The sequence below is a fragment of the Collimonas sp. genome (assembly GCF_039923675.1).
Taxonomy (GTDB): domain Bacteria; phylum Pseudomonadota; class Gammaproteobacteria; order Burkholderiales; family Burkholderiaceae_D; genus Collimonas.
Map to the genome: position 1 here is coordinate 57,672 of NZ_JBDTCG010000078.1, position 42,611 is coordinate 100,282.

Below are 42,611 nucleotides of genomic sequence, written 5' to 3' on the forward strand. Positions count from 1 at the left end.
ATAATTTTACTGCTATACATTGAACGCAATCCAGTCGCTCGGAACAAAGGAAACGGCAATGAAATTCAAAACTGCAATCAGTGTAATCGGCGTGGCTACTTTTCTTGGCGGCGCCTATCCGGCATATGCTGCGACCAGCGTCGAAGTCTTGCACTGGTGGACTTCCGGCAGCGAAGCGAAATCAATCGGTATCCTCAAGCAGATGATGGAAAAACAGGGCTACCAATGGAAGGACATTGCGGTAGCCGGCGGCAATGGCGACAATGCGATCACCGCGCTCAAGAGCCGGGTGGTGGCGGGCAATCCGCCCACCGCCGCGCAGATCAAGGGGCCTACCTTGCAAGACCTGGCGGCGGAAGGCATGCTGGCCAATATCGACGCTGCGGCAAAAGACTGGGACCAGCTGTTGCCCAACGAAATATCCGGCATCGTGAAATACAAAGGACATTATGTCGCGGTGCCGTTCAACGACCATCGCGACAACTGGTTGTGGATCAATGCCGAGGCGCTGAAGAAAATCCATGCGCAGCCGCCGGCTACCTGGAAAGAATTCTTCGATGTCGCCGACAAACTGAAAGCCGCCGGCTACATCCCGATCGCCCATGGCGGCCAGCCGTGGCAAGAAGCGACCATTTTTGAAGATGTGGTGTTGAGCAAGGGCGCCGATTTTTATCGGAAAGCGCTGGTGCAGCTCGATCCGGCAGCCTTGAACTCGCCAGCCATGGTGGACGTGTTTGTCACGCTGCGCAAGATCAGCAGCTATTTCGACAAGGCGTCGCCGGGCCGCGACTGGAACCTGGCGACGGCGATGGTCATCAATGGCAAGGCCGGCATGCAGTTCATGGGCGACTGGGCGAAGGGCGAATTCACCAACGCCGGCAAGCAGTCGGGCAAGGATTACCTGTGCGTGCCGGCGCCGGGCACCGCCAAGGGGTTTATCTTTAACGTTGACTCGTTTGCCATGTTCAAGCAAAACAATCCCGTGGCCGAAAAAGCACAGCTGGCGCTGGCCGCCACGGTGATGAGCCCGGAATTCCAGGAAGCCTTCAACCTCAACAAAGGCTCGATTCCGGTGCGGAAAGGCATTTCACGCGACAAGTTCGATGCTTGCGCACAGCGGTCCATGGACGATCTGGCGGTGGCCGAAAAGAATAACGGTTTCGTCCCTTCGCTTGCGAGCAACATGGCGCAGCCGAGTTCCACTACAGGCGCCATGATCGACGTCATCACGCAATTCATGAATTCGACCCAAGATCCGAAGAAGGCGGCTGAATTACTGGCCAAGGCTGCCAAGGTCAATTGATCAAACCGGCAGAAAGCAGGCGCTGGTCAGTGTGACAGATCAGGTGATTTTCCTGCCGAGGTAGGCAAGCACCGCGCTCAAGTCAGCGAGATTGGGCGCGCCATCTGTCGCTGTCTGCGCAGAGCACCACGGATAGGGAAGGGACGAGGCCCACGCCATGACGCCGCCGAGGTCGTGCGGCGGCAGCGCTTGCATGGCTTCGATCGTGATGGCGAGACGTTCAACCAGATGCGATTCCGCCTCAAAGATCCAGTGATAGCTGCCGCAGCCGACTCTTACCGCGCGGCTTTCCTTTTCCGACATGACCACCAGCCAGTCGCAGACGAACTCCGGTTCCTGGTTTTTCGGCGGCACCGACAGGCAAAAAGTATAGATATTTTCGTAAGTCTGGCCGAAACGGCGCACCAGTACCTCGGTAATGCTATCGCGTCCTTGCGAGGCTGGCGGAAAGGCGATGTTGCCGGTATTGACCACTATGGCCAGCGTTGCATCCTCGGCAAAAGCATGCGACATCAAATGCGGACGATTGCCGTCCTTGGCTTGTATGTAGGCCAGGATTGAATTGGATGGTGTACGCATGCAGGATACCTCGTGAGTTCGGATGAAGCAGATCAGGTTCCGGCTATTATCTCTCAATAAGAATTCTATCTGTCAGACGGGCACGGTGCTTACCCGGGCTCACTCGGCAACTCGTTTTACAAAACAACCTCAAACCCGGGCGCAGCCAACGGTTGGACGTGGCTACCAGCCATGCTGCGGCTCTTTAGCCTGGGAAAGATGCGACTTGAAGCGTTCCGCGATGAAGTCGACAAAGGCAGTGACCTTCGCCGACAAGTTCAGGCGTTCAGGATAGACCGCAAAGATATCGGACGAAGGCAGCGTCCAGTCGGCCAACACCTGGCGCAACCGCCCTGATCGCAGATATGGTGCAGTGTCCCATTCCGAGCGCATCAATATGCCATGACCCGCGAGCGCCCAGTCCAGCACTGTTTCGCCATCATTGCTGCTGAGGGCGCCGCGCACCTTGACGGTTTCCTGCCGCTTGCCGCGACTTAAATGCCAGCTGCCGTAAGCGGCGTCGTTTTCTCTCAGGACGATGCAGGCATGGGATTGCAGATCGCGCGGCGTCGCCGGCTCGGGATGCTGGTTCAGATAGGTCGGCGCTGCGCACAACAGTCTTTTGTTGGCAGCGATCTTGCGCGCAATGATGCGCGCATCGGGCAGCTCGCCGATGCGGATGCCGATATCGAAAGCCTGATCGGCAAGATTCAATGGCCGCTCCGATAACAGTAGTTGGACCTCCACTTCTGGGAAACGCTTGCTGAAATCCGATACGGCCGGGCCGATATGCTTGCGGCCGAAGCCGAAACTGGCGTTGATCCGCAGCAGGCCCTTGGGCACCGCCCGGCTTCTGCCGATGGTGCGTTCCAGCGCCTCGATGTCGGCCAGGATCCGGGCGCCGTCGGCAAGGTAGATTTCGCCTTCATGCGTCACGCTCATGGTGCGAGTGGTGCGATTCAACAGCCGCACGCCCAGGCGGTGCTCCAGGCTGGCCAGTCTTTTGGTGACCGCCGGCGGCGTGACGCCGAGTTCGCGCGCCATTGCCGCGAGGCTGCCGGCCTTTACCACCATGGCAAAAAACGCCAGGTCAGAGGGAGTATTCATTATTAGATTAAAAGAACTAATAGAGTGAATATTAATGAATTATAAAGCGGATAGCCAGTTATACAATCTCTTTAAATAAAGGAGGGTCAACGATGTTTCCAGGATTCGAACATGGCACGGCCGAGGTTAACGGCATACAGATCAAGTACATCCGCGGCGGTAGCGGTCCTGCCTTGCTGTTGCTGCACGGGCATCCGCAAACGCACGTGATATGGCACAAGGTGGCCGAGCGGCTGGCCAGCCGGTTTACTGTCATCGCTGCCGACCTGCGCGGCTACGGCGATAGCGCCAAGCCGGCCGGCCTGCCGGATCACAGCAATTACTCCAAACGCAGCATGGGGCAGGATCAAGTAGAGCTGATGGCGCAGCTGGGCCATCCGCAATTCCTGCTGATGGGGCATGACCGCGGCGGCCGCGTGGCGTATCGCATGGCGCTCGATCATCCTGATGCGATCAGCAAGCTGGTATTGCTGGATATCGCGCCGACGCTGGCCATGTATGAGCAAACCAGCATGGAATTTGCCATCGCCTATTACCACTGGTTTTTCCTGATCCGGCCGGCGCCATTCCCGGAACTGTTGATCGGTTCGCATCCGGAGGAATACCTGAAGCACACCATCGGCGGCCGCAGCGCGGGGCTGGCACCGTTCACGCCGGAAGCTTATGCGGAATATCTGCGTTGCCTGCGCGATCCGGCGACGATCCATGGCATCTGCGAGGATTATCGCGCCAGTGCCGGCATCGACCTTGAGCATGAACGCCAGGATCTGGCAGCCGGCAACAAGATCCAATGTGAAACGCTGGTCTTGTGGGGCGCCAATGGCGTCATCGAGAAGTGTTTCGATCCGATGCAGGAATGGCCGCGACTGGTGCGGCGTTTAAGCGGCAAGGCGCTGGCCTGCGGCCACTACATTCCGGAAGAAGCGCCTGATGCGCTGCTGGCTGAAGTCCTGCCATTCTTTATCGCCTGAACCTGAGAGGCCTCATATGTCGCAACGCAGCTTATATAGAAAACTGGTGGATTCGCACACCGTTACCCAGCTCGACGAACAGCATGTGCTGCTGTATGCGGATCTGCATATCATGAATGAATACACCAGCCCGCAAGCATTCAGCAGCCTGCGCGAGAAGAATCGCGCGGTGCTGCGGCCGCGGCAGCAACTGGCGGTGGTGTCGCACATTATTCCGACCCACCCGGTCAGCGTCGCCAGCCGGGTGATTCTCGATCCGGCATCGGCGCTACAAGCCAGCAATCTCAAGCGCAATTGCCGTGACTTCGGCATCAAGCTGTTCGATACCAATCATGAAGAGCAAGGCATCGAGCACATCATCGCGCCGGAACACGGCTGGATCCGGCCTGGCATGGTGGTATTGTGCGGCGACAGCCACACGACGACTTATGGTGCGCTGGGCGCCTTGGGATTCGGCGTCGGCACTTCCGAAGTGGAGCACATATTGGCGACGCAGACCCTGGTCTACCGGCTGGCGCAGGACATGCGCATCAAGGTCGATGGCGCGTTACCGGCCGGGACGTCGGTCAAGGATCTGATCCTTCTCATCATTGCCCGTATCGGCGCCCAGGGCGCCCGCGGCTATGCGGTAGAGTTTTGCGGGACGACGATTGCCGCGTTGTCGGCCGAGGCAAGGATGACTTTATGCAATATGGCGGTGGAGGCCGGCGCGCGGGCGGCGTTGATCCGTCCGGATCAGACCACCTACGACTATATTCGGCAAAAAGCTCGTGAACTGGATGCGCAGGAGTTCCAGCAAGCGCTTGGCGACTGGCAGCAATTGTATTCGGACGACGACGCCGCATTCGATGTTGAACATATCTTTGCCGCGCAAGACGTTGCGCCGTTTGTGACCTGGGGCACCAGCCCCGACCAGGCTATTGCGGTCAATGCGCCGACTCCGGAGCCGTCGCGGGCGGCCGATGAACATGCCGGCGCCACGATTGCACAGGCGTTGCAGTACATGGGCGTGTCCGCCGGCGCGTCGCTGCTTGGCTTGCCGGTAGACCGCGTCTTCATCGGTTCTTGCACCAACGGTCGCATCGAAGATTTGCGGATTGCCGCTGGCATGGTCAAAGGCAAACATGTAGCGCCTACTGTAAGGGCCATGGTGGTTCCCGGCTCCGGTGAAGTGCGGCGGCAAGCGGAACAGGAAGGCCTGGCCGATATTTTCATTGCCGCCGGTTTTGAATGGCGGCAGCCGGGATGTTCGATGTGCCTGGCGATGAATGACGACGTCCTGGCGCCGGGAGAACGCTGCGCGTCGACCACCAACCGCAATTTCGAAGGTCGTCAGGGCCGAGGCGGGCGCACCCATCTGATGAGTCCTGCGATGGCGGCCGCAGCGGCAATTACGGGCTGCATCAGCGATGTCCGCACACTGGAGAATCAACATGGCTGAGACCACCCGCATTGAAGGCATCGCAGCGCCGCTGCTGATCGACAACCTCGATACCGACCAGATCATGCCGAAGCAGTTTCTGCGCACGATTACCAAAGAAGGCTTGGATAAAGGTGTATTGTTTGACTTGCGGTTTCAGCCGGACGGCAGCGCCAAGCCAGACTTCGTGCTGAGTCGTCCGGAATACAGGAACGCGAAAATCCTGGTCTGCGGCCCCAATTTCGGCTGCGGGTCCAGCCGTGAACACGCGGTGTGGGGCTTGCAGCAATTGGGGATCGAGGCGATTATCGCATCCAGTTTTGGCGAGATTTTTTTCAGCAATGCGCTGAATAATCGTTTGCTGCTGATCGTTCTCGCACCTGACAAAATTGCGCTGCTGTTGCAAGCGCTGGACATTAGTAATCATCAACTGCGTATTGACCTGGAAACTATGCAAGTGCGTTGTGGTTCGCATGTCTTCAATTTTACGCTGAGCGAACGGCATAGAAAAATGATAGTCAAAGGACTCGACATGGTGGGCGCAACGCTGCAATTGCTGCCGCAAATTGAAGCATTCGAGAATGGACATGTTGCAGCTTGCAGCTGGGCCAGGGTTTTGTCATCGGTTTCAAACATTGATGGGAATGCGGAATAATTTGCGATAGGATCACAGGGTTGTGCTCGAAACCGTACGAGTCGTACTTGAAGTCTGCCACTATGTGATGAAAGAAATTATGTTCAGTGTTGTACCGATCCGTGCCGAGCACGCTGCAGGTTTCCGAGAGGCGGTAGATGCGATCGCCCGCGAGCGTATTCACCTGGGACAGACCGAAGCACGTTCACTACTCTGGTTCAACGAATTTGTCGCACAAAATATCAAGAACAATCATGCCGAGTTTGTTGCGTTGAGCGGCAAAGAGGTAATCGGCTGGTGCGACGTCCTGCCTCATCCGCTGCCTGGCTTCGGCCACGGCGGCACGCTGGGAATGGGAGTGCTTGAATCCTGGCGTGGCAAGGGATGCGGAAACGCACTGTTGGCGGCAACCCTTGAGCGCGCCGTGGCCAACGGCATCACGCGGGTTGAGCTTGAAGTCTACGCTCGCAATGCCGCCGCGATCGCACTCTATCGCAAGCATGGCTTTGTTGAAGAGGGAGTGAAACGCAACGCAAGGTTTCTCGATGGCCGACATGACGATGTCGTCATGATGGCGTTGCTGGTCGGGATGGACTAATCAGAATACGCAAATGCTGAAGAATAATTATGTACGTATCGCTTCCCATTCGTTGCGTAACAATGCGTATATATTCATATCGACATGCTTGCTTTGAACGAATTTGGCGCCGCGCGCGACCCCTTCGTTCCGATAGCCACATTTGATCGTCACCTTTTCAGAGGCGATATTTCTTGTATCCATTTTTATTTCAAGATGATTGATCATGAGGGCGCGAAACAAATTGGCGTTTCAATTCTTCCTGCATCGCCAGCCTCGGCATTGCGAGCTACGGTACGGTGATCTGCGTGTATGGAAAGTTTGTCGGCCGGACGCACTATTGAAAAACAAACAGCGCGAATATCAGGGAAACCGCAATGACTGTCGCAGATAGCGCAATCAGCTCAAGCACATTTTTTCTGGTTCTAGGCAATGGGCTGCGGCGAAATGCAATAATACCCAATACAAACGCTATTGCGGATAACAGGCTGATCGCCAGCATTGCGCAACCGTATATGCCAATGATGGCCATGCCGCATCCTGGTCCCGGATGCTCGCTCACGAATTGGGCTTGCTGGCGCCAGGCCCATCCAATCGGAAGTAGCCACGCCAAAGCAAGAGTCGTCCAGGCGGCGCGCCGGTAACTGAATGGGTGCGTCAATTGCAACCTCTTCGAGATGCGCGAATCAGATAAAGCTGTTCTGGGTATGGCGGGATGCTGATACCGCCAATTTTTAAATTTCTTTTTGTAATATTTAATCATAGTTTGCGATATGGCGTGATGTAAATTAGTCACTGTCAGTGGCCGTGGCAAATTTAATTTTATGTACGGAGTCAACGCAGTTTTGACAATTTCGCTACACTGTCAGGCCAACAGCAACCAGGCAGCAACCATGCAAAACACCTACCAGAATCGACAGTGGTTCTACGTCAAACGTCCGGATGGCCGCGTCGGCAATGATCACTATGAGTTGCGCGAAAACGAACTGGACGGCAGTCTGGCGACCAATGAAGTGATCCTGCGGGCCAGGTTCATCAGCGTCGATCCGTATATCCGTATCCAGCAGCACGAGCGCAATACCTACGATGTGCCGCATCCGCTGGGGATAGTCCAACGCGCAGGCGTGGTGGGCGAAGTGGTGGCCTCGGCCAGTCCGCTGTACCGGGTTGGCGACTGGGTGTCCGCCTATAGCGGCTGGCAACTGTATGCGCGCTGCCATCACAGCGAACTGACCAGGCTTGATCCGGGCGCTGCGCCGGTTTCCACCGCGCTCGGGGTGTTGGGCATGCCGGGCCGCACCGCCTGGTTCGGCCTGACCGAAGCCGGCCGTCCGCGCCCCGGCGATACCTTGCTGGTGTCGGGCGCCGCCGGTGCGGTCGGATCGTTGGTGGCGCAGTTCGGCAAGCGGGCAGGGTGCCGCGTGATCGGCATCGCCGGCGGCGCCGAGAAATGCAAATTCCTGACCGAAACGCTGAAGCTGGACGGCGCCATCGATTACCGTGCGCATCAAACCCACGAAGCCCTGAGCGCGGCGATTCAAGCGGCAACCGGCGGCGTCGATATCTATTTCGATAATGTCGGCGGCCCGATTACCGATGCGGTCATCCCGCTGATCAAGCGCCGCGCCCGCATCATCATCTGTGGCGCCATCAGCCAATACGACGGCGGCTTGGATACGCCTGACCTCGGGCCGCGCTTTCTGCAGCACATGCTGTTCCAGCGCGCCACCATCCAGGGCATCCTGGCGCGCGATTACGTTAATCGCATGGACGAGATGCTGGCGGTTGTCGCGCCTTGGGTGAAAAGCGGAGAGATCGTGTTTCAAGAGACGTATGTCGACGGTTTCGAACAATTGCCCGATGCGCTGAACAGCTTGTTCGAGGGCAAGAACATCGGCAAGCTGCTGGTACGGGTCTGATCGCGGACATTGCAATGTGCGGCCGGGCGGCTAAACTTGAAAGCTGGTCGTCCACGCACAGGAGATTCAAGATGGTTAAGGTTGGTTTGTTCGTCAAGCTGGAAGCAAGACCGGGCAAAGAGGCAGATGTCGAGGCATTTCTGCACGACGGTTTGGCAATCGTACAACAGGAGCTGGCGACAACCACCTGGTATGCGCTCAAACTAGGGCCGTCGACCTATGGCATCTTCGATACTTTCCCTGATGACGCCGGCCGCCAGGCGCATCTCACCGGGCGCGTCGCTGCGGCGCTGATGGGCCGGGCGACTGAATTGTTTTCGCAAGCGCCGTCTATCGAAAAGATCGACATCCTGGCAGCGAAGTAGTCTCGCCGGCTTCTGCTTTGTTGCTGTTCCGCCAGACGCTCGTCTGGCGGGATTTCACATCATATTGACGCTGTTTTCCTCCGGTTTTCCTCCACCATATCCGATGGCCATCGTTGCGCATCGCAGCATGGACTTAATTGAAACTTTCCTTGAAGAAATGTACTTTTGTAGTATACCTCTGAGGTGGCTGGATCGAATCTCACTCGGTTGTCTTCGCAGTGAAAATCCCTGGCCAGGTCGCAAGGTCTTGCGGCTGCCTATCCAATCCGGATTCATCGATGAAGTACCAAACCGATCGCTCGGACAAAGGTAGCCTGTTCAGTTGTCAGTTCTATTTCAGTTGTATTTCAGCTGTGTGTCAGTGTCAATGGGGAGCGTAAATAACAGCTTGTCGCGACGACCGGGATTCGTTCTGGCGGCGCAAGCAATGGCGAAATAACGGTAGCGCTTTTGTCAGTCAAATCACCCAGCGTGGATGTGTTGCCGACCAGTGCGGCGGCATGCCATAAACAAGAAAGGGCAAGAGATGAAAACAGATCGTCGCATGCATGCCAGTACTGCTCCTCAAATTACTGCTCCTCAAATACTTCGAAAGCTTATGCGCGCCGCAGTGGCGGCGCTGACGCTGGTCGCCGGATACGGCGGAATTTTTTCTGCGCCGGCTGCGGCCGCGGTCTTGCCGCCAGACCAGCCGTACATGGACAACACTGCTTACGCATTTGGCGCCACCGATGGCTTGGCTGCGTCCGTGGTTAATGAGAAGGCGGCGGTGGCCTATCACCAGCTGACCTATCGCGAGACCGGTCGGCGGGTTGCCTACACGACGACAACCGGGCATCTCACCGCCGCCGACGCCAACGGCAAGCCCCAGGCGTCGATGTTCTACGTTGCCTACACGGCCAAGAACCGGGGGCCGTTCCCGCGTCCGATAACTTTCTTCTACAACGGCGGTCCCGGATCATCGTCGATCTGGCTGCGGCTCGGTTCGTTTGCGCCAAGCCGGGTAGCCACGCCGGATCCGTACACCACCGGCTGGCCTAACTTCCCGTTGGTGGATAACCAGGAGAGCCTGATCGATACCACCGACATGGTATTCATCGACCCGCCCGGTACGGGATTTTCCGAAGCGGTGCTGCCCAACACAAATCAAACTTTCTGGGGCGTCGACCAGGATGCCGGCGTGATGCGCGATTTCATCCTGCGTTATCTGGCAGTCAATCCGCGGCCCGACTCGCCGAAATACCTGTACGGCGAATCGTACGGCACGCCACGCACCGATGTGCTGGCGCCGCTGTTGGAACAGGCGGGGGTGAAACTGAGCGGGATTATCCTGCAATCATGCATTCTGGACTATAACGACCAGTATCCGAGCGCCTCTGATCTGCAGCGCGCCACGGACTACACCGTGTCGCTGTTGCCGGGCTATGCCGAAGTGGCGGCATTTTTCGGCCAGGTGACGCCACCGCCGTTTGGCGTACGCTCCTTTGCAGAGCAAATGCGAGAATTCTCGACCAGGCATTATGCTGAATTCCTGCCATACGGCCCGACCTTCCTCGGCCTGGCCAATCCGCCGGTATTTCCGACGCCGGCGGTGTATGCGCAACTGTCGCGCCAGAGCACAGTGAGCGTCAGCGCGCTGACAGCTTACCTTGGGCCGAATCCGCTCAACACCACTCTGGTTCCCGGTTCCACCATCGGCGGCTACGATGGCCGGGTTTCGGCGCCGAACAACAGTCCGATGCTGGTCGGAGATTCCGATCCGTCCGATGCCTTGATCGCCAAGCCGTTCCCGGTGATCCTGGCCCAGCAGTTGCCGGACTACCTGAAATACACGGCGCCGAATACCACCTATGTGACCTTGAGCGATACGGCCAACATCAACTGGGATTTCAGCCACGGCGGCCTGCCGGTGCCCGATACGATTCCCGACCTGCTGGCCGAGCTGACGCTCAATCCGCATATCAAGGTGCTGGTTGAAAACGGCTACCACGATCTGGTCACGCCATTCTTCGTGACGGAAAAGGATCTGGGACGGCTCAAGAGCGTGAAAGGCTTACGGCCGGATATCCAGGTCACGCACTATGCCGGCGGTCACATGATCTACCTCGAAGACACCTCGCGGCCACGCATGAAAACCGATCTGGTGAATTATTACCGGGGCTTTCCGATCGGCGGCGCGATGACTTTCGCTCAGCTGCCGAAACCGTGGTCTGATTTGCCACCGGCCGGCACGCCTTAGGCGTTTGTTGCTGTTCGCGCAACCGGTGTCAATGGCGCCGGGACCGACTATGATTAAGAAAGGCGTAGAGGAAATCCTATGAAAAAACCACTTTATCTGATGATATTCGCCCTGTGTGCAACGGCAGGCATGGCGCAAGCCAGCGATGTCGCCGCGGCTCCCGCCGGCGTTGTGAAGCATGGCGTGGAGGGACCGTTCTTTCCAGCAGCGAGGCCAGCCACAGCGACGCCGGTGGCATCGACCGGAGACGCGCTGCAGGCGCAAGCCATGGCGCGCCTGAAAACCAACTTCGATGCGGCCGATGTCGCCAAGAGCGGCTCCCTGACGCAGCAGCAGGCGCAAAAGGGCAGATTGGGTTATGTCGCCGACAATTTCAGCAAGATCGACGTCAACAAGACCGGCAAGGTGACCTTTGACGATGTGAAGCATTACCTGCAGTCGCAACAGTAGTTGACTAGCTCCTCAACGGCGAGCTGGCGAGGGAAGAGCGCAGCCATGTTGCATATGGATGCGCTCTTTTTTTGAGCGGCCGGCAAGCTCCTGCCATTACAGATCGTTACATTCGATACATATTGGTGGTGGCGGAGAGGTGTCTGAAATGCGTTAATGCAATGAGGTTTATTCTAATAATTCCAATCAAGGCCGCATATGAAATTGCCGATCCGGGTAGCCGTATTTGCCGCCGCATTTACCATTTTGTCAATCAGTTCACTGGCGGCAACCGCAGCTTCCTTGCCGGCTGATTTATCGGCTGACCAGCAGGCGTTGCATGTGCTGGACCGGCTGGGCTACGGTCCGAAGCCGGGCGACATAGAGCGCATCAAGCAGATGGGAATCGAGCGTTACATCGATGCCCAGCTCCACCCGGAAAGCATTCCGCTACCCGCCGCATTGACCCAGCGGCTGAGCATGCTTGAGACCAGCAATGAAAGTACGGGCGAAGTGCTGGCCGAATTTCTAGCGGTACGCAAGGTGGCTAGTGACGGCGACGAGGCAGCCAAACAAAAGCGGCGCGAAGTGGTCGGCAAGATCGTCGAACAGAACGCCGAAGCCAGGATCGCGCGCGCCGTCGACAGTCCGCGCCAGCTGGAAGAAGTGATGGTCGATTTCTGGTTCAACCATTTCAATGTGTATGCAGGCAAAGGCCTGGACCGGGCCCTGGTCGGCAGCTACGAACGCGACGCGATCCGTCCTTATGTGCTGGGCTCGTTCCGCGACTTGCTGGGTGCGACCGCCAAACATCCGGCGATGCTGTTTTACCTGGATAACTGGCTCTCGACTTCGGCCGACTATCAGCCGGGGCAATTCAGGAAGAATGGGGCACAAGGTCAAAAGGCCAAGGCCACCGGCCTGAACGAAAATTATGCGCGCGAACTGATGGAGCTGCATACGCTAGGCGTGGATGGCGGCTATAGCCAGAAGGATGTCACCGAGCTGGCGCGCATGCTCACCGGCTGGACCTTCGAACCGCGCGACCTGGTGCGCAACAACCGTAGCTTCCGCTTCGATGCGCAGCGCCACGATATGGGCGACAAAGAATGGCTGGGCCATCATGTCGGCGCCCAAGGCCAGGGCGAAGGAGAATTTGCGCTGGACGTGCTAGCCATGCATCCCGCGACCGCCCGTCATTTGAGCTATGAACTGGCGCAATATTTTGTGCAGGACGATCCGTCGCCGGAACTGGTGGCGCGCTTGTCCAAGCGCTACCTCGAGACCAGCGGCAACATCCGCGAAGTGCTGCGAACCTTGTTCCATAGTCCTGAATTCATGGCGTCCGTCAATGTCGGCGCCAAGTTCAAAACCCCTTATCAGTTTGTGATATCGGCTGCGCGCGCCAGCCAGGCGCCGATTACCAATGTGCGGCCGTTGCTGGGCGTATTGAATCAACTGGGCATGCCGCTGTATGGCGCGCAAACGCCGGACGGCTACAAGAATACCCAGGCGGCATGGCTGAATCCTGATGCCCTGACGCGACGCATTACCTTTGCCGCTGCGCTGGCCGCCGGCCGCTTGCCGCTGAATAAGATGCCGGGCAACGACGGTAATACAGCTGGCGCGCCAGTCGTGGCCGAGCAGCCGCTGGATGCCAACACGTTGCTGGATACGCTGGGTCCGGCGATTTCCGGTAAAACCCGCGCCACCATCAACAATAATCCGCAAGCTTTACGCGCCGCCATGGTGCTCGGCAGTCCGGATTTCATGCAGCGCTGAATCGCTATCTGCGCTATCAGAATGAACGCAAGGAGAACATCATGAACCGCAGGAATTTGTTAAAACTGATGGCGATCACAGGCAGCATGGTGATTCCGGTGGGCCGCCAGGCCTGGGCCGCCGTCGGCGACGACAGCGCCGGCACCAAACGCAAGCTGGTGGTGGTCATGCTGCGCGGCGCGGTGGACGGCCTGAACGTGGTTGCGCCATACGGCGATGCCAATTATGCGCGCTTGCGGCCGACCATCGGGCTGGCGCGTCCGGGGCAAGACGGCGGCGCGTTGGACCTGGACGGCTATTTCGGCCTGCATCCGGCGCTGGCCTCGTTGCAGCCGCTTTGGGAACAAAAGAAATTGGCCTTTATCCACGCCTCCGGTTCGCCGGACGCCACCCGCTCACACTTTGATGCCCAGGACTATCTGGAATCCGGCACGCCCGGTAGAAAATCTACGCAAGACGGCTGGCTGAACCGTTTGCTGACCGTCTTGCCCGGTACGGCATCGCCAACTCGTGCGATCAGCGTCGGGCCGCTGATGCCGCGCATCCTGAGCGGCCGGGCGCCGGCCACCAATCTGGCTGCGGGCGCGGCCGGCACCAAGGAGTCGATACTCGACCGGCCGAAGATCGGCAGCGCTTTCGACCAGATGTATCAGGGCAGCGATAAATTCGCCAGCACCTATCAGGACGGCCGCGATGCGCACAAGGAAGTCATGACGGCTTCAATGAAAGATGAAATGCAGGCTGCGGATGGCGGCGCGCCTTTGCCTAACGGCTTTCCGAACGATGCGGCGCATCTGGCCAGGCTGATGCGTAACGATCCGAAAATCCAGATCGCGTTTGTCGCGCTGGGCGGCTGGGATACCCATGCCTATCAAGGTAACGGCAAAGGACAACTGGCGAACCGGCTGGCGCCGTTGGGGCAGGGACTGGCGACGCTGGCGCAAGGATTGGGGCCGGTATTCGACGACACCACCATTGTGGTGATGTCGGAATTCGGCCGCACCGCCCGCCAGAACGGCAACGGTGGTACGGATCATGGCCACGGCAATGTGATGTGGGTGCTGGGCAGCGGCGTCGCCGGCGGCAAGGTGTATGGCGATTGGCAGGGGCTGGCCGACGGCCAGTTGCATGAAGGACGCGACTTGCCGGTCACTACCGATTTCCGTTCGGTGCTGGCGCAGGTTTCAGAACGTCATTTGCGTTTGAGCGATCAGCAATTGATGCAAGTATTTCCGGATATGCCCAACAATAAGGCTAGCCCCCGTTTCATGCTCGGATAGTGCCGGCCCGCACAGTGATTTGTAGCGTTGTCGCGTGGTCGTACAAGCATGCACGCAAGTCATTCCTCTGCACAGCGATGCCGTACTCAATTACAATTGAAGAACGGCAACTGTTTAAGGGAATAACATGCTTGTGGTCACAACAGAAAACATCTCCGGCTATCGGGTCAGGGAAGTCAAAGGCCAGGTATTCGGGCTGGTGGTTCGCAGCCGCGGACTGGCCGGTAACATCATGGCAGGGCTGCGCTCTATCATCGGCGGTGAAATCACTGAATACACGCAATTGCTGGAAGAAGCGCGGCGTCACGCGGTCGACCGTATGGTCAAGAATGCACATCGGATGGGCGCCAACGCCGTGGTGATGATGCGCTTCGATTCTTCCGAGATGGGGCAGACCATGAGCGAAATCGTCGCCTACGGCACCGCGGTCGTCATCGACCCGATTGCGCCGTAATCATGCTACGCCTGGCCTTGCTCGGATTCGCTGTATTGCTGACCTGCGCCGGCATCTTTTGCAGCGTGGGCGGCATACCGGCGGCTTTCCCGCTGACGACCTGGGGCTTGATACTGTTGTTCGCGGTGCTGCTGGAGCGCTGGCGCTATCACCGCCCGCACAAAGCCGATGAGGGACCGTGGCAGGAAACCGGCGAGCGTTTTGTCGATCCGGAGTCGGGACGCACGATGCGCGTTCTCTACAGTCCCAGCAGTGGCGAACGGCGCTATGTTGCCGCCGGCGAAAATCCCGATATCGCGCCATAATGTGGCAGGCGGTAACCGCCGCCGTCGCTTACCATCATCCTTAAAGAAACATGACACAAATACTAGGCCCCGCATTCACACTGGTCGAGGAAATCGACGTCTCGCAACTGGCCGACGCCGGCGGCTTCGGCAGCAGGACCCGGCCACTGCTGGTAAAAGGCGCGTTGAGAAACTGGCCGGCGCAGCACAACTGGTCGTTTGAAAAGCTGGCGCAATTACGCAACAAGGATGGCTCCGAGCCGACCCGGAAATTCCAGAACGGCCTGGTCGAGCAGGGCGAAACCCAGGAGCGTCCATCCCTGCCTATCGCGCCCTACCTACGTGAGCTGGCGGCGCTTGCCACGCAGCCAGTCAGCGAAACCGTGGGATTGCTGACGAACCAGCGGCGGCGCCAGTTGCAGCCCGGTGAAGAATTTCATCTCAACTGGGCCCACATGCAATCGTTTACGCCACACCGCAATTATCTGGCGCAATGGAGCATCCTCGAAGATTTCCCGCAGCTGCGCAGCGATTTCGACATCCGCAGTTTGTGGCCGGGTTGGCGCTGGACCTGGGAATCGGTTTTCATGGGCCCCGCCAACACCCATACCGGCTTGCATCGCGACGTGCCGAACAACTGGTTTTGCCAGGCGCGCGGGGTCAAGGAGTTTGTCATGTTTCCGCCGTCGGAAGAGGCGTATATGAACCCGTCCGACAAATACGACTGGGGCGCCACGCTGAGCAGCATCAACATTGCTCGTTTCAACGAACATCCCGAGCAGTTGCAGGCGCTGGAGCGCGCCAAGGGCCTGTATGTGCGGGTCGAGGAGGGCGACGCCTTGTTCATTCCGAAAGGCACCTGGCATGCAGTGGTGTCGCTGGCGCCATCGATCAGTCTGGCGGTGTTCGGCCTGACCGCCAAGGAGATCTTGCTCAGCGGCGTGCCGACTGCGACCAAGGATCTGCTGCACAATATGCACCTGTATCGTTGGGGGCATTGCATTTGCCATTCGCATCTGGCGTGAGGCAGTTTGTCTCGCAGATAAAAATAGCGCCGGCGCCTTAATCAGGTATCGTGCCGTGAGGAAATTCCATTAGAATTGCTGTGTCCGATCAACACTGCACACACTACGGAAACATGGATATCCTCACGCTGGACTATTTTGCCGCACGACTGAACGAAACCTTCATATCCGAGACTGACGGCAACGCGGCTTTTATCCTGGTTGAAGCCAAGCCTATGGTTGCGGCCACGCTGGAAGGGATGCTACGAGCGCCGTTCAGCCTGCTGTTCCGCAACTGTTCGCCGATCATGTTTAATCAAAAAATCTTCAACATGAAGCATGAATCGATCGGCCAGGTAGGCATATTCCTGGTGCCGGTGGCGCGCGACCGTGAAGGCTTCCTGTATCAGGCGGTATTCAACTAGCTTTCCGTCGCGGCAGTCCAGCGCATGGCGGTATACGGTCCGTCCTGCAGAGTGGCTACAAAGCCCAGCCTTTGATAGAGCCGCCGCGCCGCGTTGTTGGTCACGTCGACATGTAGATTCAAACTGCTTTCAACTGCTTGCGCCAGCGTTTGTGCATGGCGGATCAGCGCCGTACCAATGCCGCTGTTGCGCCATTGCTGCAACAGGCTGATATCCACGATCAAAAACTCTCCCGCTTGTCTGGATAGATAAAAACGTCCGACCGGGCCGCCATCTGCTTCAATCAACAGAAAGTCGGCGCTGGAAAAGTGCGTCAGGTAGTGTTTGTGCTGCAATCCAAACTGGCTATCCAGGAAGGCAGTTTTATGCGCCGGCGGCCACGGTACCCGGGCCAGTTCGGCGGCCCGCAGCTGATGGTACAGCTCACGCAGGAAACCGAGATCGCTCGCTGTGCAGGGGCGCAAAGCAATACCGCGCAGTTTCAGCGGGAGCGGCGTTTCCAGCGCTGTGCCGGCTGGGAAGCCGGCCAGCGCAGGTGTGATGGACTCAGCCAAATGCAGGGAATACACCTTGCAACGCTATGCAAAAATTCAACGCCAGCAGCGGCTGGCGGTTTTCGTGCGGCTGGTTGCCACCGGCAGGGCCAACCACAGCCCCCGCCAACGTCGCGTTCGGCGTCGGGTTGCCAGGTACGTAAGGCAATGTGCTGGTCGGCAGGATGAAAGCATTTCCGCTGGCCGGAACGTTGTTTTGCAAAGCGGCATTTGCCTGGTGATAGACATTGACCGCATGCGTGTGCGAGGGCATCTGGCTGCTGCTCAAGGTGATGCCTTCCGAGCCGAAGGTTTCACCGATGTCGCGTGGCGTCAAACCCGGCCCCTGTCCCTGGCTGCATGCGGTGCGCCCGGCAAAATTCGGCAGCTGGAAATTGGTCTGGCCATTGCCGCCGTAGTTGACGCCTATTAATGAAAACAAGGCCGTATTCTGACTGATCGGCAGGATGGCGCCGTTGCATTGCGCCCAGTTGTTCGGTGCGAAATTGAAGCCGAAAATCTGAATCTCACCCAAATATGGTGTGGTCATGGTGTTTTCCCTTGTCTGTGCTGATGGCGATGCCTGCGCTGTAAAGTTGTAATGCGACAGGTACCCTGGCTACTGGCTGTTAAGACTGCGACGGAAAGATACCTGCCCAGGCAATGCAGAACGACACCGTCAGCGTCGGCATGGTGTTGTCATGCGGCAGGTTGTTGCCGGTCGCCGTGGTCGAGGCCGGGGTCATGACAAAGGGCGTGAGTCCGGTGATGCTGCTGGTATACAGCTTGTCGCCGCCGGCCGCAGCGCCCAGTTGCAACGGCGCCGCCGGCGTGGTGGCGGTGCCGACACTGGAGGTGGCCGCATACTGATGCGTATGGGCCGGCATGTTGCCAGATAGAAGAGTAACGTTTTCGTTGCCGCCCAATTCGCCCAGGACGCGTGTTGTCAGCCCCGGGCCGGTGCCTTGGTGCAGCGGCACCTGGCCGCGCATGTCTGGTACGCAGAAAGTCTGTACGCCATCGCCGCCAAAAGTTGTGCCAATCAGCGCGAACAGCACGTCGTATTCGGAGATCTGCTGCTGGCTGCCGTCGCAGGCGAACCATCCGGTCGGCACGCGTGGAAAGGCAAACAGGCGTATCTCACCCACATATGGTGTGCTCATGTTTTTGTTATCCCTGTATGTTGATTTGTTTTAGCTGCGCGACGGAAAGATGCCGGTGAGGGCGATGTTGAAATTCAGTACGCGATACGGTTGCATGTTCTGGTGCGCACCGCTGCTGCCGCTGAGCCCTAGTGTCTGCGGCGCCAATGTCACCTGCGGACCGGCTTGCGCGTAGATGGCTTCCGCGCCGCTGCCGCCAAACAAGGCGTTGGTCGGGTTTTTGACCGTGCCGGCGGTTGAGGAGGCATTCGGCAGGTGTGTGTGTTGCGGGAGTTGCTGTTGCTGCACGGTGACCGACTCGACCCCGGTAAACTGGCCCTGGGTATAGGGCGTTGGTTGCCAGTTCGGGTCGGCCGAGCCGCCGGCGTGCAGCGGCACGGAACCCTGCAGGTTGGGAAGGGCGAAGTTGGTTTGGCCGTTGCCGCCGTACTGGGTCCCGAGCAGGGAGAACAGGGCGGTATTTTGGTTAATCGGCAGCAACTGCCCGTTGCATAACGCAAAGCCGCGCTGGGCAAAGCCAAAACCGGTGAGCATTACTTGTCCTAGATAGACTTCAGCCATCGACGTATCTCCAAAGATTGGTATTGCACTGGTGATGCCGGCAACGACGACTCTGCTGCCGACTGTGTTGTTCAAGCAACAGCTGACAAAAAACAATATTTATATAAGTAAACATTGTTGGACAATCAAATATTTGGAGTAGCATACGTTGCCATATGGTAACCGTCAAGCGAGTACAAAGGCATTTACGATAATCGCGCCAGGCCGTTATTGAAACACTGATCAAACCAAATCGAGTCGTCCTTAAAGAGGCGCTCTTGAAAATTAAAAAAACATCAGGGAGGTTTCATGTTGCAACGTCCATGCGGTCGTGCAGGCGCTTGTGTATTGCCTGCGTATAAAAAAGCACCGTCAATTTCACTTCCAGTCCTGAGCCTGCCCGATGTCCGGCGCCGGGTCGGCCGCATCTTTGCCTGCCTGCTCTATGCGACGTTGACGATCTGGTCGAACCTTGCGCTCGCCACGCCTAGCCCTGAATGTCCAACGCAGACCATGACGGTCGCATCGGGCGACTCAGCGACCAATCTCCTGAGCTGCATGGCGGTCGGTGTGCTCGATGGCATATCGGTGTTGCCATCCCACGGGACGCTCACCAATGTCAGCCCGACCACCGGAAATAACGATGGTTCGGTGACTTATCTCAATAATGGCGACGGCGCACTCACCGACACGTTTACCGTGCTTGATTTCAACAACGATACGATCACGTTCAATGTCACTATCCTGCCGCCGGTAACTCCTATCACCGTGACGCCGGCGACATTGCCGAACCCGGTAGTCGGCACCACATATAATCAAAGCCTGGGTTCCGCCGGCGGCGTCTTGCCGTATGTGTATTCGCTGTCCGCCGGCAGCTTGCCGGCCGGCCTCAGTCTGTCTGCAGCCGGCGTGATTTCAGGTACGCCAACTGCATATGGCGCGTTTAACTTTACCGTCGGCATACATGACTCCACCACGCCAACGGCCTTGACCACCACCAAGACCTACGGCATGACGATTGCCTTTCCGGCCTTGGTTGTTACGCCGGTCCCTCCGCCTGCCGGAGCAGTTGGCGCGCCATATAGCTTGCAGCTCAATACAAGCGGCGGCACTGCTCCATATACCTATTCGATACAAACGGGCACCTTGCCTCCAGGCTTGTCGATGACCGCAGCTGGCTTGATCAGCGGCACGCCGACGCTGGCCGGCAGCCCCGTCGTTACTGTGGTGACGCATGACAGCACCAGCGGAAGTTCACCGGGAAATGGCACGCAACAGATGACGTTCGTGATCAATGCAGCGCCAGTAATCGTGATCAATCCGACCACGCTGCCTGCCGCCACCGTCGCCGTAGCGGTCAACCAAACCTTGAGCGCCGGCGGCGGCACAGGGCCTTACACCTTCGCAATTAGCGCGGGCGCATTGCCTGCGGGGCTGACTTTGTCGAGCGCCGGCGCCTTGACGGGTACGCCAACGGCAGGTGGAACTTTCAATTTCACGGTCAGGGGCACCGATCAAAATTCCTTTAGCGGTATCCAGGCCTACACACTGACGGTCAATGCGCCGACCATCACAATTACACCCACTACGTTGCCTGCGGCGACGGTTGCCGTGGCGTATACCCAGACTGAAACAGCCGGCGGCGGCACATTCGGCTATACCTACGCGATTTCTGCAGGTGCATTGCCGGCCGGTGTGACTCTGTCTAGTGGCGGAGCAATTTCCGGTACACCGACCGCGGGCGGCACGTTCAATTTTACGGTTCGCGCCACGGACAGTTCAACCGGAACCGGTCCATATAATGGAAGCAGGGCTTATTCCGTGACGGTCAATGCGCCGACCATCACGATCACGCCGGTCAGCCTGCCGGCCATGACGGTTGGCAGCAGTGTCACGCTAAACGTGACGGCCGCCGGCGGCATTGGTTCATATACCTATAGCGTTAGTGCGGGCACGCTGCCGAACGGATTGACATTGGCGGCAAACGGAATCTTGTCCGGGACGCCAACTACATCAGGGCCATTCAATTTCACGGTCAGCGCGACGGATAGCGCGACAGGTACCGGCCCGTACACCGGCTCGCGCGCCTACTCGGTCAATGTCAGTCCAGGTTTGCCGGTGGCCGGCGCCGTCAGCGCGACAGTCGGCTACGGCAGTTCCGCCAATCCGATCACCCTGAGCCTGAGCGGCGGCGCCGCGACCTCGGTCGCTGTTGCGTCTGCGGCTGCGCATGGCACTGCGACCGCCTCTGGAACCAGCATCACTTACACCCCCACTGCGGGATATGCCGGTAGCGATTCGTTCACTTACACGGCAACCAACGGCGCCGGTACTTCCAGTCCCGCCACGGCAACAATCACTGTATCATCACCGACCCTGACGATCACTCCTTCCGGTTCGTGGTCAGCGGTCGACGGCAGCAGCTATAGCCAGACCCTGACGTGGGCCGGCGGCGCGGCGCCGTATGGGGGAATATCGGTCAGCGGCTTGCCTGCCGGGTTATCGGTCACGGCCACCAGCTCTACCGGCGCGACCATCTCCGGCACGCCAACGGCTGCCGGCAGCTTTACGATCACGGCTTCCGCCACGGACAGCAGTACCGGCACCGGTCCATTTGCGAAAGCGCAAGGTTTTACATTGACCGTGACTGCGCCAACCATCAGTTTGACGCCGGCGGGACCCACTCTGACGCCGGTTTATGGCAACGTATTTTCGCAAGCATTTACAGCTAACGGCGGTGTCGCACCCTATGCCTACGTGCTAACTGGCAGCTTGCCGACCGGCTTGAGCTGGAATGCCGGTACCGGAATACTTTCCGGTACCCCGACCCAAAGCGGCAGCTTCCCGATTTCGGTCAGCGCGACTGACCAGTCGACCGGGGCCGGCGCGCCATTCGGCGTATCTGTCAATTACACATTGGCTATCAGTGCGCCGACCATCGCTATCTTGCCAGTCAGCGCACCGGCCGGCGCTATCGGCCAAGCCTCTTCGACAGTCATCAGCGCCAGCGGCGGTGTTGCGCCCTATAGCTTTGCGATATCGGCAGGCGCCTTGCCGGCGGGCGTTACGCTGAACAGTGCCAGCGGCGCACTGAACGGAACACCGACGGCTTCCGGCAATTTCAATTTCACCGTACGTGTCAGCGACGCCAACAGCTTTACCGGAACCCGGGCATATGCGCTTGTCATCAGCGCACCGGCCATGACGCTGACGCCGCCATCGTTGCTCGCCGCGGCGGTCGCAACACCGTATAGCGCAACCTTCAACGCCGCCAGCGGCACTGCGCCTTATACCTATGCCCTGGTTTCCGGCAGCCTGCCGTCAGGCATCAGCCTGAATACGGCGACGGGTTTGCTTTCCGGCACCACAGTCCAGGCCGGCAGTTTCCCGATCACAGTGCGCGCCACGGACAGCAGCACCGGAACCGGTGCGCCATTTACGGTGCAAAATAGTTACACCCTGGCGGTAACGGCGCCGACCATTGTTCTGGCGCCGAGCACCGTGCCAAGCGGCGCGGTGGGAGTGAGCTACACGGCAACGATCAGCGCTAGCGGTGGTGCATTGCCTTATATCTATAGCATCGCTAGCGGCGCATTGCCGGCCGGAGTGACGCTGAATACATCAAGCGGGGCGTTGAGCGGCACACCGACGGCGGCGGGGACGTTCAATTTTACTGTCAAAGCGCAAGATGCCAATAGTTTCAACAACGCTCAGGCATACAGCCTTGTTATCGCTGCGGCGACGGTGACCTTGAACCCGGCGACGCTGCCCGGCGCAACCGCAGAAGCGGCGTACAGCGCCACATTGACCGCCGCCGGCGGCACTACGCCTTACGTTTACACGCTCACTGCAGGCTCCTTGCCAAGCGGCATCAGCCTGAACGCTGCGACCGGCGTGCTGGCGGGAACCACCGTTGTCAGCGGCAGTTTCCCGATCACCGTGCGCGCCACCGATAGCAGCACCGGAGCCGGTGCGCCATTCACCGCCTCAAGAAGCTATACGCTAGCGGTGGCTGCTCCGGCCATCAGCCTGGCGCCGAGCAGCGTGGCCGGCGGCACGGTCGCTGTCGGCTATACGGCCGGAATCAGCGCTAGCGGCGGCACCACGTCTTATATCTATAGCGTCAGCGCCGGTGCATTACCAGCAGGGGTAAGCTTGAATGCATCCAGCGGAGCGCTGAGCGGCACGCCAACTGCGGCAGGCACTTTCAACGTGACTATCAAAGCGATCGACGCCAACGGTTTCAACGGTACGCAAGCCTATAGCCTGGTGATCGGCGCGGCGACGCTGACGCTGAACCCGGCGACGCTGCCTAACCCGACCGCCGAAGCCGCCTACAGCGCCACGTTGACGGCTGGCGGCGGTACCGCGCCATACAGCTTTACGGTCAGCGCTGGAGCATTGCCTGCAGGCCTGACGCTTAATGCTGCGACCGGCGCGCTGTCCGGCACCACTAATCTGAGCGGCACGTTCAACGTGACGATCAGCGCTACTGACAGCAGCACCGGCGTCGGCGCACCGTTTGTCGCCTCGCATGCTTATGCTTTGAGTGTTGGCGCCCCGACACTGACCTTGACGCCGGGCACGTTGGCCGGTGCCAAGGTCAGCGTCGCGTATAGCCAGCAGTTCGCTGCGGGCGGCGGTATTGCGCCGTATGCCTACGCGATAACCGCAGGCAGCTTGCCGGCAGGGCTGGCATTGAATGCGGCCAGCGGCATGCTGAGTGGCACGCCGACGGCGGCCGGCAGCTTTGCCTTCACCGTGCGCGCCACCGATGCCCAAAACTTTACTGTGCAGCAAGCGGAAACATTGAGCGTCGCTCAGGCTCAGCCGCTGGCAGTCAACGATAGCGCCGGCACCCAGGCCAACCAGCCGGTGACGGTGAATGTCACGGCCAATGACAGCGGGCCGATTACAAGTATTGCGATCAGTACGCCGCCGGCCCATGGCAGCGCCACCGTGAGCGGTCTGAACGTGGTCTACACGCCGGCCGCCAATTACTTTGGCAGCGATAGCCTGGGCTATGTCGCCACCGGTCCGGGCGGCAGTTCTGCGCCGGCTACGGTGACCGTGACCGTGACAGCGCTCGCGGTGCCGGTTGCCGTGGCCCAGAATGCGACCATCCTGGCTGGCCAGCCGGTCACGCTGCATGCTGCCAGCGGCGCTAGCGGCGGTCCGTTCACCGCAGTCGCGATTGTCAGTCCGCCAAGCGCGGGCACGGCCGCCGTCAGCGGCACCGACATCATCTACACCTCTGTGGTTGGCAGCAGCGGCGATATCAAGTTCAGCTACACCCTGGCCAATGCCTTTGGCGTCTCCGCGCCGGTGATGGCGACCGTCAGCGTCAATCCGATGCCTGTGGTCGGCGCCCATAGCGCCACGGTGGCCGCCGGCGCGACAGTCAGCGTCGATCTGATGGCGGGTGCTAGCGGCGGTCCGTTCACGGCTGCCAATCTGGTAACGGTGTCGCCGACAGCTGCCGGCAGCGCGGTGATCCGCGACGTCGGCAGCACCGGCAAGCCGTCTTATCAGATGATATTTACCGCTTCCAGCAAATTTGCCGGTGCGGCGGCGGTCAGCTACACGCTGAGCAACGCCTTCGCGACCTCTGCGCCAGGTATTGTCACGGTGACAGTCACGGCGCGCCGCGACATGTCTACCGACCCTGAAGTGATCGGCTTGCTGTCGGCCCAGGCGGATAGTGCAAGACGCTTCGCCAGCGCGCAGATTTCCAACTTCACCCGACGTCTGGAAAGCCTGCATGGCGACGGCTGGGGCACCTCCGGCTTCGGCATCAGCCTGACGCCACCGACTGCGCCGAACGGCCGGCCTGGTTCAGGCACCGAGGCCGCACCTTGGCTGAGCGCCGACGTCGACCGCATGTATGGTTCGCCGCTGCAGCCGAACATGCACAAGGTAGGCTGGATGCCGCAGGCAGGAGGCGCACGGGGCGGCAGCAACTATGGCGGCGGCACCGGCGCAGCTTTTGGCAGCGGCCCGGGCGCGGCAAGTACTAACGGCAATGGCAGCGGCAACGGACCGGTATTGGCCGCCAACGATACGCAGTCAACCATCACCGGCTTGCCCGATCTGCCTGCGCGCCAGGACAACCCGAAACAGCCGTTGTCGCTGTGGGTGGGCGGCGCGGTCGACTTCGGCCAGCAATATGTCAATGGCCGCCAGGCCGGCTTCCGCTTCCATACCGACGGCGTCAGCATCGGCGGCGATTACCGGATCAACGATTTCGCCACCTTCGGTATAGGCGGCGGCTTCAGCCGTGACAGTAGCGACGTCGGCGATAACGGCACCAAGAGCACGGCGGAAAGCGTAATCGGGGCGATGTATGGCAGTTTGCGGCCGGCCAAGAACGTCTTCATTGACGGTGTGCTCGGCTATGGCACCCTGAACTTCAATTCCAACCGCTATATCACCGATGGCGGCGGTTTTGCCACCGGCCTGCGCCATGGCGACCAAGTGTTCGGCGCGATTGTCAGCGGCGTCGAATTCCATCAGGAAGGCTGGATGTGGTCGCCATATGGCCGGTTGGAACTGATGTCGGCCACGCTGGATCAATATACCGAGACGGCGAGCGGACTGAACGCGCTGACCTACTTCAAGCAGACCGTGCGCACCAGCAGCGCCTCATTGGGGGTACGCGCCGAAGGCCGGTACATGACCAGTATCGGCACCTGGGTGCCGCGGGGCCGGGTCGAGTTCCGCCATCAGTTCCAGGGGCAGGACGATGCAGGGCTGGCATATGCCGACTTGGCGGCGGCAGGTCCGGCGTATATCGTGCACACCACCGGCCAGGATACCGGCAACTGGAGCGCCGGTGTGGGCGCCAGGCTAGTGATGCACAACGGCGTGATGTTCACCATCGACTACAACAGCAACATCAATGTCGGCAACGGCCGTAGCCAATCGGTCATGTTCGGATTGGAAGTGCCGCTGAACTAAGCCGGTTGAAGCAGGGCCGGCCCGCCTCGGGCCGGGTCAGCGTTTTTTTGTCTTATCCATGCGCCGGCTGATGCCGGCGCAGTTGTTTTCAGTTACTCCGTGTAAAATACGCCCGTCGAAATAACCAGACCCTTCTGTCTCTATCAATGTGACAATTTTTTTCTGGCCTGACCAGAAATGCTCATCTCTCTCCCCATTCTCAAACCTTGGCATGACGCCAAACCTTGACATGTGAATTTTCCGCGGGCTTTCACGCCTCGCGTATTTACACAAAAAAACATCGTCAATGCAGGAATTTAAAACCTGTGGACGGGTTTTTAGTAATTTTCAGACAATCCCTACATGATGTTTTTTCAAATTCCGTGATCATGCTCTTCGTTCGCAGTCATCAAATAACAACAGGCGAGCGTTGCGCTGAAATGTGGCGACCGATCTGGCCGCGTGAGCAGAAATAATGGGAAAAGCAAGGCAGGCAAAGGGGTTCGAGAGAGCGTGAACTACCACAACTTGAATTTCCATACATAAAAATAATATTGTTTTAGACACCTGTTCAAACTAAACAAATGCAAATTTTCACTAAACAACCGATTGCTGCATTGCTGTATCGATTGAGGCTATTTTTTCGCTTGACGTTCTCACTAGTGTCAATGTTCTATAGTTACTCTACTTCAATAAATTACAACTAATGACGCTGGTTGACATTCATTTTGAATGGCACGCGTTTTGCTGCAGAGTAAGACATCGGGCGCTTGCGCGGCGCTCCGGTGGTGGTTTTCAAGGCGTTTCGTTTCAAGCTTCTATTTTTCAACTGTGTAGAGACCGTAGTTAGTAGATCGCAGTGAGTAGATCGTTTAATTAATCGGATCAAGCAATTCGGACGGATCGCAATACGTTATGAAAAGCTGGCACAAAAATACCTGTCATCTCTTTACCTTGTTTGCGCTGAAGTCCGGACCGCTTGTCTGTTGACAAGGCAAAAGCGAAATGCGAATAGGGGAAATAGCAAATCGAGCAAAAGTGAGTGCGCGAATTTTGCGCTACTACGAATCGCAAGGACTGATTCTGTCGCAACGCCTGTCGAACGGTTACCGCGACTATCCGCTGCAAACAGTGGAAATCGTAAAGCAGATCAAGGACTTGCTGGAGTGCGGCTTCAGCACGCGGCAGATAGCTACTTTTCTACAGTCCTCCGGGAACGAGAGCGTCGATCTGAAACAGAACGCAACTGATCTTGCGCCGCACATTGAAAAGCTTCATGAACTGGATGGCCTCATAGACGTATTGACTGAACGCCGGCGTCGTCTCTCTGAGCGGATAGCCTTGTTTAGCCACCGCGCCGCCGCATCGGCCAAGTGAAGCAATAAAAATCATTTTAATGATTCATGTACACAGGGGCAATCGTCTTTGACGACTGCGCAGGGATAGGCTGTATCGGTGTTTTATCAATGCATGGCAACGACACCTGACGACAGACTAAAAATTGAAACCAGCTCATTTTTTAGCACCCGGGAATCATCCCGCAACCACCCGCCTCAGGAGATTCAAAATGGCACAACGTTTAACTTCTCAACTTCTTCGCAACAAAACCGCATTGCGCCAACGCGGCCAAGGCATGTCGGAATACATCATCATCGTGGCGCTGATCGCGGTGGTCAGCATCGGTGTGTTTGCAGCCTTCGGCAGCACCATTCGCCATCAGGTTGCAGGCATGGCGCAAGAACTGTCCGGTAACGATAGCAAAGCAGAAATCGCTAATGCCAAGACTTCAGCGGATCTGGCTACAAAAAATGCGGCTACCCAACGGACCATGAAGGACTACGGCGCCGACAACCGCTAATCAATTCAATCAGCATTTTCAGTTGAGAGATCGTTTCTCCTTCTTGCGCGAGGTCGATGCAGGAAGGAGAAGCTGACCACCAGAATTCTATAGAGATTGCCTCCGTTTGTGAGGTTGTAGCGGCAGTGATATTGACTGCTGCTAGCGCGAGTTCGTCGGTGTACAAAGAAGCAGAATCAATCAGACGACATCGATCATTCCTGAAACTTGTTCGGATACGGAGCGCAAAGTGAAACGGGCATCGTCAAACGGGAAGGGTAGTTGCGGCAAGAGCGAGAGTTCTTCCGTTCGCAACGAATGGCGTCAACGTGGCGCGGTATTGCCTGTCGCGATCTTCTTTTTTGCAGTGCTATGCGTAGGCATGTTCGCTGTCTATAACATGGCGCAAGTGACCAGCGAGAAGCGGCAGCTGGTGAATGCGGCAGATGCGATTGCGTTCAGTACCGCCAATATTGCAGCGGAAGGCTTGAACTACACGGCCTACACCAATCGCGCAATGATCTCCAATTACCAGTCGGTCGGGCAGCTGACAGCCATGTGGTCGACGGTGGGTATGTCGGACCAGTACTGGAAAAACAACAGCACGGTGATGAAGGGCATCGCCGCGCTCACGAAATTCATTCCTTATATCGGTTCCGCCTTGTCAGGCGTCACCAATGCGATTTCCAAGTTTGGCGATTTCTGGGAAAAGATCGTCAACGGCGTGCGTATCAGCAGCCAGGTGCTGGCGAATGCGGGTACCGCCACCGTCTCCTTGTCCAACTATGCCATCTTCGCTTCGCAGCAGGTGCATATGGCGACGACCGTGTCGGCCATGATCAGCATGCAAAAGGATTTGCTGGCAGCGAATGCGCCGCAAGCCGAATATATTCCGCAAACCATCGTCTATCAGATCGGCAAGAGCATGGTGGATTTCGGCAGCATGATCAAGCTGCACCAGCCGCCGCGCAAATTTCTGGGTTTCGAGAAAATGCAGGACAAGATGCCGGTGGTGCCTAAGCCTGGCGATGTGTTTGGACCGAAAATCGAATTCAATCTGGTGCATCAGATGATGATGAAGGAAATGTTCAATTTCACCAGCGGCAGCGGCGGCCGTCGGCTGTTTCCGAATGCAGTCGGGCTGTGGGCGATCGACGGCTGCAACCTGTCAGCCATCAACGGCATGCTGACCGGCCTTGAAACCAATGGCCTGGAGCAGATCATCCCGGCGCTGAAAGGCAATGTCGCGGCCGATGTCATCGGCCCCGTGATCGAAGCCTTCATGAATACGGTCGGCGTCATCACCAGCCCGATCATGTGCCTGTACGAGCGGACCGGCGGCACCCGCATGATGCAGATGCAAGACGGCACCTATGGCTGGAGCAACGTCGATGTGATGGAAATCGATCCGCACTTGTTCAACATCCATATTCCTCTGGCAGGCGCCGTGACCTTGTCCAAAGTTGGCCATCAGGGGCTGGACAAGAATCAGGAAATTCCGGTGGACATGAAAAAATTCGCCGACGCCGTGAAAGCCGACAGCGCCGCGAAGAATGCCTATTGGGGCGAGGCTACCGGGCTTGACGATTGCATGTATTTCACACTGCCTACCGGCGAGCTCTACGCGCCGCGCCTGGGCGGCAAGAGCGGCGCCTGTGCTTCCCTGGCGGCCGGGTCGGCAAAAAAATACTACGATCGCGGCGTCATGAATATTGCAAGATCCGCCGGCACCAACGCCATGAAGGGACAGGCGGCAATCTCGACAGCCACCGAGACGCTGAACAATACGATCATGGCGCCCATGGAAGCCACTCTGGAATCCGCTGCCGGTGGAATCAATTCGACGACTTCTGCGGGATCCGTGGTGAATATGCCTGACGCCAATGCCGGAAATACTACCGGCGTACTAGGCGGCGCGCCGGCCGGCATGCCGGCCTCCGGCGCCGCGCTGAATGCGCCCACCCCGGGTAGCGGCGATCCCGAGGTGCAGCTGGCAACGGCGCTGGCGCAACAGGCGGTGAACTTCCAGAACCTGTCTAGCCTGGGCGGCAGCGCCGCCACCTCCATATCCAATATGCTAGGGCACGGTTTCGATCTGGCTACCCAGGCTGCCGGCGATCCGCTCAACAACGTCAACGGTTTCCTGAAATTCCTCCTCAACGCCCTGGGCCTGGGCGACCTGATCGACTTGATCAACATGCGCACCTCGCGCGGCACTGAGACCCTGTACCAGAAACCTGGGCTTGGCGGCGTGGTGGCGGCCGACATGGGCTTGCCGGCTGAGCGCTTCGGCTTCTGGGAAATGCGCGACGCCACTATCGGCAACTATCAGATCGGCGATCGTGCGGCCAGCAATCTGTTTGTCGCTTCCAAGGAAATCCAGAACAACGCCTTGAAAGATCTCGGCCCGTCATTTGTCGTGGGATTGCAAGAATCGGTAGGCAAGCTGCCATTGCGTCCGGAAAATAAATTCGACCTGGGACGCACGCCGATCAAGGATTACGACGCGGAGACCAAGCAAAGCTATCTGCAAGCGATGGGCAAGGCGCGGGTGTATTACCGGGCCCCGGTGGAACGCTGGACCACCCGCATGCAAATCATCTCGCACGCCAACCTGATGCTGCCTTACTGGAATGCGCGGCTTGAAGGCCTGAATTATCCGGAAAAACTCTTGTTTTTCGTGATTAACTGATTACCACGGCGACGCTCATCCATGCCTATTTCATCCAGCGGTTTTGTGTTGTTGCGTGCACCTGCACAACGGCAACGCGGCCAAGCCTTGTTCGAATCGATCCTGGCTTGCAGCATACTGATGCTGTTCCTGTTGGGCTTGCAATGGGTCTGGCGCTTCGGCGAACTGAAGCAATTGAATACCGAGGCGGCGCGTTTCGCCACCTGGGAGCGCACCGCTTACAAATCCACCGCCGCCGCGGATGTGAAAACGATCTATAGCGCAGACGCCGATCTTGCACCCAGCGTATTCCGCAATGTCTATCTGACGCCGCGCGGCGCGCGCCAGACCGAAGCCGGCGGCGCCGGCGCCTCGGCCTTGCTGCAGGATCATTCGGACTGGATGAATACCGCGGCGCGCTTCTTCACCGATACCTTCGCTAGCGCTACCTTTGGCGGCGTCACTGGCAGCGCACTAAGTGTCTCGACCAATTCCGCCAAGGTGCCGGGCGGTCCCATGGGTTTCGACCCGACCGGCAATGCACTCACCAGCCTCAAGCTGGACCGCGAGCCGTACGAGCAAGTGCAAGTCAGCGGCACCATCGGCATGAGCGATTTCGTGACGAGCTTCCTTGACCGGACATTCGGCATTGCGCCGGGAGTCACAGGTACAACGCCAGGCAACGCCACTGCGCGTACCCTGGGCAGCCTGACCATGGTCACCAATTCCTGGTCGGCGCCAGGCGCCACGGCCAGCCAGCACATTACCAAAGAGCTGAATCCGCTGGACGCAAGCAATCACGTCGGCATGATACTCAACAGTAATTACTTCAACCTGCCAGGGCTGATCGGCGGTTCTTCCGGTTTCGGCGGCAATTTCCGGGTTGACCTGGCGGGTATCAATCCGGCGCAGGTTTCCACGTTGATCTCGCAAGGCATGGGTTTCAATTACGACAGCCTGAAGAATCCCGGCAGCCTGATCAAGGCCTTCAAGTCTACCGACGACTATAAGGAAAGCTTCAACCTGGCGGGCGGCATGACCGAACCGGACTATGCAGGAGTGGGCTGCGTATCCGATCCCGGACGGGCGATCCGGCTGACGCAATATACCCAGGATGAGCTGTGCCCGGCCGGCATCATGCGCGCGCGCACGATCTCCATGTTCGACAACCCGGCCTGGCGTTTTTCTCCGGCGCCATAAACATCACGCACGCCGGAAAAAGGGGATTGATTTGAGAATGCTGCGAGTGTTAAGAGTGTTACGAATGTTAATGCCGGCCTGCTGGTGCGTCCTGTTTTGCACCAGCGCCCAAGCAGGTGATAAATGGAAATCGGAGGTCAACGTGCTGCTGGACGGTATTCCGGACACCTGGGCCACAACGCGGCTGGCGGATGAGATCGAGGTCAACGGTTTGCCGATGCTGATCTATGAAATCGAGGGACCTTTGCGACTGCGCGAATCGGCTGTGATGCTGGCGACCGCCTGGGCCAAGGACAAATGGAAAGTCACTTCCAAGGCTGCCGGTCACGAAGTGCAGATCGTCGGTGTCAGGGACGGCTGGCTGAAGCAGGTCAATCTCAGCAGCAACGAGCGCAAGCAGACCCAGGGCTATCTCAGCATGTCCGATCTGCCGGCGCGGATGGAGGCTGATATCGACACCAAGGCGCCGCAGCTGGCCAAACATTTGCGCAAGCCCTCCGGCACAGTGATCCTGAACGAGGTGCGCACAGTGGATATGGCCGGCGAGTCGATTCTGACCACCATGACCAACAATTTCGATGTCGAGCAGAACATCGCTTTCTATGAAGAGGACCGGGCGGCAGAAGCATGGAAACAGACCTTCAAGAAAACCGCCGAGGACAACAGCGGCACTGTGATGCGCTATGTCTCCGGCACGCAAAAAGAAGCGACCTATACGGTCACCAGGGCGGCCGGCCAGACATTCGTGGTGGTCAACTGGATTACCCGATGAGTTGCCAAACCTGGTTTGAGGCCGTTGTGGCGTCGCGAGGAATGCAATGAGAAAAATCCCGGGCAAGATTGCCGGCGCCGAGAAAGGGCAGATTGCCGTTGAATATTCAGTCGCGCTGGTCTGCGTGGCCTTGGTCCTGTTTGTCTCGGTCGACGGCGTGTCGCTGCTCAGCTTGCTGCTGGATGCGATCCGCCATTTGAATTTCAGTTACATCAGCGGCTTAGGTGTCAGCGCCACGCCAATTTAGTTAACATCTTGAAGCCAAGGTCGCACTGCATGTTGAACAACGTCGGAAGAAATTCAAAACTGGGGCGTGGCGCCAGCCTTGCCGAATTTGTCGTGGCGATACCGGTGGTATTGATCTTCGCCTTGCTATGTCTGCAAATGGTGTTGATGTACCGCGCCAAACTGGCCCACAACTACGCGGTGCAGGAAGCGGTGCGGATCGGCGCGATGAGCAACGGCCGGGTGGTGCCGCGTTTCGTGACCGATCCGTTGACGGCCCAGTTGGGCAACCTGGGTTATGCGGCGGTTGGCAAGGTCATTCATAGCAAGGACGCTTCCGGTAAGGATGTCACCTCCATCACCACCACTCCGGGCAACGAGCTGGCCGGGGCCGGCCAAGCCCAAGCCACCAGCGACGGCGTTCCGGTGAATAACGATACCGGTTCCTCAAGCGGCAACGGCGGCGAAGCGGAAAGCCGCGCCGGCCCGATTTCCGGTTTCCTCGGCAAAGCCAAGAAGAATATAACGCCGGCCGTGTGGTCGTTCGTCCAGGGCTTGATGCGCTATGGCGACAGCTCGGTGCTGCAAGGCTACATCAATGGCATCACGCCGATGTACATGGGTAGCGATACCGGCAAGGGCGCGGTAGTCGAGGCTCAGGTGGCGGCCTACAAGGACGCCATGTTCAACTCTTGCATCTTGTATCACAACCCGACCCAGGCGGCCTTCCTCGAATCCGGCGTCATCGAATTGCAGGGGCTCGACTACGGCATCCTGAAATTGCCGGCCGACTACATGCGCTTTCGCACTCCGCTCGGCATGGTGGCCGCCGATGGCGGTGACAATCTCAGCGACAGCAAGCTGAAAGGCGACATCACCAACAAGAGCATCCAGGAAAATACCATCCTCTCGATTGAAATCTGGTGGAGCTATCCGCTCAAGGTGCCTATCGCCAACAGCATCATCATCGGCCTCACACGGCTGCTGGGTCCGGGCAGCGACAGTTCCGGAATTTCCTCGGCTTTCCAGTCGAAGGCGCTGGATCGTGGACGCTACCCGTTCACATCTTCGGCCAGTTACCGGGCGCAAAACGCGCTGCATTGGAGTCCCTTCTACCCGCTGGGCAGCAAGTCGCCGCCGATTGGCGGCAGCGGCGGCTACCAGGCATTCGATGTGGTGCGGCTGATCTGGAACAGCATCGTCAGCCGGCTGGAAGGCAATTTCGATCCGGCTGAACCGCAGATCGGATTCTGCCTCGGCGCCATGGACATGGGAGCGTGGGCGGAAGGAGACAAGAACGTTGTAAGCCCGCACTGGTGGGGCGAGAGTTATGACAATGCGCATTGAACCGTCGCCGCAGGTTCGCAGCCGGCGCGGCATTCATCCCGATTTTTTAATACAAGTTGCGGCTTTCACCGGTTCGCGCGAACGTTCACTTTTACTCTCCTATCATGAATATAAAACGCTTCATCAATCTGCAAAAGCTCAAGAAGGCGCTGCCGCTGGTCATCATTGTCCTGATTGCCGCGTTCGCCGTGTTCTTGGCGAACAGTTATCTGAAAACCCGTTCCAGTGAAATCGAGAAAAGCCTGAGCGACGAGGCCAGCAAGGTACGCACCACGGTGACGGTGCCACGGGTCGACCTGAGCCCGGGCGACGTGCTGACCATGGAACAATTGGCGTCGCGCACGGTGCCGAAGGAATACATGAATTTCGACGTCATCTCGCCTGACCAGATCGACGCCTACATCGGCAAGAAAATCATCCGTCCGGTACGCAAGGGCACGCCTTTGCTGGAATCCTATTTCCTGCTCTACGAATCGGTGCCGTTCTCCAAATCGATCGATGCCGGCAGCCGCGCCATCACGATTCCGGTGGATGAGATCAATTCTTTTTCGGGCCTGTTGCGCGCCGGCGACCACATCGATCTGTTCTACATGATGAAGCGGCCGCAGGAAGGTCCGCCGACCGCCGGGCCGCCGCAAGAAGACACGATGCTGGCGCCGTTGCTGAAAAATATTGAAGTGCGCGCCACCGGCCAGACCACCGTACGCGAGGTGCTGGCGGCCGACCGTGCGCGCGAAGCGGGCTTTGGCGATCGCCAGGGGCAGCCGGGCCGCACCACCTACAGCACGGTCACCATTTCGGTGCCGGCCGCCGACGCCCAGAAGGTCATTCTGGTGCAGACCGGCGCCCGTATCGTCGCCGTGTTGCGCAGTCCTGACGACCAGGGCGATGCGGAGAAGAAGCTGTTCCTGTCCGACGTCATCGATCCGGACGCCAAGAACCACATACAGCTGCCGATCAGACCGGCGGTGGACTACATCATCGGCGGCCGCTTCAAGACCGGCGAATCGGCCGATAGCGGCGACGATAAGGCCAGAAAACTTGAAGCTTTCAAGCGGCTGCTGGGTAATGCGGCAGGCAATCCACAATGAACTCCAACAAAAAGCCAAGCAATAACATGACCAATCCAAGAAACATCCGCTCCTGCCTGCTGTTGTCCGCCCTGATTGGCAGCCGCGCCTTTGCCATCTCACCGATGCCGGAACCGGTCTGGCAGACCGATTCAGCGCCACGGCAGAACCAGAATAAAGCACTGAAAGCAGCGTCGGACCAAGCCCGCAGCGGCGGCGATGGTGGCGTCGAATATCTGGACGGCAATGCGCTTGACCAGAAAAATCAAAACCAAGGGACAACGCAAGGCACACCATTGCGCAACGCCGGCGATCTTGCCACGTTGCGGCCGGCGGCCATGCGCGGCGTCAAGCTCGAGCAGCCCAACGATGATGAACTTGTCATGTATGCCGGCGAGGCGCGCGTGATCGAGGTCGGCGCCGTGAACCGCATCGCCATCGGCAACGGCAAGATCGCATCGACTGCCGTCATCGAAAAAACCAAGCTGCTGATTATTGCGCAGGAAGTGGGGCTGACCAATATCCTGCTATGGAACAAGCCGAATTTTTCACGCGAAATCCGCTTGCGGGTGACTGCGCTGAACGTCTTGAAGCAACAGCGCGATATCAAGTCCGCCCTGGCCGGCTTGCCCGGTGTCGACGTGGTCCGGCGCGGCGAACGCCTGTATGTGGAAGGCAGCATCAAATCGCGCGAGGATCTCTCGAAAATCACCGCGATGACAGAGCAGTATGCCAACCTGATCAACAACACCACGCTGGATATCGACAACACGGTGCCTGCTTACAAGCAGGAATCGCAAATGCTGGTGTTCGACCTGTATTTCGTCGAATTCAAGAAGGGCTACCTGGAGAATCTCGGCGTCAACTGGGCCAAGAGCTTTAATGGTTTTAACATCGGAATTTTTGGCGAGGCCTCGCGAGGTAGCGTCAACCTGCGGCCGCTGCCACAGAGTAACGGCTCCACCGGTACCGCTACTTACAACTTACCCGATGAAAAATTGCGCGGCGTCAGTGCTTCAGTCAACGCTGCGATTGCGATTCCCTCCGTCATTCAGCTGGCGGTCGATAGCGGCGACGCCTTCGTGCTCGCTTCTCCCAGCATCGCTACCCGCAACGGGGGGCAGGCGCGTTTTATCGCCGGCGGCGAAGTGCCGATCCCGACGGTCAGCCAGAATGGCACCAATGTCACCTTCAAGCCGTACGGCATCCTGATCGAGATCGCTCCCAAGCTGGATGCTTTCAGCAATATCACAGGGGTGCTCAAGGCGGAGGTCAGCAAGATTGATCCTACAGTCAGCGTCGGCGGCATTCCGGGCTTTACCACGCGGCGCACCGAAACCGATTTTTCGGTCAAGACTGGCGACGCCATCATCTTGTCCGGTTTGTATAGCCAGGACGGCAGCACCGATGTGCAGAAAGTACCTGGGCTGGGTGACGTGCCGGTACTGGGAAATCTGTTCAAGTCCACCGGCACCATACGTAACCAGACCGAAGTCTACCTGGTGGCGATACCGCACACCCATGAAGGCGAGGCCGGTGAAAGTTCGAATGCGTTGCGCAACTTGAGCAACCGCATCAACGAGTCGCGCAAGGCGGTAGGCATGCCGCAGGAACAGGGAATGCCGACCATGCTTAACCTGAAGAAGGAAGTGCCGGAAAAATCGCCGTTCGAAGCGGCGCCGCTACGGCCGGAAACTAAATTTGAGCAGCGGCCAGAGTACGGCAATCATTGATTTGACGGCGACCGGTTAGAACGCCAGCCGGTCGCCAACGTTTAAGGATAGGGATGCCAGGGTTGCCGGATGAAGTTCCAGGGTGTGGCGGGCAAAGCGGTCGGAAGACAACCGCCTGCGCGCCATCTCCGGGACGATGCTGGTGATAATGAAGTCTTTCGATAGATACACCACGCCGATGGTGAAATGCATGAAAAAAGTATGGACGGAGTTGCATTCCTTAAGCAGGAATGCGCTGTCAGGAGCCAGTGTTCTGGTGAACATCAGACCACGCGCCCGGCCCAAAAACGAGTCGCCGACAGTGACCCTGGCGATGATGATCTGATTATTTTTATATGCGGGAATAATTTTCATGGCAGAGAGCCAAAGTGGATTTGTACTGATGATCGCGGCGGACGATTATGACATACTCGACGAGGTTTTCGTCGATAAGGATCGCTTCGTCCTGGGCAAGGCGGACAGTTGCGATTTGCGGCTGAAGGGATGGAATGTCAGCAAGAAGCACGCCACCTTCCTGATCAATGAAGGCAGCATTTTCATCGAAGACAGCGGCAGTATCTTCGGCACCTGGATCGATGGCGAGCGTATCAGCCGGCTCGGCCCTCTGAATACCGGCACGGTGATAAAGATCGGCAACTATGCATTGACCTTGCACACCAATCAGCAGGATGCAGGCGGCGGACGCGGCCGGCAGCCTGGCGCGGACCCGCTGACAGAAGGGCGTGGCGGTGCGCGCGCGATGCAGAATGTGGCGGTCAGCAAGGCGATTGCCGCAATCGAACATGATTTCGAGGATGAAGTGCTGTTGGCAGAAAAACCGACGCATCAGCCGAGGGCGGAGGCGGTGACGGCGCCGCGTCAGCCAGCGGCCGCGCCTCCTGTGCGTCCGCCATCAGCGCCGGCCGCTGCTTCGGCGGAACCGGAGCCTCAGCAGCAGTCACATGCGGTGCGGCCGGCCGCCGGCGGCAAGCAGGTCGCCAATATTCCGGCGCGCGTGGTCGATCTTGAATTTTCACGCTGGCGCAAGACGCTGCACGAGGCAGTTCTGCATGAAATCGACCTGCGCCGCATCGACGCCAACAAGATGTCGGAACATGATCTCAAGGCTAACGTCAAGAGCCTGATCAAGGAATTGCTGAGTACGACATTCAATCTGCCTGAAGGCATAGACACCGAACGGCTGACCAAAGAGGTGCTGGACGAGGCGGTCGGGCTGGGGCCGCTGGAGCCGATGATTGCCGACGATAGCGTGACCGAAATCATGGTCAACCGGCACGATGAAATCTGGGTCGAACGCGGTGGCCGCCTGGAATTGTCGAGTGCGACATTCACCAGCGACCTGGCGGTGCTGGGAGCAATCGAGCGTATCGTCACGCCGCTCGGCCGGCGCATCGACGAAAGCTCGCCGATGGTCGATGCGCGTTTGAGAGACGGTTCCCGGGTTAACGCCATCATTTCGCCCTTGTCTCTGCGCGGACCGACGCTGACTATCCGGAAATTCTCGCGCCGAAAAATGGTGGCGGAAGACCTGATCAAGTATGGATCGATGACGGAAGACATGCTGAATATCTTGCGCAGCGCGGTCGAACAGCGCTTGAATATCGTGGTATCGGGCGGTACCGGCTCCGGTAAGACCACCTTCCTTAACATGATGTCGGCCTTCGTACCGAACGATGAACGCATCGTCACCATCGAGGATGCCGCCGAGCTGCAGTTATCGCAACCGAACCTGGTATCGCTTGAAAGCCGTCCGCCCAATGTCGAGGGTAAAGGCCATGTTGCGATTCGCGACCTGGTGCGGAATTCCTTGCGGATGCGGCCTGATCGCATCATTGTCGGCGAGTGCCGTGGCGGCGAGGCGCTCGACATGCTGCAAGCCATGAATACCGGCCATGACGGCTCCATGACGACCTTGCATGCCAACTCGCCGCGCGATGCGCTGGCGCGGATGGAAGTGCTGGTGCTGATGGCCGGAATGAACCTGCCGGTGCGGGCGATCCGCGAGCAGATTTCTTCTGCGGTGCATCTGATCATCCAGCTCACTCGCTATTCCTGCGGTGCTCGCAAGGTAACGGCGATTACCGAAGTGGTCGGCATCGAGTCGGAAACCGTGCAATTGCAAGACATCTTTAAATTCCATCGCGAAGGCATCGACCACAACGGCAAGACCTTTGGCGAGTTCCGCTACTCAGGGATGAAACCAGCGTTTATCGAGAGAATGGATAATGAATAATCAGATATTGTTGTTTTCGGGGATCCTGTTTGCGCTGGTGCTGTTTGTTGCCTGGTCGTTATTGAATTCCAAGAGCATGGTGCTCAAGATGCTGTTCGATATGCACGTGCGCTACATCGGCCACATCAAGGAGTGGACCGGGCTGCGCGATGGCCGCGTCTACATGGTGCTGTTCGCCCAGGTTGCCGCTGCTTTGCTGCTGGTGGTGGTGATCTATTTCGTGCTGCGGAATATCTTCCTGGTGCTGCTGATCGGCTACTTCATCTTCAAGGCGCCGCTCTGGATCAGCAACTACAAGCGCAAACGGCGCCTCAACAGCATCGAGTACGAATTGCCGACCGCGCTTACCGTGATTGCTTCCAGCCTGACCGCCGGCGTCTCGTTGAGTATTGCGCTGCAATCCTATTCAAAAGAAAGCAGTTCGCCGCTCGCCAGTGAATTTGCGCACGTGATCCGGTTGCAGAAGGTGGGCGTCGATTTCGAGACCGCCGTCGAGGAAGTCGGCAAACGCATCGACCTGGTGGATTTCCAGCTGCTGGTCATGACCTTCCGGATTTCGAAATCGGTAGGGGGAAATTTGTCGGAGACACTGATGAGTCTGTCCAATACGATCCAGCAAAAGCTGACGATCGAAGGCAAGATCAGATCGTTGACTGCGCAGGGCAAGATGCAGGGCTGGGTCATGATCTGTTTGCCGGCGCTGGTCGGGGTGGCGCTGTTCTTCATCCAGCCGGCCGAAATGAGCCTGCTGCTGACTACCTTCTACGGCAAGATCGTGCTCTTCATCTGTCTCACCATGGCCTATATCGGGCACAAGGTGATCCAGAAAATCCTCGCGATCGATGTCTGAGCATTACGGCTCAATTGTCACTGCTATAGTTATCGGATACACACCATGAACAGTTCACTCTATCTTTACGGCGCGATCATACTGGCCTTCGGCAGTCTGAGCGTCTTCATGTTTTACCTGTTCCGCATGGTGGCTAATGTCAAGGTGAACAAGTTCCGGCCGAATATGGATCCGTTGCCGCCAATTCTCAAAAAAATCTGGAACGGCGTATTGTTCTTTGATTTTTATTTCGGCGCCACTATTTCGGAGAAGCGGCTGACGAAGCGCAAGCAGATGTTGAATTCGGCGGGGCTGGAATACTTCATGACGCCGGGTGAGACTTACGCGCTGCAATTCTTTTCACTGGCATTGGCGACCGGCGCCGGACTGCTCGTCGGGCTGGCGGCATTTGGTCTGGAATGGACTGTGTTTGTCATCGTCGCGGTGCTGGGATTGATCGGCTGGTTCTACCCGTTGATGTGGATCCGCGACCAGAAGAAAAAACGCAATATTGAAATTTCGCGATATTTTCCGTCTTTCGTCGATATTGTCACATTGTGCTGCGAATGCGGTTTGACATTGAATACCGCCATCGTCAATTTCTGCGAACGCGGCCCCGAATGTATTTTGCGGCTGGAGATCGAGCGCGTGGTGCGCGACATGAAGACCGGCGCCGGCCGTGCCGATGCCCTGGAAAAATTTGCACGCCGCACCGGCAATATCGACATCAAGCGTTTTGTCGGCATTGTCCTGCAATGCGATAAACTGGGTGTGCCGCTGGGCCCGACCTTGCGTAAATTTGCAGAACAGAAGCGCACCGAACGTTTCCAGCGTGCGGAAAAGCTGGCGATGGAAGCGCCGATGAAAATGATCGCACCGCTGATCATGTTCATTTTTCCGATTACCTTTATCATCATCGCCTTCCCGATTGTGACCACCATCCTGATGAATTTCAAATAAGAAGCCAATGAAAAAAATCTTTGCCACGTTCGCCTTGATCGCCGTCAGCCACCTGGCCTGGAGCGCCACAGTGATGCCAGAACTAAAGAAGGCCAACACCGATATCTGCCTGCGGATGGGCGCTTCAGCACGCGGCGCGCCTAAAGCGCCGGAAAAAATGCCGGTTTTTTGCGGTTGCGTGTCCGACGCCTACTGGAGCAGCGTGCCGCAGGGCGAATATGACGCCTTGATCCACACGGGGAAATCGCCGCTGCTTGAAGCAAATATGGACAAGCGCCTTGAAATCGCCAAGGCGGCTTGCCTCAAGAAAGCCGGCTAAATAACATCCCTATACAGTTGTGCGCGGATGCAGCTGGTTTTTCAGATCGATGCGTGGCTACGGGTTGGATCTCAGATGCGCGCAGTCAAGGGGCTCATATGCCAATCCCGGCGGCAAACTGAGGATAGATATGCACGGCACGCTAGGCCGTCATTTTGTGTTGCCGGTGCTGGACCAGTTTTGTACGCGCTATCCGAATATCGAACTGCAGATTGGCATGGGTGACGGTTTGGTCGATCTGGTCGCGGAAAGCATCGATTGCGCGCTGCGGGTGGGAGAGTTGCGGGATTCGTCGATGGTGGCCAGACGCCCGGCCAGCCTGGAGCAGGTGACCTGCGCCAGTCCGGCCTATCTGGAGCAGCATGGGGAGCCGCGCGGCGTGGATGAGCTTGCCAGGCATCGCGCCGTCAATTTTTTCTCGCCGCAAACAGGGAAGCATTATCCGTTTGAATTCAATATCGCTGGAGAGTCGCGCGAATTTCATATCGACGGTACGGTATCGGTGAATAACGCCGATGTGTACAAGTTGTGTTGCCAATCCGGTTTTGGCTTGATTCAGCTGCCGCGCTACGGCGTTGCGCAGGTGCTGGCGACGGGTGAGTTGCGCGAGGTGCTCGCCGCGTACCGGCCGAATCCGTCTATCGTATCGGTGCTGTATCCGCATCACAGGCAATTATCGCCCAGGGTGCGGGTGTTCGTTGACTGGCTGGTGACGATATTCGCGGCTGCCCGGCTGGATGCATCAAGCTCGCAGGTCTAGGAGCCTGTCGCAGGCAGGATTGCTCAGCCTTGCAAATAACTGCGCAAGGTATCGCCTTCGTAGTCGCGCCGGAACTGGCCGCGTCTTTGCAATTCCGGCACCACCAGGTCGACGAAATCCTCGAATCCGTGCGGCAGGTGCACCGGCGTGATGACGAAGCCGTCGGCGCCTTGCTGGGCGATGATATTGACCATCCAGTCGGCGATATCTGTGGCATTGCCGGCTACCTGCGGCACTAGCACGCCGCTGGCGTACATGCGACCGATATCGGCCAGCGTCAGTTGGCGTTCGGCAGAGAGCTCACGAATCAGGCTGAACAGGCCTTGCATGCCGGCCACTTCGAGATCGGCAATCGGCGCATCCAGCGCATAGCCTGAAAAATCCACATTCATGTGGCTGGAGAGCGTCGACAAGCCGACAATCGGGTCCACCAGGGTATTGTGCCGTGCGCATTTTTCCTCGGCTTCCTCTCGGGTTCTGCCGACGAAGGGCATGACTGCGGTGAGCACCTTGATGTCTGCCGCCTTGCGTCCGAACTTGACCGCACGTCCTTTCAAATCCTGATAAAAGCGTTGCATGCGCGGCAAATCAGGCTGGATACCGAACACGACTTCCGACCAGCGCGCCGCAAAATCCTGGCCGCGCTGCGACGATCCAGCCTGGATGATAACGGGTCCGGACTGCGGCGAAGCAGGTATATTCAGCGGACCGCGCACGTTGAAATAATTGCCG

At 58.1% G+C, this 42,611-nt stretch carries 39 protein-coding genes and 1 pseudogene; 31 read left to right on the forward strand and 9 right to left on the reverse strand.

The genetic code is table 11. The features are described from left to right. The first annotated feature begins 58 nt into the window (after positions 1–58). Entirely contained in the window at positions 59–1,303 is a 1,245-nt protein-coding gene (locus tag ABI171_RS16490; protein ID WP_348093616.1) for an ABC transporter substrate-binding protein, read from the forward strand. A 39-nt stretch (positions 1,304–1,342) separates the two neighbouring features. Here the strand turns inward: ABI171_RS16490 and ABI171_RS16495 are convergent, their stop codons facing one another. Both ABI171_RS16495 and ABI171_RS16500 read right to left on the reverse strand, forming a co-directional pair. Beyond that, the gene (locus tag ABI171_RS16495) at positions 1,343–1,882 is read right to left on the reverse strand and encodes a hypothetical protein (protein ID WP_348093617.1); all 540 of its coding nucleotides are present in this window, start codon (positions 1,880–1,882) and stop codon (positions 1,343–1,345) included. Between the two features lie 162 nt (positions 1,883–2,044). After that, positions 2,045–2,968 (reverse strand): LysR family transcriptional regulator, encoded by a 924-nt coding sequence (locus ABI171_RS16500; protein WP_348093618.1) that lies wholly within the window; start codon positions 2,966–2,968, stop codon positions 2,045–2,047. Between the two features lie 92 nt (positions 2,969–3,060). On the opposite strand from ABI171_RS16500, the gene ABI171_RS16505 reads away from it, so the two are divergent. The 4 genes from ABI171_RS16505 to ABI171_RS16520 are packed head-to-tail and all read left to right on the forward strand — an operon-like array spanning position 3,061 to position 6,591. Further along, on the forward strand, positions 3,061–3,939 hold the full coding sequence (locus ABI171_RS16505) for an alpha/beta hydrolase (RefSeq protein WP_348093619.1): 879 nt from the start codon (positions 3,061–3,063) through the stop codon (positions 3,937–3,939). A gap of 16 nt (positions 3,940–3,955) precedes the next feature. Continuing rightward, a complete protein-coding gene (gene leuC, locus ABI171_RS16510; protein ID WP_348093620.1) occupies positions 3,956–5,380 on the forward strand; it encodes a 3-isopropylmalate dehydratase large subunit in 1,425 nt (474 codons plus the stop codon). After that, the gene (leuD, locus tag ABI171_RS16515) at positions 5,373–6,014 is read left to right on the forward strand and encodes a 3-isopropylmalate dehydratase small subunit (RefSeq protein ID WP_348093621.1); all 642 of its coding nucleotides are present in this window, start codon (positions 5,373–5,375) and stop codon (positions 6,012–6,014) included. The genes leuC and leuD overlap by 8 nt, the downstream gene beginning before the upstream one ends. Before the next feature lie 22 nt (positions 6,015–6,036). Further along, a complete protein-coding gene (locus ABI171_RS16520) occupies positions 6,037–6,591 on the forward strand; it encodes a GNAT family N-acetyltransferase (protein WP_348093622.1) in 555 nt (184 codons plus the stop codon). Positions 6,592–6,907: 316 nt separating this feature from the next. On the opposite strand, the gene ABI171_RS16525 is transcribed toward ABI171_RS16520, so the two are convergent. Beyond that, positions 6,908–7,366, reverse strand: coding sequence for a hypothetical protein (locus ABI171_RS16525; protein ID WP_348093623.1), 459 nt, complete (start codon positions 7,364–7,366; stop codon positions 6,908–6,910). 97 nt (positions 7,367–7,463) lie between these two features. Here ABI171_RS16525 and ABI171_RS16530 point away from each other — a divergent pair, with 97 nt between their 5' ends. The 10 genes from ABI171_RS16530 to ABI171_RS16575 all read left to right on the forward strand — a co-directional run bounded on the left by ABI171_RS16530 (position 7,464) and on the right by ABI171_RS16575 (position 16,751). Continuing rightward, on the forward strand, positions 7,464–8,489 hold the full coding sequence (locus ABI171_RS16530) for an NADP-dependent oxidoreductase (RefSeq protein WP_348093624.1): 1,026 nt from the start codon (positions 7,464–7,466) through the stop codon (positions 8,487–8,489). Positions 8,490–8,560: 71 nt separating this feature from the next. Next, positions 8,561–8,854 carry an antibiotic biosynthesis monooxygenase gene (locus ABI171_RS16535; protein WP_348093625.1) on the forward strand — a complete coding sequence of 98 codons (294 nt, stop codon included), beginning with the start codon at positions 8,561–8,563 and terminating at the stop codon, positions 8,852–8,854. A gap of 598 nt (positions 8,855–9,452) precedes the next feature. Beyond that, positions 9,453–11,093 carry a peptidase S10 gene (locus tag ABI171_RS16540; protein WP_348093626.1) on the forward strand — a complete coding sequence of 547 codons (1,641 nt, stop codon included), beginning with the start codon at positions 9,453–9,455 and terminating at the stop codon, positions 11,091–11,093. A 78-nt stretch (positions 11,094–11,171) separates the two neighbouring features. After that, positions 11,172–11,543: an EF-hand domain-containing protein gene (locus ABI171_RS16545; protein WP_348093627.1), complete on the forward strand. Its 372-nt coding sequence runs from the start codon at positions 11,172–11,174 to the stop codon at positions 11,541–11,543. A 198-nt stretch (positions 11,544–11,741) separates the two neighbouring features. Next, complete coding sequence (locus ABI171_RS16550) at positions 11,742–13,304, forward strand: DUF1800 domain-containing protein (protein ID WP_348093628.1); 1,563 nt, start codon at positions 11,742–11,744, stop codon at positions 13,302–13,304. A gap of 41 nt (positions 13,305–13,345) precedes the next feature. After that, positions 13,346–14,584: a DUF1501 domain-containing protein gene (locus tag ABI171_RS16555; protein WP_348093629.1), complete on the forward strand. Its 1,239-nt coding sequence runs from the start codon at positions 13,346–13,348 to the stop codon at positions 14,582–14,584. A 127-nt stretch (positions 14,585–14,711) separates the two neighbouring features. After that, on the forward strand, positions 14,712–15,038 hold the full coding sequence (locus ABI171_RS16560; protein WP_348093630.1) for a YbjQ family protein: 327 nt from the start codon (positions 14,712–14,714) through the stop codon (positions 15,036–15,038). Between the two features lie 2 nt (positions 15,039–15,040). After that, on the forward strand, positions 15,041–15,343 hold the full coding sequence (locus ABI171_RS16565; protein WP_348093631.1) for a hypothetical protein: 303 nt from the start codon (positions 15,041–15,043) through the stop codon (positions 15,341–15,343). A gap of 50 nt (positions 15,344–15,393) precedes the next feature. After that, positions 15,394–16,347, forward strand: coding sequence for a cupin-like domain-containing protein (locus ABI171_RS16570; protein WP_348093632.1), 954 nt, complete (start codon positions 15,394–15,396; stop codon positions 16,345–16,347). 113 nt (positions 16,348–16,460) lie between these two features. After that, positions 16,461–16,751, forward strand: coding sequence for a hypothetical protein (locus ABI171_RS16575; RefSeq protein WP_348093633.1), 291 nt, complete (start codon positions 16,461–16,463; stop codon positions 16,749–16,751). On the opposite strand, the gene ABI171_RS16580 is transcribed toward ABI171_RS16575, so the two are convergent. The 4 genes from ABI171_RS16580 to ABI171_RS16595 form a co-directional block, all read right to left on the reverse strand. Continuing rightward, entirely contained in the window at positions 16,748–17,305 is a 558-nt protein-coding gene (locus ABI171_RS16580) for a GNAT family N-acetyltransferase (protein ID WP_348093634.1), read from the reverse strand. The genes ABI171_RS16575 and ABI171_RS16580 overlap by 4 nt on opposite strands. After that, on the reverse strand, positions 17,298–17,834 hold the full coding sequence (locus tag ABI171_RS16585; RefSeq protein WP_348093635.1) for a tail fiber protein: 537 nt from the start codon (positions 17,832–17,834) through the stop codon (positions 17,298–17,300). Before ABI171_RS16585 ends, ABI171_RS16580 begins: the two co-directional genes overlap by 8 nt. Positions 17,835–17,913: 79 nt before the next feature. Next, positions 17,914–18,447 carry a tail fiber protein gene (locus ABI171_RS16590; RefSeq protein WP_348093636.1) on the reverse strand — a complete coding sequence of 178 codons (534 nt, stop codon included), beginning with the start codon at positions 18,445–18,447 and terminating at the stop codon, positions 17,914–17,916. Positions 18,448–18,477: 30 nt separating this feature from the next. Continuing rightward, entirely contained in the window at positions 18,478–19,008 is a 531-nt protein-coding gene (locus ABI171_RS16595) for a tail fiber protein (RefSeq protein ID WP_348093637.1), read from the reverse strand. Positions 19,009–19,296: 288 nt separating this feature from the next. Here ABI171_RS16595 and ABI171_RS16600 point away from each other — a divergent pair, with 288 nt between their 5' ends. The 11 genes and pseudogenes from ABI171_RS16600 to ABI171_RS16650 all read left to right on the forward strand — a co-directional run bounded on the left by ABI171_RS16600 (position 19,297) and on the right by ABI171_RS16650 (position 36,778). After that, positions 19,297–25,944, forward strand: a complete 6,648-nt coding sequence (locus tag ABI171_RS16600; protein WP_348093638.1) for a putative Ig domain-containing protein — start codon at positions 19,297–19,299, stop codon at positions 25,942–25,944. 842 nt (positions 25,945–26,786) lie between these two features. Continuing rightward, positions 26,787–26,879, forward strand: a pseudogene (locus tag ABI171_RS16605) (IS5/IS1182 family transposase); the annotation flags it as partial. 49 nt (positions 26,880–26,928) lie between these two features. After that, a complete protein-coding gene (locus tag ABI171_RS16610) occupies positions 26,929–27,300 on the forward strand; it encodes a MerR family transcriptional regulator (protein ID WP_348093639.1) in 372 nt (123 codons plus the stop codon). A gap of 190 nt (positions 27,301–27,490) precedes the next feature. Then, positions 27,491–27,781 (forward strand): pilus assembly protein, encoded by a 291-nt coding sequence (locus ABI171_RS16615; RefSeq protein ID WP_348093640.1) that lies wholly within the window; start codon positions 27,491–27,493, stop codon positions 27,779–27,781. A 229-nt stretch (positions 27,782–28,010) separates the two neighbouring features. Continuing rightward, a complete protein-coding gene (locus ABI171_RS16620; RefSeq protein WP_348093641.1) occupies positions 28,011–30,452 on the forward strand; it encodes a pilus assembly protein TadG-related protein in 2,442 nt (813 codons plus the stop codon). Positions 30,453–30,473: 21 nt separating this feature from the next. Beyond that, positions 30,474–31,631 carry a hypothetical protein gene (locus ABI171_RS16625; protein ID WP_348093642.1) on the forward strand — a complete coding sequence of 386 codons (1,158 nt, stop codon included), beginning with the start codon at positions 30,474–30,476 and terminating at the stop codon, positions 31,629–31,631. A gap of 64 nt (positions 31,632–31,695) precedes the next feature. Continuing rightward, on the forward strand, positions 31,696–32,403 hold the full coding sequence (locus ABI171_RS16630; protein ID WP_348093643.1) for a hypothetical protein: 708 nt from the start codon (positions 31,696–31,698) through the stop codon (positions 32,401–32,403). A 46-nt stretch (positions 32,404–32,449) separates the two neighbouring features. Beyond that, positions 32,450–32,650: a hypothetical protein gene (locus tag ABI171_RS16635; RefSeq protein ID WP_348093644.1), complete on the forward strand. Its 201-nt coding sequence runs from the start codon at positions 32,450–32,452 to the stop codon at positions 32,648–32,650. Between the two features lie 29 nt (positions 32,651–32,679). Further along, entirely contained in the window at positions 32,680–33,975 is a 1,296-nt protein-coding gene (locus tag ABI171_RS16640) for a TadE family protein (protein ID WP_348093645.1), read from the forward strand. 104 nt (positions 33,976–34,079) lie between these two features. Then, a complete protein-coding gene (gene cpaB / locus ABI171_RS16645) occupies positions 34,080–35,066 on the forward strand; it encodes a Flp pilus assembly protein CpaB (RefSeq protein WP_348093646.1) in 987 nt (328 codons plus the stop codon). Beyond that, positions 35,063–36,778, forward strand: coding sequence for a pilus assembly protein N-terminal domain-containing protein (locus tag ABI171_RS16650; protein WP_348093647.1), 1,716 nt, complete (start codon positions 35,063–35,065; stop codon positions 36,776–36,778). Before cpaB ends, ABI171_RS16650 begins: the two co-directional genes overlap by 4 nt. A 15-nt stretch (positions 36,779–36,793) precedes the next feature. Here the strand turns inward: ABI171_RS16650 and ABI171_RS16655 are convergent, their stop codons facing one another. Next, positions 36,794–37,132, reverse strand: coding sequence for a DUF192 domain-containing protein (locus tag ABI171_RS16655; protein ID WP_348093648.1), 339 nt, complete (start codon positions 37,130–37,132; stop codon positions 36,794–36,796). Between ABI171_RS16655 and ABI171_RS16660 the strand changes: the two genes are divergently transcribed. From ABI171_RS16660 to ABI171_RS16680, 5 genes are read left to right on the forward strand one after another with little or no spacing between them, the layout of a single operon-like run. After that, positions 37,131–39,011 (forward strand): ATPase, T2SS/T4P/T4SS family, encoded by a 1,881-nt coding sequence (locus ABI171_RS16660; protein ID WP_348093649.1) that lies wholly within the window; start codon positions 37,131–37,133, stop codon positions 39,009–39,011. The genes ABI171_RS16655 and ABI171_RS16660 overlap by 2 nt on opposite strands. Further along, positions 39,004–39,861, forward strand: a complete 858-nt coding sequence (locus ABI171_RS16665) for a type II secretion system F family protein (protein WP_348093650.1) — start codon at positions 39,004–39,006, stop codon at positions 39,859–39,861. The genes ABI171_RS16660 and ABI171_RS16665 overlap by 8 nt, the downstream gene beginning before the upstream one ends. A gap of 45 nt (positions 39,862–39,906) precedes the next feature. Then, positions 39,907–40,800, forward strand: a complete 894-nt coding sequence (locus ABI171_RS16670) for a type II secretion system F family protein (RefSeq protein WP_348093651.1) — start codon at positions 39,907–39,909, stop codon at positions 40,798–40,800. Positions 40,801–40,807: 7 nt separating this feature from the next. Continuing rightward, positions 40,808–41,119 carry a hypothetical protein gene (locus ABI171_RS16675; RefSeq protein WP_348093652.1) on the forward strand — a complete coding sequence of 104 codons (312 nt, stop codon included), beginning with the start codon at positions 40,808–40,810 and terminating at the stop codon, positions 41,117–41,119. A gap of 49 nt (positions 41,120–41,168) precedes the next feature. Then, a complete protein-coding gene (locus ABI171_RS16680; protein WP_348093653.1) occupies positions 41,169–41,879 on the forward strand; it encodes a LysR substrate-binding domain-containing protein in 711 nt (236 codons plus the stop codon). A 23-nt stretch (positions 41,880–41,902) separates the two neighbouring features. Here the strand turns inward: ABI171_RS16680 and ABI171_RS16685 are convergent. Next, on the reverse strand, positions 41,903–42,611 hold a 709-nt coding region (locus ABI171_RS16685), incomplete at its 5' end, for an LLM class flavin-dependent oxidoreductase (protein ID WP_348093654.1).

What these genes read in the sequence shown, in the direction of transcription:
- ABI171_RS16625 (WP_348093642.1), top strand. Translation starts at nt 30,474, where the DNA reads ATGCCTATTTCATCCAGCGGTTTTGTGTTGTTGCGTGCACCTGCACAA.
- ABI171_RS16630 (WP_348093643.1), top strand. Translation starts at nt 31,696, where the DNA reads ATGTTAATGCCGGCCTGCTGGTGCGTCCTGTTTTGCACCAGCGCCCAA.
- ABI171_RS16490 (WP_348093616.1), top strand. Translation starts at nt 59, where the DNA reads ATGAAATTCAAAACTGCAATCAGTGTAATCGGCGTGGCTACTTTTCTT.
- ABI171_RS16610 (WP_348093639.1), top strand. Translation starts at nt 26,929, where the DNA reads ATGCGAATAGGGGAAATAGCAAATCGAGCAAAAGTGAGTGCGCGAATT.
- ABI171_RS16590 (WP_348093636.1), bottom strand. Translation starts at nt 18,447, where the DNA reads ATGAGCACACCATATGTGGGTGAGATACGCCTGTTTGCCTTTCCACGC.
- ABI171_RS16665 (WP_348093650.1), top strand. Translation starts at nt 39,004, where the DNA reads ATGAATAATCAGATATTGTTGTTTTCGGGGATCCTGTTTGCGCTGGTG.
- ABI171_RS16680 (WP_348093653.1), top strand. Translation starts at nt 41,169, where the DNA reads ATGCGTGGCTACGGGTTGGATCTCAGATGCGCGCAGTCAAGGGGCTCA.
- ABI171_RS16595 (WP_348093637.1), bottom strand. Translation starts at nt 19,008, where the DNA reads ATGGCTGAAGTCTATCTAGGACAAGTAATGCTCACCGGTTTTGGCTTT.
- ABI171_RS16560 (WP_348093630.1), top strand. Translation starts at nt 14,712, where the DNA reads ATGCTTGTGGTCACAACAGAAAACATCTCCGGCTATCGGGTCAGGGAA.
- ABI171_RS16570 (WP_348093632.1), top strand. Translation starts at nt 15,394, where the DNA reads ATGACACAAATACTAGGCCCCGCATTCACACTGGTCGAGGAAATCGAC.
- ABI171_RS16585 (WP_348093635.1), bottom strand. Translation starts at nt 17,834, where the DNA reads ATGACCACACCATATTTGGGTGAGATTCAGATTTTCGGCTTCAATTTC.
- leuC (WP_348093620.1), top strand. Translation starts at nt 3,956, where the DNA reads ATGTCGCAACGCAGCTTATATAGAAAACTGGTGGATTCGCACACCGTT.
- ABI171_RS16565 (WP_348093631.1), top strand. Translation starts at nt 15,041, where the DNA reads ATGCTACGCCTGGCCTTGCTCGGATTCGCTGTATTGCTGACCTGCGCC.
- ABI171_RS16495 (WP_348093617.1), bottom strand. Translation starts at nt 1,882, where the DNA reads ATGCGTACACCATCCAATTCAATCCTGGCCTACATACAAGCCAAGGAC.
- ABI171_RS16505 (WP_348093619.1), top strand. Translation starts at nt 3,061, where the DNA reads ATGTTTCCAGGATTCGAACATGGCACGGCCGAGGTTAACGGCATACAG.
- ABI171_RS16555 (WP_348093629.1), top strand. Translation starts at nt 13,346, where the DNA reads ATGAACCGCAGGAATTTGTTAAAACTGATGGCGATCACAGGCAGCATG.
- ABI171_RS16535 (WP_348093625.1), top strand. Translation starts at nt 8,561, where the DNA reads ATGGTTAAGGTTGGTTTGTTCGTCAAGCTGGAAGCAAGACCGGGCAAA.
- ABI171_RS16615 (WP_348093640.1), top strand. Translation starts at nt 27,491, where the DNA reads ATGGCACAACGTTTAACTTCTCAACTTCTTCGCAACAAAACCGCATTG.
- ABI171_RS16550 (WP_348093628.1), top strand. Translation starts at nt 11,742, where the DNA reads ATGAAATTGCCGATCCGGGTAGCCGTATTTGCCGCCGCATTTACCATT.
- ABI171_RS16675 (WP_348093652.1), top strand. Translation starts at nt 40,808, where the DNA reads ATGAAAAAAATCTTTGCCACGTTCGCCTTGATCGCCGTCAGCCACCTG.
- ABI171_RS16540 (WP_348093626.1), top strand. Translation starts at nt 9,453, where the DNA reads ATGCGCGCCGCAGTGGCGGCGCTGACGCTGGTCGCCGGATACGGCGGA.
- ABI171_RS16640 (WP_348093645.1), top strand. Translation starts at nt 32,680, where the DNA reads ATGTTGAACAACGTCGGAAGAAATTCAAAACTGGGGCGTGGCGCCAGC.
- ABI171_RS16670 (WP_348093651.1), top strand. Translation starts at nt 39,907, where the DNA reads ATGAACAGTTCACTCTATCTTTACGGCGCGATCATACTGGCCTTCGGC.
- ABI171_RS16655 (WP_348093648.1), bottom strand. Translation starts at nt 37,132, where the DNA reads ATGAAAATTATTCCCGCATATAAAAATAATCAGATCATCATCGCCAGG.
- cpaB (WP_348093646.1), top strand. Translation starts at nt 34,080, where the DNA reads ATGAATATAAAACGCTTCATCAATCTGCAAAAGCTCAAGAAGGCGCTG.
- ABI171_RS16530 (WP_348093624.1), top strand. Translation starts at nt 7,464, where the DNA reads ATGCAAAACACCTACCAGAATCGACAGTGGTTCTACGTCAAACGTCCG.
- leuD (WP_348093621.1), top strand. Translation starts at nt 5,373, where the DNA reads ATGGCTGAGACCACCCGCATTGAAGGCATCGCAGCGCCGCTGCTGATC.
- ABI171_RS16650 (WP_348093647.1), top strand. Translation starts at nt 35,063, where the DNA reads ATGAACTCCAACAAAAAGCCAAGCAATAACATGACCAATCCAAGAAAC.
- ABI171_RS16575 (WP_348093633.1), top strand. Translation starts at nt 16,461, where the DNA reads ATGGATATCCTCACGCTGGACTATTTTGCCGCACGACTGAACGAAACC.
- ABI171_RS16660 (WP_348093649.1), top strand. Translation starts at nt 37,131, where the DNA reads ATGGCAGAGAGCCAAAGTGGATTTGTACTGATGATCGCGGCGGACGAT.
- ABI171_RS16600 (WP_348093638.1), top strand. Translation starts at nt 19,297, where the DNA reads ATGTTGCAACGTCCATGCGGTCGTGCAGGCGCTTGTGTATTGCCTGCG.
- ABI171_RS16500 (WP_348093618.1), bottom strand. Translation starts at nt 2,968, where the DNA reads ATGAATACTCCCTCTGACCTGGCGTTTTTTGCCATGGTGGTAAAGGCC.
- ABI171_RS16635 (WP_348093644.1), top strand. Translation starts at nt 32,450, where the DNA reads ATGAGAAAAATCCCGGGCAAGATTGCCGGCGCCGAGAAAGGGCAGATT.
- ABI171_RS16545 (WP_348093627.1), top strand. Translation starts at nt 11,172, where the DNA reads ATGAAAAAACCACTTTATCTGATGATATTCGCCCTGTGTGCAACGGCA.